General features: G+C 39.9%; 61 protein-coding genes and 1 pseudogene (1 of these 62 running past the window's edge). 40 read left to right on the top strand and 22 right to left on the bottom strand.

All coding sequences use genetic code 11. From position 1 onward, the window contains the following. The 3 genes from dnaA to HZC45_03105 form a co-directional block, all read left to right on the top strand. Positions 1 to 3 carry the final stretch of a chromosomal replication initiator protein DnaA gene (gene dnaA, locus HZC45_03115; protein ID MBI5682149.1) on the top strand. The gene continues 1,356 nt to the left of window position 1, outside the view, so 3 of the gene's 1,359 nt are visible here — the last part of the coding sequence; its start codon lies off the left edge, out of view; it ends in the stop codon at positions 1 to 3. A gap of 203 nt (positions 4 to 206) precedes the next feature. Then, a complete protein-coding gene (locus HZC45_03110) occupies positions 207 to 1,304 on the top strand; it encodes a DNA polymerase III subunit beta (protein ID MBI5682148.1) in 1,098 nt (365 codons plus the stop codon). 36 nt (positions 1,305 to 1,340) lie between these two features. Further along, positions 1,341 to 1,538 carry an adenylyltransferase/cytidyltransferase family protein gene (locus HZC45_03105; protein ID MBI5682147.1) on the top strand — a complete coding sequence of 66 codons (198 nt, stop codon included), beginning with the start codon at positions 1,341 to 1,343 and terminating at the stop codon, positions 1,536 to 1,538. A gap of 103 nt (positions 1,539 to 1,641) precedes the next feature. Here the strand turns inward: HZC45_03105 and HZC45_03100 are convergent, their stop codons facing one another. From HZC45_03100 to mnmG, 5 genes are all read right to left on the bottom strand, one after another. Then, positions 1,642 to 2,025 carry a polymer-forming cytoskeletal protein gene (locus HZC45_03100; GenBank protein ID MBI5682146.1) on the bottom strand — a complete coding sequence of 128 codons (384 nt, stop codon included), beginning with the start codon at positions 2,023 to 2,025 and terminating at the stop codon, positions 1,642 to 1,644. A gap of 280 nt (positions 2,026 to 2,305) precedes the next feature. Then, entirely contained in the window at positions 2,306 to 3,157 is an 852-nt protein-coding gene (locus tag HZC45_03095; GenBank protein MBI5682145.1) for a ParB/RepB/Spo0J family partition protein, read from the bottom strand. Positions 3,158 to 3,206: 49 nt separating this feature from the next. Next, the gene (locus HZC45_03090; protein MBI5682144.1) at positions 3,207 to 3,992 is read right to left on the bottom strand and encodes a ParA family protein; all 786 of its coding nucleotides are present in this window, start codon (positions 3,990 to 3,992) and stop codon (positions 3,207 to 3,209) included. Between the two features lie 97 nt (positions 3,993 to 4,089). Continuing rightward, positions 4,090 to 4,776, bottom strand: coding sequence for a 16S rRNA (guanine(527)-N(7))-methyltransferase RsmG (gene rsmG / locus HZC45_03085; GenBank protein ID MBI5682143.1), 687 nt, complete (start codon positions 4,774 to 4,776; stop codon positions 4,090 to 4,092). Next, entirely contained in the window at positions 4,773 to 6,647 is a 1,875-nt protein-coding gene (gene mnmG / locus HZC45_03080) for a tRNA uridine-5-carboxymethylaminomethyl(34) synthesis enzyme MnmG (protein ID MBI5682142.1), read from the bottom strand. The genes rsmG and mnmG overlap by 4 nt, the downstream gene beginning before the upstream one ends. 256 nt (positions 6,648 to 6,903) lie before the next feature. Between mnmG and HZC45_03075 the strand changes: the two genes are divergently transcribed. From HZC45_03075 to HZC45_02970, 22 genes are all read left to right on the top strand, one after another. Further along, positions 6,904 to 7,917 carry a chromate resistance protein gene (locus HZC45_03075; GenBank protein MBI5682141.1) on the top strand — a complete coding sequence of 338 codons (1,014 nt, stop codon included), beginning with the start codon at positions 6,904 to 6,906 and terminating at the stop codon, positions 7,915 to 7,917. Positions 7,918 to 8,009: 92 nt separating this feature from the next. Continuing rightward, entirely contained in the window at positions 8,010 to 9,320 is a 1,311-nt protein-coding gene (locus tag HZC45_03070; GenBank protein MBI5682140.1) for a cytochrome C, read from the top strand. A 281-nt stretch (positions 9,321 to 9,601) separates the two neighbouring features. Next, complete coding sequence (locus HZC45_03065; protein ID MBI5682139.1) at positions 9,602 to 10,258, top strand: DUF748 domain-containing protein; 657 nt, start codon at positions 9,602 to 9,604, stop codon at positions 10,256 to 10,258. A 317-nt stretch (positions 10,259 to 10,575) separates the two neighbouring features. Next, positions 10,576 to 10,857 (top strand): DUF507 family protein, encoded by a 282-nt coding sequence (locus HZC45_03060; protein MBI5682138.1) that lies wholly within the window; start codon positions 10,576 to 10,578, stop codon positions 10,855 to 10,857. After that, positions 10,854 to 11,126, top strand: a complete 273-nt coding sequence (locus tag HZC45_03055; protein MBI5682137.1) for a DUF507 family protein — start codon at positions 10,854 to 10,856, stop codon at positions 11,124 to 11,126. The genes HZC45_03060 and HZC45_03055 overlap by 4 nt, the downstream gene beginning before the upstream one ends. Positions 11,127 to 11,131: 5 nt before the next feature. Next, entirely contained in the window at positions 11,132 to 11,734 is a 603-nt protein-coding gene (locus HZC45_03050) for a DUF445 family protein (GenBank protein ID MBI5682136.1), read from the top strand. Between the two features lie 18 nt (positions 11,735 to 11,752). Continuing rightward, complete coding sequence (ileS, locus tag HZC45_03045; GenBank protein ID MBI5682135.1) at positions 11,753 to 14,587, top strand: isoleucine--tRNA ligase; 2,835 nt, start codon at positions 11,753 to 11,755, stop codon at positions 14,585 to 14,587. A gap of 11 nt (positions 14,588 to 14,598) precedes the next feature. Then, positions 14,599 to 14,946, top strand: coding sequence for a hypothetical protein (locus HZC45_03040; GenBank protein MBI5682134.1), 348 nt, complete (start codon positions 14,599 to 14,601; stop codon positions 14,944 to 14,946). Next, positions 14,936 to 15,295 carry a hypothetical protein gene (locus HZC45_03035; protein ID MBI5682133.1) on the top strand — a complete coding sequence of 120 codons (360 nt, stop codon included), beginning with the start codon at positions 14,936 to 14,938 and terminating at the stop codon, positions 15,293 to 15,295. The genes HZC45_03040 and HZC45_03035 overlap by 11 nt, the downstream gene beginning before the upstream one ends. Positions 15,296 to 15,311: 16 nt before the next feature. Further along, positions 15,312 to 16,034, top strand: a complete 723-nt coding sequence (gene rph / locus HZC45_03030) for a ribonuclease PH (GenBank protein MBI5682132.1) — start codon at positions 15,312 to 15,314, stop codon at positions 16,032 to 16,034. Further along, positions 16,031 to 16,657 (top strand): XTP/dITP diphosphatase, encoded by a 627-nt coding sequence (locus HZC45_03025; protein MBI5682131.1) that lies wholly within the window; start codon positions 16,031 to 16,033, stop codon positions 16,655 to 16,657. The genes rph and HZC45_03025 overlap by 4 nt, the downstream gene beginning before the upstream one ends. Beyond that, positions 16,654 to 16,968, top strand: coding sequence for a (2Fe-2S) ferredoxin domain-containing protein (locus tag HZC45_03020; GenBank protein ID MBI5682130.1), 315 nt, complete (start codon positions 16,654 to 16,656; stop codon positions 16,966 to 16,968). Before HZC45_03025 ends, HZC45_03020 begins: the two co-directional genes overlap by 4 nt. Positions 16,969 to 17,005: 37 nt before the next feature. Next, the gene (locus tag HZC45_03015) at positions 17,006 to 17,152 is read left to right on the top strand and encodes a hypothetical protein (GenBank protein ID MBI5682129.1); all 147 of its coding nucleotides are present in this window, start codon (positions 17,006 to 17,008) and stop codon (positions 17,150 to 17,152) included. Then, on the top strand, positions 17,124 to 18,293 hold the full coding sequence (locus HZC45_03010; GenBank protein MBI5682128.1) for a deoxyguanosinetriphosphate triphosphohydrolase: 1,170 nt from the start codon (positions 17,124 to 17,126) through the stop codon (positions 18,291 to 18,293). The genes HZC45_03015 and HZC45_03010 overlap by 29 nt, the downstream gene beginning before the upstream one ends. Before the next feature lie 6 nt (positions 18,294 to 18,299). Further along, entirely contained in the window at positions 18,300 to 18,473 is a 174-nt protein-coding gene (locus HZC45_03005) for a hypothetical protein (GenBank protein ID MBI5682127.1), read from the top strand. 159 nt (positions 18,474 to 18,632) lie between these two features. Then, positions 18,633 to 19,541 (top strand): sugar kinase, encoded by a 909-nt coding sequence (locus HZC45_03000; protein ID MBI5682126.1) that lies wholly within the window; start codon positions 18,633 to 18,635, stop codon positions 19,539 to 19,541. Further along, positions 19,538 to 20,314 carry a tetratricopeptide repeat protein gene (locus HZC45_02995; protein MBI5682125.1) on the top strand — a complete coding sequence of 259 codons (777 nt, stop codon included), beginning with the start codon at positions 19,538 to 19,540 and terminating at the stop codon, positions 20,312 to 20,314. The genes HZC45_03000 and HZC45_02995 overlap by 4 nt, the downstream gene beginning before the upstream one ends. A gap of 7 nt (positions 20,315 to 20,321) precedes the next feature. Continuing rightward, positions 20,322 to 21,200 (top strand): DUF4115 domain-containing protein, encoded by an 879-nt coding sequence (locus HZC45_02990; GenBank protein MBI5682124.1) that lies wholly within the window; start codon positions 20,322 to 20,324, stop codon positions 21,198 to 21,200. Between the two features lie 44 nt (positions 21,201 to 21,244). Further along, entirely contained in the window at positions 21,245 to 21,958 is a 714-nt protein-coding gene (locus HZC45_02985; protein ID MBI5682123.1) for a GAF domain-containing protein, read from the top strand. A gap of 362 nt (positions 21,959 to 22,320) precedes the next feature. Further along, the gene (locus HZC45_02980) at positions 22,321 to 24,543 is read left to right on the top strand and encodes an NADP-dependent isocitrate dehydrogenase (protein MBI5682122.1); all 2,223 of its coding nucleotides are present in this window, start codon (positions 22,321 to 22,323) and stop codon (positions 24,541 to 24,543) included. Positions 24,544 to 24,746: 203 nt separating this feature from the next. Further along, positions 24,747 to 25,760, top strand: a complete 1,014-nt coding sequence (locus tag HZC45_02975) for a sodium:calcium antiporter (protein MBI5682121.1) — start codon at positions 24,747 to 24,749, stop codon at positions 25,758 to 25,760. A gap of 22 nt (positions 25,761 to 25,782) precedes the next feature. After that, on the top strand, positions 25,783 to 26,259 hold the full coding sequence (locus tag HZC45_02970) for a DUF2127 domain-containing protein (protein ID MBI5682120.1): 477 nt from the start codon (positions 25,783 to 25,785) through the stop codon (positions 26,257 to 26,259). Here the strand turns inward: HZC45_02970 and carA are convergent. The 3 genes from carA to HZC45_02955 all read right to left on the bottom strand — a co-directional run bounded on the left by carA (position 26,254) and on the right by HZC45_02955 (position 28,137). Then, positions 26,254 to 27,474 (bottom strand): glutamine-hydrolyzing carbamoyl-phosphate synthase small subunit, encoded by a 1,221-nt coding sequence (gene carA / locus HZC45_02965; protein MBI5682119.1) that lies wholly within the window; start codon positions 27,472 to 27,474, stop codon positions 26,254 to 26,256. The two genes, HZC45_02970 and carA, sit on opposite strands and share 6 nt — an antisense overlap. Positions 27,475 to 27,787: 313 nt before the next feature. After that, positions 27,788 to 28,018: a nucleotidyl transferase AbiEii/AbiGii toxin family protein gene (locus HZC45_02960; GenBank protein ID MBI5682118.1), complete on the bottom strand. Its 231-nt coding sequence runs from the start codon at positions 28,016 to 28,018 to the stop codon at positions 27,788 to 27,790. Then, positions 27,967 to 28,137, bottom strand: a complete 171-nt coding sequence (locus tag HZC45_02955) for a hypothetical protein (protein ID MBI5682117.1) — start codon at positions 28,135 to 28,137, stop codon at positions 27,967 to 27,969. The genes HZC45_02960 and HZC45_02955 overlap by 52 nt, the downstream gene beginning before the upstream one ends. 226 nt (positions 28,138 to 28,363) lie before the next feature. Between HZC45_02955 and tnpA the strand changes: the two are divergent. The 4 genes and pseudogenes from tnpA to HZC45_02935 all read left to right on the top strand — a co-directional run bounded on the left by tnpA (position 28,364) and on the right by HZC45_02935 (position 31,071). Then, a pseudogene (tnpA, locus tag HZC45_02950) lies at positions 28,364 to 28,565 on the top strand (IS200/IS605 family transposase). A 246-nt stretch (positions 28,566 to 28,811) separates the two neighbouring features. Then, on the top strand, positions 28,812 to 30,029 hold the full coding sequence (locus tag HZC45_02945) for an acetylornithine transaminase (GenBank protein ID MBI5682116.1): 1,218 nt from the start codon (positions 28,812 to 28,814) through the stop codon (positions 30,027 to 30,029). Then, positions 30,026 to 30,958, top strand: a complete 933-nt coding sequence (gene argF, locus HZC45_02940) for an ornithine carbamoyltransferase (GenBank protein MBI5682115.1) — start codon at positions 30,026 to 30,028, stop codon at positions 30,956 to 30,958. The genes HZC45_02945 and argF overlap by 4 nt, the downstream gene beginning before the upstream one ends. Beyond that, the gene (locus HZC45_02935; GenBank protein ID MBI5682114.1) at positions 30,955 to 31,071 is read left to right on the top strand and encodes a four helix bundle protein; all 117 of its coding nucleotides are present in this window, start codon (positions 30,955 to 30,957) and stop codon (positions 31,069 to 31,071) included. Before argF ends, HZC45_02935 begins: the two co-directional genes overlap by 4 nt. Before the next feature lie 95 nt (positions 31,072 to 31,166). Here HZC45_02935 and HZC45_02930 read toward each other — a convergent pair whose 3' ends face one another. From HZC45_02930 to HZC45_02915, 4 genes are read right to left on the bottom strand one after another with little or no spacing between them, the layout of a single operon-like run. Further along, a complete protein-coding gene (locus HZC45_02930; GenBank protein ID MBI5682113.1) occupies positions 31,167 to 32,474 on the bottom strand; it encodes a glucose-6-phosphate isomerase in 1,308 nt (435 codons plus the stop codon). Between the two features lie 19 nt (positions 32,475 to 32,493). Continuing rightward, positions 32,494 to 32,790: a tetratricopeptide repeat protein gene (locus HZC45_02925; GenBank protein ID MBI5682112.1), complete on the bottom strand. Its 297-nt coding sequence runs from the start codon at positions 32,788 to 32,790 to the stop codon at positions 32,494 to 32,496. A 3-nt stretch (positions 32,791 to 32,793) separates the two neighbouring features. Further along, complete coding sequence (locus HZC45_02920) at positions 32,794 to 33,480, bottom strand: TrkA family potassium uptake protein (protein ID MBI5682111.1); 687 nt, start codon at positions 33,478 to 33,480, stop codon at positions 32,794 to 32,796. A gap of 14 nt (positions 33,481 to 33,494) precedes the next feature. Continuing rightward, on the bottom strand, positions 33,495 to 34,835 hold the full coding sequence (locus tag HZC45_02915) for a hypothetical protein (protein ID MBI5682110.1): 1,341 nt from the start codon (positions 34,833 to 34,835) through the stop codon (positions 33,495 to 33,497). A 124-nt stretch (positions 34,836 to 34,959) separates the two neighbouring features. Between HZC45_02915 and HZC45_02910 the strand changes: the two genes are divergently transcribed. The 5 genes from HZC45_02910 to HZC45_02890 all read left to right on the top strand — a co-directional run bounded on the left by HZC45_02910 (position 34,960) and on the right by HZC45_02890 (position 38,008). Continuing rightward, complete coding sequence (locus HZC45_02910; protein MBI5682109.1) at positions 34,960 to 35,619, top strand: hypothetical protein; 660 nt, start codon at positions 34,960 to 34,962, stop codon at positions 35,617 to 35,619. 17 nt (positions 35,620 to 35,636) lie between these two features. After that, positions 35,637 to 36,350, top strand: a complete 714-nt coding sequence (locus HZC45_02905; protein ID MBI5682108.1) for a YggS family pyridoxal phosphate-dependent enzyme — start codon at positions 35,637 to 35,639, stop codon at positions 36,348 to 36,350. A 76-nt stretch (positions 36,351 to 36,426) separates the two neighbouring features. Further along, the gene (proC, locus tag HZC45_02900; protein MBI5682107.1) at positions 36,427 to 37,248 is read left to right on the top strand and encodes a pyrroline-5-carboxylate reductase; all 822 of its coding nucleotides are present in this window, start codon (positions 36,427 to 36,429) and stop codon (positions 37,246 to 37,248) included. 121 nt (positions 37,249 to 37,369) lie between these two features. Then, positions 37,370 to 37,666, top strand: a complete 297-nt coding sequence (locus HZC45_02895) for a YggT family protein (GenBank protein ID MBI5682106.1) — start codon at positions 37,370 to 37,372, stop codon at positions 37,664 to 37,666. Positions 37,667 to 37,681: 15 nt separating this feature from the next. Then, on the top strand, positions 37,682 to 38,008 hold the full coding sequence (locus HZC45_02890; protein ID MBI5682105.1) for a YggU family protein: 327 nt from the start codon (positions 37,682 to 37,684) through the stop codon (positions 38,006 to 38,008). A gap of 79 nt (positions 38,009 to 38,087) precedes the next feature. Here the strand turns inward: HZC45_02890 and groL are convergent, their stop codons facing one another. Together groL and groES are read right to left on the bottom strand one after the other, a co-directional pair. Further along, the gene (gene groL, locus HZC45_02885) at positions 38,088 to 39,734 is read right to left on the bottom strand and encodes a chaperonin GroEL (GenBank protein ID MBI5682104.1); all 1,647 of its coding nucleotides are present in this window, start codon (positions 39,732 to 39,734) and stop codon (positions 38,088 to 38,090) included. A 124-nt stretch (positions 39,735 to 39,858) separates the two neighbouring features. Further along, positions 39,859 to 40,149 (bottom strand): co-chaperone GroES, encoded by a 291-nt coding sequence (groES, locus tag HZC45_02880; GenBank protein MBI5682103.1) that lies wholly within the window; start codon positions 40,147 to 40,149, stop codon positions 39,859 to 39,861. Positions 40,150 to 40,350: 201 nt separating this feature from the next. Here groES and queC point away from each other — a divergent pair, with 201 nt between their 5' ends. After that, positions 40,351 to 41,064 carry a 7-cyano-7-deazaguanine synthase QueC gene (gene queC, locus HZC45_02875; protein ID MBI5682102.1) on the top strand — a complete coding sequence of 238 codons (714 nt, stop codon included), beginning with the start codon at positions 40,351 to 40,353 and terminating at the stop codon, positions 41,062 to 41,064. On the opposite strand, the gene selA is transcribed toward queC, so the two are convergent. The 8 genes from selA to HZC45_02835 all read right to left on the bottom strand — a co-directional run bounded on the left by selA (position 41,045) and on the right by HZC45_02835 (position 52,649). Further along, entirely contained in the window at positions 41,045 to 42,439 is a 1,395-nt protein-coding gene (gene selA / locus HZC45_02870; protein ID MBI5682101.1) for an L-seryl-tRNA(Sec) selenium transferase, read from the bottom strand. The two genes, queC and selA, sit on opposite strands and share 20 nt — an antisense overlap. Positions 42,440 to 42,521: 82 nt before the next feature. After that, the gene (locus HZC45_02865) at positions 42,522 to 43,826 is read right to left on the bottom strand and encodes a UDP-glucose/GDP-mannose dehydrogenase family protein (GenBank protein ID MBI5682100.1); all 1,305 of its coding nucleotides are present in this window, start codon (positions 43,824 to 43,826) and stop codon (positions 42,522 to 42,524) included. A 54-nt stretch (positions 43,827 to 43,880) separates the two neighbouring features. Next, positions 43,881 to 46,523 (bottom strand): CBS domain-containing protein, encoded by a 2,643-nt coding sequence (locus HZC45_02860; protein ID MBI5682099.1) that lies wholly within the window; start codon positions 46,521 to 46,523, stop codon positions 43,881 to 43,883. Further along, a complete protein-coding gene (locus tag HZC45_02855) occupies positions 46,499 to 47,440 on the bottom strand; it encodes an NAD-dependent epimerase/dehydratase family protein (protein ID MBI5682098.1) in 942 nt (313 codons plus the stop codon). The genes HZC45_02860 and HZC45_02855 overlap by 25 nt, the downstream gene beginning before the upstream one ends. Then, positions 47,437 to 49,407 carry a GDP-mannose 4,6-dehydratase gene (locus tag HZC45_02850; GenBank protein ID MBI5682097.1) on the bottom strand — a complete coding sequence of 657 codons (1,971 nt, stop codon included), beginning with the start codon at positions 49,405 to 49,407 and terminating at the stop codon, positions 47,437 to 47,439. The genes HZC45_02855 and HZC45_02850 overlap by 4 nt, the downstream gene beginning before the upstream one ends. A gap of 35 nt (positions 49,408 to 49,442) precedes the next feature. Further along, positions 49,443 to 50,315 carry a 16S rRNA (adenine(1518)-N(6)/adenine(1519)-N(6))-dimethyltransferase RsmA gene (gene rsmA / locus HZC45_02845; GenBank protein MBI5682096.1) on the bottom strand — a complete coding sequence of 291 codons (873 nt, stop codon included), beginning with the start codon at positions 50,313 to 50,315 and terminating at the stop codon, positions 49,443 to 49,445. Positions 50,316 to 50,353: 38 nt separating this feature from the next. Continuing rightward, positions 50,354 to 51,409: a tRNA (adenosine(37)-N6)-threonylcarbamoyltransferase complex transferase subunit TsaD gene (tsaD, locus tag HZC45_02840; protein ID MBI5682095.1), complete on the bottom strand. Its 1,056-nt coding sequence runs from the start codon at positions 51,407 to 51,409 to the stop codon at positions 50,354 to 50,356. Positions 51,410 to 51,524: 115 nt separating this feature from the next. Continuing rightward, positions 51,525 to 52,649, bottom strand: coding sequence for an aminotransferase class V-fold PLP-dependent enzyme (locus tag HZC45_02835; protein MBI5682094.1), 1,125 nt, complete (start codon positions 52,647 to 52,649; stop codon positions 51,525 to 51,527). Between the two features lie 331 nt (positions 52,650 to 52,980). Here HZC45_02835 and HZC45_02830 point away from each other — a divergent pair, with 331 nt between their 5' ends. The 5 genes from HZC45_02830 to nrfD all read left to right on the top strand — a co-directional run. After that, positions 52,981 to 54,570 (top strand): HAMP domain-containing protein, encoded by a 1,590-nt coding sequence (locus HZC45_02830; GenBank protein ID MBI5682093.1) that lies wholly within the window; start codon positions 52,981 to 52,983, stop codon positions 54,568 to 54,570. Further along, positions 54,567 to 55,940 carry a sigma-54-dependent Fis family transcriptional regulator gene (locus HZC45_02825; protein ID MBI5682092.1) on the top strand — a complete coding sequence of 458 codons (1,374 nt, stop codon included), beginning with the start codon at positions 54,567 to 54,569 and terminating at the stop codon, positions 55,938 to 55,940. The genes HZC45_02830 and HZC45_02825 overlap by 4 nt, the downstream gene beginning before the upstream one ends. Positions 55,941 to 56,196: 256 nt before the next feature. Continuing rightward, the gene (locus HZC45_02820; protein MBI5682091.1) at positions 56,197 to 56,547 is read left to right on the top strand and encodes a hypothetical protein; all 351 of its coding nucleotides are present in this window, start codon (positions 56,197 to 56,199) and stop codon (positions 56,545 to 56,547) included. A gap of 14 nt (positions 56,548 to 56,561) precedes the next feature. Continuing rightward, the gene (locus tag HZC45_02815) at positions 56,562 to 57,425 is read left to right on the top strand and encodes a 4Fe-4S dicluster domain-containing protein (GenBank protein MBI5682090.1); all 864 of its coding nucleotides are present in this window, start codon (positions 56,562 to 56,564) and stop codon (positions 57,423 to 57,425) included. A 16-nt stretch (positions 57,426 to 57,441) separates the two neighbouring features. Then, a partial coding sequence (gene nrfD, locus HZC45_02810) for a polysulfide reductase NrfD (protein ID MBI5682089.1) occupies positions 57,442 to 57,671 on the top strand: 230 nt, incomplete at its 3' end.

The raw sequence follows: 57,671 nt of genomic DNA, 5'->3' as shown, positions 1-57,671 counted from the left end.
TAGTGATTTTCTGTTAATAATATTTCTATTTAGAGATAAATATTTAATAACATAAGTATATTCTGAATAACCTATGTAGATATCAACAGGTTATTTATTAAAAATTATTTTAAAAATTAAAGTGTTAGATATCTTTTCAATAAATTAACACCCCTTACTATAGCTACTATATTTTAAAATAATATAAAAAAGAAGGAGATACTATTATGAAAGTACAACTGAAAAAATCAATCTTTTTACAAAGTCTGCAAAAAACACAAAGTATAATTGAAAAAAGGAATACAATGCCTATCCTTTCAAATATCCTTATAGAAGGAAGAGATAGTCAAATGGAGATTACTGTAACGGATCTGGAAGTATCGTTTAGAGATATATGTGATGCTGCCGTTATACAAGGAGGCGGGATTACAATTAATGCAAGAAAGTTGTATGAAATAATAAAGGAACTTCCAGAAGATAATGTTGAATTATCATTAGGAGATAGTGGGAGGGTAAGTATAAAAAGCGGTAAGTCAAGGTTTAGTATAAATAGTCTGCCAGTAAGTGAGTTTCCGTCTTTCCCGCAATATAATGAGGGTAGACTTACAATAGTAGATTCAGAATTAATTGGAGATATAATTAGCAAAACATCTTTTGCAGTTTCAACAGATGAAACAAGGCGAAATATAAATGGGTTATATTTTGAAAACGAGGACGGTAAATTAATAATGGTTGGAACAGATGGTTATAGGCTGGCGCTGGCAGAAAAAGCGACTGATATGGATATAGGTTTAAAAAAAGGAGTTATTCTTCCTAAAAAAGGGGTTTTGGAACTAAAAAAACTGTTAGAGCAGGAAGGTTCTTTATTAGCGGGATTTACAGAAAGCAGCGCGATTTTTAAAAAAGGTGGCAGTGTTTTAGTAATAAGACTTATAGATGGGGAGTTTCCAAAATACAGACAGGTTATACCAAAAGGTAATGATAAGACAATTAAAGTAAATAGAGAAAGAATGGCAGGCGCTCTAAGAAGAATGTCACTTCTGTCATCCGAGAAGATTAAAGGGGTAAGATTCAATATTACCAAGGAAAAAGTTGAGTTGTCTTCCAGTAATCCGGACCTTGGTGAGGCAACAGAAGACATGGAGATAGATTATAATGGAGAGCCTCTGGAAGTGGCATTTAATGCAAACTATATACTTGATATTCTTGGCATCCTGACAGGTGAAAATGCAGTTATAGAAATTAAGGACAATATAAGTTCATGTATAATGAGGTCTGAAGAAATGGATGGTTGCACTTATGTAATTATGCCGATGAGGATTTGAACTAATTTGGTAAAAGGACAAGCCTTGGATAAAAAAATACTAACACAAACAACCCTTAAAGACTGTGTAAAGAAATTACAAAAAAAGAGGGAAAGGATTGTCTTTACCAACGGCTGTTTTGATATAATTCATGCAGGGCATGTCAGGTATCTTAAAAAAGCAAAAGAACTTGGCGATGTGCTTGTAGTGGGTTTAAACAGTGAACAGATATTGCAAAGGCAAAAGGCGGCATAATTGCAAGAATAAAACTTGCAAAAGGTAAGTCAACTACAAATATTATAAAAAAGATATTGGATACCCATCATAATGGGAAATCATGTTAACCAGCCATAGAGTATTAGGATGATTCTGTGCTTAAAGATTCACCCTTCATTATACAATGCCCCTCATATACAACCCCATCTTCTATAACAATGCTTTGTGTCTTGATGTTGCCGTGTATATGCGCAGGTTTTTTTAATTCCACTTTACTACTTACATCAATATCTCCTCTTACCTCACCGCATATTATTGCAGAACCTACACTTATGACAGCCTCTACTAAGGCACCTTCACCGATGATTAGTAGTCCATCAGAATCTATCTCTCCCTTAAAATCACCGTCTATCCTTATAGAACCTTCAAAATTCAATCTACCCTCTATAGACATACCTTTACCGATAAATCCATTCATCTGATTTTCTAAAGGCTCTTTTTCTTTACTCTTGCCCCTGCCAAACATAAGAAAGCCCTCCTCTGAAAAATTGGTTTTAGCCCCTTTAACCCAAAAAATGCAATTGCATTTTTTGGGTTAATTGTCCCGAAAATAACTACTCATATACGGCTGACTGTCCCGCTGGCAAACCATCTATTTATAGTGAAAAGCGCAAAGCTAAAAATGAAAAACAAAGGTACATTAGTTTTACGCTTCTCGCTTTAAGTTTTTCGCTCCTTTTTGTAGGCAGGGCAGTCAGCCGTATATAGATTTTCACCCCCTTTGTGAGCCAAGGCTCGTGAGTGTTTCACCTGTGTTTTACAGACCTTGTCATTTCAACTAATCTTTCAAACTCTTCAAGACAGTGGAATTCTATCTCAATTCGTCCTTTTCCATTATGTTCTTTGATGGAAACCCTTGTAAGGAATATGTCCTGCATCTCTTTTTCAATATATTTAACCGTAGAAATGGAAGCGATTGGGGACTTATGGGCACCAGTTAACACCTTGAATTTATTAACCAAACTCTCGGTTCCTCTTACAGAAAGCCCTTTTTTAAGTATCTTTCTGCAGATCTCTCTTTGCAAAGATTCCTTCTCAACAGAAAGGATTATCTTTGCATGTCCTATTGTTATTGAGCCTTTTTCTATCTCAGATCTTATATCCAGTGGTAATTTTAATAGTCTTAAAAAATTTGCAACCGTTGCCCTTTCTTTGCCAACCTTTTTTGCAATCTCCTCTTGTGAAAGACCAAACTTCTCTATAAGACTCCTAAAGCCTTCTGCCTGCTCAATTGCATTTAATCCCTCTCTCTGGATATTCTCTATAATGGCTAGTTCCTGCACCTCTTCATCTGAAACATTCATGACAAGCACAGGGACATCTTTTAGTAGAGACATCTTTGCTGCACGGAGCCTTCTTTCACCTGCAATGAGTTCGTAACCTGGATTATTCCTTCTTACTAGCAGGGGCTCAAGAATGCCTTTTTCTTTTATAGAATCTGCAAGTTCTTTTAAGGTTACTTCATCAAAGGTCTTTCTGGGTTGAAATCTGTTTGCCCTTATTTCATTTATAGGAACCTTAATGTAATCTCCACCAGATATTTCCTGAATTTTTATTAAGGCACCCAGCCCTTTCCCTAAAACCTTTTTCTTCCGCATAATAATTTCCTTTCAATATCAAATAGTTATAAAGCAAAATACAGTGTCATTACCTTTTAACCCCATGTATTGCACAATCTTTCAAAAGCATTTCTTTAGCAAGTTCAATATAGTTTGATGCCCCTTTTGAATTGATATCATATAAAATCACAGGCTTGCCAAAACTTGGGCTTTCGCTCAACCTTACATTTCTTGAAATAATTGTTTTAAATATTTTACCATTAAAATGACACCTAACCTCTTCTACCACCTGATGGCACAAGTTATTTCTGGGGTCAAACATTGTGAGGAGTATACCCTCTATTTCCAGAGATGGATTCAACCCCATTTTTATTAGATTTATGGTTTTCATAAGTTGAGATATGCCCTCAAGGGCATAGTATTCACACTGGAGAGGAATTACAACAGAATGAGAAGCAGTGAGGGCATTAAGTGTGAGAATACTTAGGGATGGTGGGCAGTCTATCAATATATAGTCATACGCATCTGTTATACTTGTTAACACCGTTTTTAGTCTCGTCTCTCTGTCAGGTTCATCTATAAGTTCAACCTCTGCGCCTATAAGGTCAACCGTTGAAGGCACTACCTTAAGAGAGATAATTTCTGTATCAAATATCAAGTCTTTAATATCGTCATGCTGGATAAGTGCCTGATATATACCTTTTCTTACCCCCTCTTTTTGTATGCCAACACCGCTTGTTGCATTAGCCTGCGGGTCAAAGTCTATCAGGAGAACCCTTTTTTCTGCAATAGCAAGGGATGCTGAAAGATTAATAGCAGTGGTTGTTTTCCCCACCCCACCTTTTTGATTTGCGATGCTTATAATTCTTGCCAAAGACGCCTCTTACACATTAACTTGTTATAGTTTAGCACAAGGATTTATCTTTGCAACAGGAAAATTGTTCCACGTGGAACAATTTTTAAGTAACTGCTTACTGCTCCATTCTCTTAAATACCAATATACTTGTTGTTATATCTGAAAATGGAAGTCTGCTCTCTCCTTTTTCAGTAAATGTAATCCCGATTGTTCTCCCTAGTTCTTCTAACTCCGTAACCCCTTTTGGCCCCTTTACTGCCAGTATTATTCCGCCCTCTTTTACATACTTTTTTGCTGTATACAAAAACACCTTCAGCCCTGAAAATGCCCTTGCTGCAACGACATCAAAAATACTGAGTTCATCTGCAACTTTTTTATCTTCTGCCCTGCCTTGAATTGCAGAAATATCTTTTAACCCAAGCGTTCTTATAATGTGTCTCATAAAAGACACCTTTCTGCTGTCAGAATCCAGAAGTGTAACTTTTAATTCAGGGATAACAATTTTTAATGGTATACCGGGAAACCCTGCGCCAGAACCAATATCAAGAAGGGTTTTGCAGGATTTTAGGAAGTTCGTCAGTGTAAGGGAATCTAAAAAGTGCCTTATTATAATACCCTTATCATCTTTTATTGCTGTTAGATTGATTTTTTTATTCCACTCCTTTAACTCCTCAAGATATTTTAAAAACAAACTGATTTCCGCATCCCCCAGAGGAATCCCCAGTTCTTCCGCCCCGATTTTTAGCAGTTCTTTTGTCTTTTCCTTCTGATTTCTAACTTTTAACTTTTGACTTTTTTTCATATCCTTCCCATCTTCTTCAAGTGTATTAAAAGCATAGAAATCGCAGCAGGGGTTACCCCGGATATGCGGCTCGCCTGTCCAATGGATACTGGTTTTACCCTATTGAGTTTATCTATTACCTCTCTGGATAAGCCAGAGACCTTCTCATATAAAGTGCCTTCAGGTATTTTCAGGTTCTCCATCTTTTTAAATTTGCCAATCTGCTCCACCTGTCTTTTGATATAACCATCATATTTAACCTGAATCTCTATCTGCTCAATTATCTTTGCATCCGGGAGAGGTGTTTTGTTCATAAGGGCATAAATAATTTCTAAAGTGGCGTCGTGCCTTCTCAACAATTCATTTAATGTAATAGATTTGTTTATTTCACCAATGCCCAGTTCTTTTAATCTATTATTAAAATCCCATGACGGATTAACCCTTGTGTTTTCCAGCCAGTTAAGTTCATTCTGGATAAATTCTTTCTTTATTTCAAATGCCTTGTATGCGCTGGTATCAACAAGACCTGCTTCATATCCTATTTCACGAAGCCTCAAGTCTGCATTGTCTTCTCTTAAAATGAGCCTGTATTCTGCGCGGGAGGTAAACATCCTGTAAGGCTCATTAGTCCCTTTTGTGACCAAGTCATCTATCAAAACCCCTATGTATGCCTCATCTCTTCTCAAAATAACAGGCTCTTTCCCCTTAATTTTTAATGCAGCATTGATCCCTGCCATAAGCCATTGCGCCGCTGCCTCTTCATACCCTGAAGTCCCGTTGATTTGCCCTGCAAGGTAAAGTCCTTGTATAAGTTTTGTCTCCAGAGTTGGTTTTAACTGGGTTGGCGGGATAAAATCGTATTCTATGGCATATCCGGGCCTTAAAATCTCTGCATTTTCTAAGCCCTTGATAGTCCGTAAAAATTTTAACTGGACATCCACAGACAAACTGGTAGAAAGTCCATTTGGATATATCTCATTTGTATCATAACCCTCTGGCTCTAAAAAGATTTGATGCCTTTCTTTATCTTCAAATCGGACAACCTTGTCTTCAATAGATGGACAGTATCTTGGTCCAATGCCTTTTATAATACCACCATAAAGCGGTGATTTATCAAGATTTTCTTTAATGAGCCTGTGCGTTTCTTTATTTGTATATGTTATGTGGCATGGAACCTGCCTTTGCGTAATCTCCTTTGTGGAAAAGGAAAATGGGGTTGGCTTTTTATCGCCCTCCTGCTTCTCAAGTCCGGAAAAATCTATGGTTTTTGCGTCAAGTCTTGGGCATGTGCCTGTTTTTAGCCTGCCGAGTTCAAGACCAAGTTCTTTTAGACTGTCAGATAGTTTGTTTGACGGAATATCCCCTGCCCGTCCAGCAGGGAAATTAGTCATGCCAATATGGATTAAACCCTTTAAAAATGTGCCTGTTGTTATGATAACTGCCTTTGCATTAAATATTTCCCCAATATTTGTCTCAACACCTGTAATCATGCTGTTTTTCACTAAAATTCTATCTACCAATGCCTGCCGAATATGGAGATTTTCCTGATTTTCAAGGATAGACTTCATCTTTAAGCGATATTGCTGCCTGTCTGCCTGCGCCCTTGTTGCCCGAACAGCAGGGCCTTTGCTAGCATTCAATATGCGGAACTGTATGCCTGTTTCATCAATAACCCTTGCCATCTCTCCGCCAAGCGCGTCTATCTCCTTTACAAGATGACCTTTAGCAAGCCCGCCAATTGCAGGATTGCATGACATAAGCCCTATGGTATCAAGATTTATCGTCAAAACAAGGGTTTTTAGACCGAGTTTGCTTGCAGCAAGCCCTGCCTCGCACCCTGCATGACCAGCGCCGATTACTATAATGTCGTATGTGTTATTTTCTTTTGTCATCTGTTTATTTTTGTATTTTCCCATAACCTATTGCCCACTACCCATAACCTCCTCTATGTTCCACGTGGAACACAAGGGACAGTCCCCGCACTAACATCTGTTGGGATGCTTAACACAATATACTGGATTGATTTTTTTTGGTCAAGGCAGAAAAACCTTTTTGCAGAATACCTTCCAAGGGTTACAGAAATTTGTTAGACATCTTATGCAACATGTGTTACTTAAATGTAACATATGTTACATCAAAATTTAGACAATGGACAAACTATCCGATAAAACCAAAGTAAAAGAAGATATGGCATGGCTGTTATTTTTTTACACTGTACCGTCAAAACCTGTTAGCAGCAGGATGCGGATATGGAGAAGGCTGGCAAAGACAGGCGCTATTGCAATTAAAGACGCTGTCTATATCCTTCCCTATAATGATGAACATTATGAACTCTTGCAGTGGCTTGTCTCAGAAATCACTGCGATGAAAGGGGATGCCGGCTTTGTCAAGGTTTCAAAGATTGAGACAATGAAGAATGAGGAACTTGTAGAATTTTTCAACCGCCAGAGGGAAAGTGATTTCAGGGGCATTCAGACCTCTATCAGCGAAATGGAGCAAAAAATCAACAGCGTAAAAAAAGACTCTGCATCAAATCACCTGAATAAACTGTCTGAACGGTTCAAAAAAACTGCAAGGGAATTTGAAGAAATAAGAAAGATAGATTTCTTTGGCTCAAGGGCTGGAAGCGGTCTGCAAAAAAGGCTTGGGCTTATAGAAAAACGGCTGAAAAAATCTTCTGATGTCCTATTTAAAGATGCGCCGGTTACTGTAAGGCGCATAGAAGATTATCAGGGGAAGGCATGGTTCACCCGAAAAAAACCATTCGTGGACAGGATGGCTTCCGCATGGCTTATAAAGCGGTTTATTGACAATAATGCTGTTTTCAAGTTTACGGATGAAAGCGTTGCAGGCGCTGCGGATAAAAAGTCTGTGTTTTTTGATATGCGCGGGGGGGAGTTTACCCATGCAGGATCGCTCTGCACATTTGAGGCAATCATAAGTTCATTCGGCATTAAAGACCCCGCTGCCCAAAAAATCGCGGAAATAGTCCATGAACTGGATGTAAAAGACAACTTGTATGAAAATCCTGACAGCAGCGGCGTGGAAGAAATCCTTAATGGCATAAGAAAAACCGCAAAGAGTGATGAAGAAATGCTTAAAAAAGGCATGGAGGTTTTTGAGATGCTCTATATATCAAAAGGAGGTGGTGATGCGTTGTAACTCAAACCTTTAGAGCCTGCCCCTGAATGTTTTTATCAGGGGTTTAAAACCCTCAAGGCTAAAGCCTTGAGTTACATTCATAAGGAGGGTTTATGCACAAAAAGATGTTGAAACTAATGGTTATGCTCGCTGTTCCTGCAGTAATTTTACTGATTCCTGCGATAGGCATTCCTATGCACGGCTATGAGGATATGGAAAAGGCAATGCAGCAGCAGGCAGGTTATAATGCGCCTTTTAAAGATTATGCCGGCTCAAAAGAGTGCAAAAGATGCCACGAGGCAAAGTATGCAGGTTGGGAAAAGACATTTCATAATAAAATGGAGCAGACCCCGATATGGGACGGCACTGATAAGAATGTCCTCGGCGATTTTAATTCCAAAGACCCTGTGCGGACATTCAATATGGATGATGTTGATATTCTTATAGGCTCCAGGTTCAAACAGAGGTATGCCAAGAAAATAGGCGACGACTACTTTATACATCCGGCAGAATGGAATGTTGAAAAGAACAAGTGGCAGCCATATGTGCCTAAAAAGGACTGGTGGGTTCCGCAATACTCCCAAGACTGGGATCAAAAACCTGCATCAAGGTTATGCGAAGGCTGCCACCAAACAGGTTATGATTTAGAAACAAAAAAATCCTCTGAAAGAAATATTGCGTGCGAGGCATGCCACGGACCAGGGAAAGAGCATGTAGAGGCAATGGATAAATTAGACGAAGAGAAAAAGGCAGGCAAGGTAATAAAACCAAGCCAGTATGTAAGGGACAATAAAATCATAAATCCCGGTCTTCTGGATGTGGACAGGGCAAATGATGTCTGCTTCCAATGCCATTTGAGCGGGAAGAATGTTGATAATAAGACCGCCTGGGCAATGGGCTTCAAACCCGGTGATGTATTGAGCAAATACTGGGTTGAAGATCCGTTTGAACACGGTAAGGGAACATATACATTCTGGACCAACGACTCTGCTAACAAAAACATGGTTCATGGCAATACATATAAATTCAGCGAGATGTATAAACAGGGAATAAAGTGTTTTACATGCCACAATCCTCACGGCACAGAATATAAATCACTTGTTTACAAACCCGGCAATAATTTATGTCTTACCTGTCATGGTCCTGATTCACCGGCAGGGCTTACATATTCATATCAGAAGATTGAAGAGCATACAAGACACAAACGCACCAGCACAGGAAGCGACTGCATGGAGTGCCACATGGTGAAGACAGGCAAACACGCAAACGGCGCTGAATCAAGAGACCATACATTCAAATTTATATCACCTGAGATGACAAAGGAGTATGACGTGCCTAATGCGTGCAACAACTGCCATACAGATAAAAATGTTGACTGGGCAATAGAGGCGATTGATAAATGGGGCATAAAACCCAAAAAATAGGCTGCATTTCATTTGACAATACTTAAGAAAGTGTAGTTTTATTATGGCTATGTTTAATATGTTTAAGAAGATTATACTCTGGTTTTTCATTATCATCTTTTTAGCTGCAACAGGTTTAATCCTATTCTTTCCTTTTGATTCCTTTATAACGGAAAAGGTCAACAGTGCCCTTGTTAATAATGATTCGTGAATTGCCTTGATAGGCGTGGTTCTATAGGTATGTCTTTTTGAAATGCATTTTTTGGGTTAAAAGAACGAAACAGAATAAATGGCTGATGCCTGTGCCTGATATAAAAAAGGAGACGGAGAAGAAGGATGAAAAGCCGTCAATAGAAGTTATTGTAAAGGTTTTGGAAGTGAGTAATGGGAAAGTGGTGATTACTGATGAACTTAAAAGTTTTAAAATGGAAATAACTAATGTAACTGTAGATGTTAATAGCAAAACAAACATCCTTCAGGACAAGATGACTATCAGCACATCTGCGAAACTGCCCAATGACGGAAAGATTGTGTTGAAGTCTGATGGAGAGATACCTGATAAAAATTTCAAGGGTAATCTTTTGCTAAAAGATTTTGATATGACACTTTTAGGACCCTATATGGGAGGAGATGTTAGGGTCAAAAAGGGGAGATTAAACCTTGAATCAAACTTCAGCATAGTTAAGGAATATATAAAAGCACCTTCTACGCTCAAACTGAAGGATATGGATTTAGAGTCAAAGGGAGTTCTAATGGGGATTTCTGCACCCCTTGTGTTAGGACTTCTAAAGAAAGAGGGAGAGATTGCAGTTAATTTTAATGTATGGGGCAATATGAAAAATCCGCAAAATGACCTGAAGGATGTGTTTAAGAAAAAGATGCTCGCATCTGCTCAGGAGAAAATCACATCTCCCTTAAAGAGTATAGGAAAAAGTATTAAGGGTCTAATGAAACCATAAAAATCTAACGACAAAACAGACTGCTTCATCGCACAGCATATGTTTCCGCTGTATCTTCTTTCCAGAGCATTGTCATTGGGTCTTCACCCATTAACATGCCCCTGTCAAGAGAAAAAACTCCGCAAGATAATAGAAGGGCATTACTTTTGTGAAAGGATTAACCTGAAAAATGTATTTGGTTTTTATTTTTCGGGTCAGAGCCTATAAGCCGCAAAAATATTTTCTACATATAGCCTCAGAAAACCCCAAAAAACCCCAAAACTTGCAAGATGATGATAAAGTGTGCTAGCATCTTTGTTTAAAACAAGGGAGATACTATGAGGCTTACAATTGAACAGGTTGAAAAGATTTCAAGAATAATTCTGGATAAACTAAAAGAAAAGGGCATTATATTATTCAAAGTTGATGAAGATGTTGTCCTTAAAAGGATTACAGAACTTTTCCTGAAGGACTTACAGGCAGAAGATGAACTGGAGAGGGAGGTTGAAAATATAATGAAGCAGCATGCAGGCGAGATGGACAGAGGCAAAATGGACTATAGAAAGATGTTTATGATGATAAAGAATAAACTTGCAAAGGAACGGGGGATAGTTCTATGAGGCTGACAGAAGACAGAATTTCCCACATCTCACACATCATTACAGACGGTATCTGGAAGGACGACCTTGTGGATTTTACAGATGATGCTGAGGCACTCAGAGAGATAAAAAAAACCCTTACAAACTATCTAAAGATAGAAGATACGGCAGATGATGCTGCCCGAGAAAAAATAAGGTCTATGTCAAAACAGGTTCCTGAAGGCAGCAGGGAGTGGGAGGTTTTGTATAAAAAGTTCTATCAGGAGGAAATTGATAAAAGGAGGTTTTAGGTAACATGTATAACATCCTTATCCCTCCGCTTGCAGGGGCTTTAATCGGATGGTTTACAAACTATGTGGCTGTTAAGATGCTGTTTCGTCCTTACGAGCCTGTAAACATATTCGGTTACAGACTGCAGGGCATTATCCCAAAGAGAAGGAAAGAGATAGCAAAAACCATTGCAAAGACTATAGAAAATGAACTTCTGAATGCAAAAGATTTTTCTAAAATCCTTGAATGCATAGAATGGAAAGCAGAGGTTGAAAAGGCAGTTGATGAGATAATTGAGCATAGATTCAAGGCAACCAGAATCAAGAGTCTTCCGATTATTGGTCTATTGTCAGAGAACCTCTTGTATCATATAAAATATTATCTTACGAAAGAGGCGCTGAAACATATTGATGAAAAAAAAGGGGAACTGGTCAACAATTTTCAGGAAAAGATAGATATAAAAGATATGCTGGTTTCAAAGATAGATAACCTTAATCTTGAGCAGTTTGAGGCACTTCTTATAAAATTCATTGCAAAAGAATTAAAACATATAGAATGGATTGGCGGGGCACTCGGATTTGTTATAGGATGTGCGCAGGTGGTTATAAGTCTGACGCTTTACACTTAAAATCAGGAGGCTTTTGTAGTGGATTACAAGACAACCTTAAATCTCCCAAATACAGACTTTCCAATGAAGGCGAATCTTAGTAAAAATGAGCCTGATATTCTGAAAAAATGGGAAGATGAAAATCTCTACGGCAAAATCAAAGAGATTAGCAAAAACAGGCAGAAGTATATCCTGCATGACGGTCCGCCTTATGCAAACGGACATATCCATATTGGACACGCCCTGAATAAAATCTTAAAGGATATAATTGTAAAGGCAAGGTTTATGGCAGGGAAGGCAACCGATTATGTGCCGGGCTGGGACTGTCATGGTCTGCCAATAGAACTTCAGGTTGAAAAAGACAGTAAGCAGAAAGCAGTAAGCAGTAAGCAGACAAAGATGGAAACCAGAAAAATGTGCCGCGCATATGCGGAAAAGTTTGTAAACATTCAGAGAGAAGAATTTAAAAGGCTTGGGGTATTTGGCGAATGGGATGAGCCATACCTTACGATGGACTATAAATATCAATCTTCAATATTGAGAGAACTTGGCAGGTGTGTTGAAAGAGGTCTTGTCTATAAAGGGGAAAAGCCTGTGCATTGGTGCAGTTCATGCCAGACAGCGCTTGCAGAGGCAGAGGTTGAATATGCTGACAAAAGGTCGCCGTCAATATATGTGGGATTCAAGATTCAAGATTCAAGGTTCAAGGAAAAAATTCCAAGTCTTGCAAATAAAGATGTATCCATCATCATCTGGACGACCACACCGTGGACCCTGCCTGCAAATCTTGCAATAGCAATGCATCCTGAATTGGAGTATGCGGCGATAGAGATACAGGGGCAAGGGGCAGAGATATATATTGTAGCAAAAGGGCTATTAGAAGATGTTGCAAAAAAACTCAACTGGACTGATTATAGAATACTGGATACCTTTTATCCATCAAGACTTGAAGGCACAAAGACAAGACATCCGTTTATTGACAGGGATTCCATAATCATTCTTGGAACCCATGTAACCCTTGAAACAGGCACAGGCTGCGTTCACATAGCACCGGGGCATGGTCAGGATGACTACGAGTTAGGGCTGAAATACAATCTTGATATTTACAATCCTGTTGACAATCAGGGAAGGTTTACAAATGCAGTCCCAGAGTTTGAAGGGCAGAAGGTATTTGATGCAAATAAGAATATAGTTGAACTTCTTAAATGTAAAGGCGCGTTGTTAAAAGAAGATAGTATTGAGCATTCCTATCCTCACTGCTGGAGGTGTAAGAATCCAATAATATTCAGGGCAACAGAGCAGTGGTTTATATCTATGGAAGATAATGACTTGAGAAAAAAATCTCTGGAGGCGATTGATAAAGTCCAGTGGATACCCTCATGGGGCAGGGACAGGATTTATAATATGGTTTTAAACAGACCTGACTGGTGCATATCAAGGCAGAGGGCTTGGGGGGTGCCTATTACAGCATTTGACTGTAAGGAGTGCGGATATGTGCTTCTGGATAAGGATATAATCAACAGGCTCGCAGATGAATTTGAAAAACATGGCGCTGATATATGGTTTGAAAAGGGTGCGGCAGAGTTATTGCCGCAAGGCACAAAATGTCTGAAGTGTGGGAGTAAAGAATTTATAAAAGAAGAAAATATATTAGATGTTTGGTTTGATTCAGGTGTAAGTTTTGCTGCGGTTCTGGAAGATAGGGATAATCTGAAGTATCCTGCTGACCTTTATCTTGAAGGGAGCGACCAGCACAGAGGCTGGTTCCATTCAGCGCTTCTTACCTCTGTCAGCACAAGGGGAAAAGCACCGTATAATTCTGTCCTGACGCACGGTTTTGTTGTTGATGGCAGCGGCAAAAAGATGAGTAAATCCATAGGCAATGTGGTAGCACCGCAAGAGGTTATAGACAAATATGGTGCAGAGATTTTAAGATTATGGGTCTCAGCAGAAGATTACAGGGAAGATATAAGGATTTCCGGGGAGATACTCACAAGACTATCAGACGCATACAGACGAATAAGAAACACATGCAGGTTTATCCTGGGCAATCTCTATGATTATAGTCCTGAAAAGGATATTGTCCCATACAATGAACTTACTGAGATAGACCGCCTTATACTCCATAGACTTACAAAACTCACTGAAAGGCTTTTAAAGGCATACAATGATTTTGAATTCCATGTGATTTATCACAGTCTTCATAACTTTTGTAGTGTTGATTTAAGCGCATTCTATCTTGATGTAATTAAAGACCGCCTCTATACTTTAGGTGCGGCTTCAAGAAACCGCAGGGCAGTGCAGACAACGATATATTATATCCTTGACCATATTGTAAGGCTTATTGCACCAATTATCCCATTTACATCAGATGAGGTATGGCATTTTATGCCGGGCAGGTATACTGACAGTGTGCATCTCTCATCATTTCCTGAAATCAAAAATGAATGGCTTAACGACAAACTTTCTGAAACATGGGACATACTGCTTTGCACAAAGACAGAGGCTGCAAAGGCATTGGAAAATGCAAGAAAAGATAAGGTAATAGGACACTCCCTTGACGCATTGGTTAAAATATCAGCGGAAGGTGAACTTAAAGAGATTCTTATGAAGTATGCTGAAACTTTCAAGGAAATACTGATTATATCTCAAATTTCTTTGCTGGACAAAGGGTATGTGTTTGACAGTTCAGATATTATGTTTGAAAGTCAGGAAATAAAAAACCTGAAGATAGGTATAAACAAGGCAAGGGGTAAAAAATGTGCAAGGTGCTGGAACTACAGCGAAAGGGTAGGGGAGTTTAAAGAACATCCAGAGGTATGCGAGCGGTGCATAGAAGCGCTTTCGGCAGCAGGCAGTGATAAAAAAGGTTAAGGCTATTTACAGTGAAGATTATAGATTCCAGAATCTCCAGAAATGAACTTACAGATAACTATCTTGGTTATTTTAAAACAATGATAAAGGTAGTTGTGGATGTACAGAAAGATATTCTTGCTATTGATGCTGAACTTCATTCGGATTTAGAGGCTTATCTCTTGGAAAATGGTTCGGAACAAGAAAATCTATGGGGGATAAATCTCTATCCATTCAAAGACAAAAATGATTTCATAGAATATACATCTTTGATAAACATTCGTCCTCATCAGGACAACTTTTCTATGGAAGTTGAAAATTTGGAAATAAGAAAAAGGATTACTGGGATTATAGATAACCTTGTAGAATATGAATCTTAAATACCATAAAACCATGACAAAAGAAAAATGGCGTTCCTTCCCATTTTATAAGCAGATTCTCATGATTGCCAATGAGTTAAACAGGGCAGGCAATTGGATAGAAAAGGGTGATTTCGTTGAGGTTAGATACTGTTACGAAAGGGCCTTTGAACTATTATATCTAACCATCGCAACTTTAAGCAGGAAAAATAAATTAAGGGAACTTGTGCGATTCAAGGAGACTTTGGCAGGGCTTTATATTAAAAAGATACCAATAATTAAGGAAAACTTAAGTTTATTAAATGTGCTGGTGTCCCTTGATAAGGATAGTTTTTCTTTCTTGAAAGTGAGGGCAGGGTATGCAAAATAATAAATGCCGTGGTTTTATCAGGGGTGATGGACGGCAGGCAGATGAACTTCGCAGTGTCAGGATAACAAGGAAATTTCTAAAATTTTCAAATGGTTCAGTGCTGATAGAGATGGGGGATACAAAGGTTATATGCACTGCCACTGTTGAGGAAGGTGTGCCGCCGTTTTTAAAAGGAACAAATAAAGGCTGGATAACAGCGGAATATTCTATGCTCCCCGGTTCCTCAAAGGTAAGGATAAGAAGGGAATCATCTGCAGGAAAGGTAGGTGGAAGAACCCACGAAATTCAAAGGCTTATAGGCAGGTCGCTTAGGTCAGTGGTTGATCTTAATGCCATTGGTGAGAGGACTATATGGATTGACTGTGATGTTATTCAGGCAGACGGCGGAACAAGAACAGCATCAATTACAGGTGCATTTGTAGCGCTTGTTGATACGATAAAGAATATGAAAAATAAAGGCACTATAAATACTGCTCCTATTCTGGATTCCGTTGCTGCTGTGAGTGTCGGTGTTGTTAATAACTTAAGTTTTCTTGACTTAACCTATGAAGAGGATTCAAAGGCTCATGTTGATATGAATGTGATTATGACAGGCAGCGGTAAATTTGTTGAGGTTCAGGGCACAGCAGAGACTTGTCCGTTTTCAAAAGAAGATATGGAAGATATGATCTCTCTTGCATCCAGAGGCACAACGGAACTGACAAAAAAGCAGATGGGACTCCTCGGCAGTCTAAAATGAAGATTGTTCTTGCAACAAGGAATAATCATAAAATAAAAGAGATTGAGGCACTTTTTAGTGATAGAGATATTAACCCAAAAAATGCAGTTGCATTTTGTGGCAACTTTTTGTCCTTAAAAGATTTTTCTGATATACCTGAAATTATAGAGGACTGCGACAGTTTTGAGGGTAATGCACTGAAAAAGGCAAGGGTGGCTGCAAGACATACAAGGGAGATTGCCCTTGCAGATGATTCAGGCTTGATGGTGGATGTGTTGGATGGAATGCCCGGTGTTTATTCTTCAAGATATGCAGGGGAAAATGCAACAGATGATGAAAATAATAAAAAACTGTTAGAAGAGATTGCAGGCATTGCCTTTGAGAAGAGAATCGCCAAATATAAATCAGTTATAGCAGTGGTTTTTCCATCAGGTGAAGAATATATCGCAGAGGGTGAGTGCAAGGGTTTTATAGCGTTTGAACCAAAGGGCAGTTATGGTTTTGGTTATGACCCTGTCTTTTATGTGCCTGAATTAAAAAAGACAATGGCAGAACTTAAACCAGAAGAAAAAAACAGGATAAGCCACAGGGCAAAGGCAATATCTGCAGTGAAGAGGCACTTGAAAGGAGAGGAGATAGTATGAAACCATATCGTCTGCATCTGTTTGTGAGTCAGGGTAAACACTGTGTATCAAAGGGTTCTGAGGAGTTATTAGAGAAGTTCAGGGAAAAACTTGATGAGTATAATCTCAAAGATGAGATAAAGACATCTAAGGCTGGGTGTCTGAGTGTATGTAAGGAAACAGAACCAAAAGGGGATATGTGCCCGGCAGTAGTTATCTACCCTGAAGGGATATGGTATAAAAATGTAAGTGTAAATGATGTTGAGGAGATAGTTGAAAAACATTTGAAAAACGGACAAATAGTAGAAAGGCTTTCCCTTTACAAGATGTAATGGGATGAAAAATTCAGCCGGGTTAATGGTATTTTAAGTGACATTTAAAGAATTTCTAAAAGAAAAGAAAAAGATTGATACTGATAAGATTGCCCCTGTTGATTTGATGGATGAGTATTATGATGACTACAAGAACTTCCTTGCAGGGCTGAAGGATGGGTGTGATAGTGGCAAGGGTAATTGATTCTATAATTGATAAAGAGGCTTTAAGGCTCGCCTCTTATGCAATGAGAAGCAAAGACTCAAGGGGCAGGAGATACTATGAGCCTGAACATCCCTTTAGAACAGCATTTCAGAGGGATAGAGATAGGATTATTCACTGCAATGCATTCAGGCGGCTGGAGTATAAGACTCAGGTCTTTGTGTATCACGAGGGAGACCACTACAGGACAAGGCTCACCCATACTATAGAGGTTGCACAGATAGCCCGCACCATAGCAAGGGCGCTGGATTTAAATGAGGATATCGCAGAGGCAATTGCCCTTGCCCATGACCTTGGACACCCACCGTTTGGACATACAGGTGAAAAAACCCTTAATAAACTTATGAAAGACCATGGAGGTTTTGAACATAATCTCCAGAGTTTAAAGATTGTTGAAAATATAGAGCATAGATACCCCAAATTTAAAGGTTTAAATCTCACATGGGAGGTAAGAGAGGGTATTGTAAAACACTCATCAGAACATGACCGCCCTGATATTCTGGATGAATATGAACCTGAAAATGCCCCATGCCTTGAGGCACAGATTGTTGATATATCTGATGAGATAGCATATAATAATCATGATATTGATGACGGCATTTCTTCAGGTATGCTGGAGATAGACAAGTTGGATGAAATAGAGTTGTGGAAAGAAAATTTTAGCAAGGTAAAAAAGATGTATCAAGACGAGGATATTAAGGCAGTAAAATCCCAGACAATCATTCAAATAATTAATCAGCAGGTTACAGACCTTGTTGAAAATACCTTAAAATGTATCAGGGATTATGGGATAAATAGTTTAGAAGATATAAGAAAGACAGGTCATCCAATCACCCGATTCTCTACTGATATGGACAGGAAAAATAAAGAACTTAAAAAATTTCTTAAAGAGAATCTATATGAGCATCACAGGGTCATCAGGATGGCTGATAAGGCGAATAGAATCATAAAACACCTTTTTAAGATATATGAAGAAGACCCGCGCCTCTTACCGCCGCATGTATATGCAAATATAAATGAGGTGGGCAAAGAGAGGCTGATTTGCGATTACATAGCAGGAATGACAGACAGATTTGCACTTGATGAATATAAAAAACTATTTGACCCGTATGAGAGGGTGTAAAATCCAATGAAAACAGGCGAAATCAAATTTCAAACTGTAATTGATAAAAATACTTTTTATTTCTGCAATCCAATATTTCAGGAAAAATATGAAAGTTATGTAAATTCTTTAAAAGAAACCCTGCTTGTAATAAAAAATCAGGTTGAAACGCAAGGGTTAAAAAAAGAAATTTTTGAATGATTGGAAGTATTTGAAACAATTTTATTGCATTCCTGACAATCCAGAAGATATTGACCACATACCTATTGTATTGAAAAATGGACATCTGGACAGAAAAAATGTTATTCCAAGTTTGTTTGAATATGCAGAAAATTAACATAACCGTTGAAAGGAGGCATAATGGGTATCCTTGTTGTTGGCTCTGTTGCATTTGATTCTGTTGAGACACCTTTTGGTAAGGCAGAAGATGTGCTCGGCGGCTCAGCCACATACTTTTCAACAGCAGCGAGTTATTTTTCTGATGTAAATCTTGTCGCTGTTATTGGTAGTGACTTCCCTGAAGAACATATCTCTTTTCTAAAATCAAGGGATATTGATATAAAGGGGCTGCAAAAGGTTGAAGGCAGGACATTCAGATGGAAGGGCAGATATGACTATGATTTGAATGAGGCACATACATTGGAAACACACCTCAATGTATTTGAGAGATTTACACCACAGATACCTGAAGATTATAAATCCATCCCCTATGTATTTCTTGCAAATATAGACCCTGACCTGCAGTGGAATGTACTGGAACAGGTTGATAAACCTAAACTTGTTGCGTGTGATACAATGAATTTTTGGATAACAGGCAAGCGAGAAAGCCTTATAAAACTTCTTTCCAGAGTTAATCTGTTTGTAATAAATGAAGGTGAGGCGATGCAGTTTGCAGCAGAGCCGAATCTGGTTAAGGCTGCCAGAAAGATAATGTCCTATGGTCCTAAAACGTTAATAATAAAGAGGGGTGAATACGGTGCCCTTATGTTCAATGGCAGTTCAATATTCTCGGCACCTGCATACCCGCTGGAGTCTATATTTGATCCAACAGGTGCAGGGGATAGTTTTGCAGGCGGATTAATGGGGTATCTTGCAAACACAGATAATATTTCAGAGGATAATATAAGGCAGGCGATAATATTTGGAAGCGTTATGGCATCATTTAATGTAGAGGATTTCAGCCTAAATCGCATGAAGACATTGACACTTAAGGAGATTAATGAAAGATACAGGGAATTTAAAAAACTTACACATTTTGAGGATATATGAAAAAAGAAAGTCAAAAGTCAAAAATCAAAAATTTTATATTTGTTTTTACTATTTACTATTCACTATTCACTGCCTTATACGGCTGTGCTGCATCAGATTTAAAGGAAGAGGCGTCAATACACTATCGTCTTGGCATCGTTCACTTAAGCGAAGGCAATTTACCGCCGGCATTAAAGGAACTCTCATCTGCTGTTGAAAAAAATCCTCAAGATGCAGTATATCGCAATGCACTTGGTCTTGCCTATTTTTATAGAGAACTTAATGAAGAGGCTATAAGACATTTTAAAGAGGCAATAAGATTAAACCCAAAGTTTTCAGAGGCACATACAAACCTTGGGGCAGTGTATCTAAAACAAGGGGAATGGGATGAGGCAATCGGAGAATCTAAAAAGGCAATTGAAAATATCTTTTATACCGCACCTGAAACAGCATTTAACAATATGGGGTGGGCATACTTTCAGAAAGGAGATTATGAAAAGGCGATTGATAGTTATAAAAAGGCAATAGGTGCAAATCCAAGATATGGTCTTGCCTATAATAATATGGGGATGGCATATATGAAGACAGGCAGGGACAGGGATGCTCAAGACTCTTTTGCCCTTGCAATAAAACATGTTCCTGATTATGCTGAGGCATATTACAACCTCGGGATTGTTTCAATGAAATTAAACGATAAAAAAAGGGCTGCCCAGTCATTTAATGAGGTTATTAAGATTTTGCCTGATACTGATATGGCACGTTCATCAATGGAAAATCTTAAGTCTTTAAAATAAGGGTATTATGGCAAAGCAGCTCTCTTTAAAAGGTGTTATGGAAAAACCTGGTGTATATCTGAAAAGACAGAGGGAGATGCGGGGTATAAGCCTTGAGGATATATCCAGGGTTACAAAGATACAGATGAAATGGCTTGCCGCATTGGAAAATGATGATGCAAATCTGCCGCACCCTACCTTTGTCAGAGGTTTTATAAGGTTATATTGTAAATATGCCGGCATTGATAGTGATGATGCGGTTCTCCACTACGAAGAGTATTTAAGCAGTAAATCAGATAATTTGACAGATGATTCAAATCAGAGATCAGAAAAAATACCCTGTCATACTGATGCAGTCTCTACAGATGATAAGACACCGGCACGGGGTTTACCTTTGATTCATAACCCGGCACTTCTAGTTATATTTTTTGTGTTTATCCTGACTGCCTCATATTTTGGTTATGCGTATTATAATAAGAAGGTTAATCTTAATACACATAAGGAGGGGAGTACAGTTGGTATCGGTTTGACAGAACCCTCCAAACCACCTGCTGATAATCCACAAGCAGATACTGGTATTACAACTACAGGAGAAACTGATAAGATACATGAGGCTGCAAATAAGGCAGATATGCATCAAGGTGGAGTATATGATGTTAAAAAACTTAAACTTGAGGTACTGACGATTAAGCCTACATGGATGAGGGTTGAGATTGACGATGAAAAACCCTTTGAGGTGTTGTTAAGAGACAGTGAGAATATAGTATGGGAGGCAAAGAAAAAGTTCTCTATTGTAATCGGAAATGCAGCTGGGGTGGGTTTAAAGTTAAATGGGAAACCATTAGGAAAACTTGGCGAGAACGGACAGGTTGTAAAACTTGTTCTCCCTCAGGAAACAGGGAATTAGATTCAAAAAATGTAACTGTATTTTGGGGGTTCATGGGAGGGAATATGGAAGTCATTACGAGATGCAGAAAATGCGGCAAAAAAATGAAAAGCGACAGGGTGGATGATTATAGAATAAAACTATCCTGTTCATGTGGATTTTCTGAATTTAAAAATATGCCTGCTGCGAGTAAGGCCATAAATCCATACTTGCCAATGGATACCTTTTCACATATAAAGGTGGATGAAGATGGTGGTCTTATATTTGAGATGGAAAAGGCAAACAGGGAAAAGATGGAAATCATAACCCTTGAAGAGATAAGCATGCTTGCAAGTTCTGACTATGAGCTTGATGAGGTGCTGCAGTCAGTTGTTGAAAAAACAGCAAAAAGATTAGGTGTTGATGCGGCATCAATATATCTATGGTATGGAAAAGAACTTGTTTTGAGGGCAACCACAAGTTTTAGAAAAGAGGCAATCGGAAAGGTCAAACTAAAGTTGGGAGAGGGAATTACAGGTGCAGCAGCGCAAAAAGGGGAGACTATTATTGTAAAAGATGTATCCAATGACCCAAGATACAAGAAATTTACTGAACTGCGGGAGCAGGAATATACCACAATGTTGTCCCATCCTATTATCAAAAAAGGCGAACTGTTCGGTGTTTTGAATGTGCAGACTATTACTTCAAAAGAGTTTCAGGAAGATGAAATATATTTTATATCAATTATAGCAAATCTGCTGCTGGGTGCCATCAGGATAAGAAAATCTCCTTGCAGTTAAACTTTAACCCCACTTCAAGTTTTCAAAAAAAGTTTTCAAAAAAAGATTGACAACCCCCTGTTTTTATAGTAAGAAAATCATCCTCATAAGTTGCTTCCATAACTGACGGAATCAAGGTGGCCACCACCGGGGTAGTGGAAGATATGACACAATAAAGCCGACCGTCTGGGCACATATAACAAATTTTATATCTATATTTGTTGTATGCCAGACGGTTTTTTTTATTGGAGCAAAAAGGGGGTGATGCGGAAGGCATAAACCTGTCCCCGAGTGTCTAAATCGGGGATGCTGCAATATAACAAAACCAGAATCTACCTTGCTTTAAATTCTATTCTATTTTTAAACTTACAGGAGGTTATTTTATGTCAGAGAAGATTTTTTGGACAAAGACCGATGAAGCGCCAATGCTGGCGACTTACTCTTTACTTCCCATTATCAAGACGTTCACAAAGACAGCAGGCATTGAGATTGAAACAGCAGACATCTCTCTTGCAGGGAGGATTCTGGCAAACTTTCCAGAAAACCTGAAAGAGGGGCAAAAAACCCCGGATTATCTGACGCAATTGGGCGAACTCGCCGCAAAGTCGCCTGATGCAAATATTATCAAACTGCCGAATATCAGCGCATCTGTCCCGCAAATAAAGGCGGCAATAAAAGAACTCCAGTCTCAGGGCTATAATGTCCCTGACTATCCTGAAGAGCCGAAAAACGACAGTGAAAAGGAAATCAAGGCAAGATACGGAAAGGTTCTGGGAAGCGCTGTCAACCCTGTTTTAAGAGAGGGAAATTCGGATAGAAGGTCTACAGCGTCTGTAAAGAATTACGCTAAAAAGAATCCTCATAAAATGGCTCCGTGGAGCAAAGACTCAAAGACGCATGTGGCGCACATGAAAAGCGGAGATTTCTATGGCACTGAAAAATCCACAACTGTTGCTGAGGCGACAAATGTCAAAATTGAGTTCGCAGGCAAGGATGGGAAAACAGTTGTCCTAAAAGAAAAGACATCTTTGAAGGCAGGCGAGGTTATAGACACATCTGTAATGAACTGCCGAAGTCTACGCAAATTTTATGAAGAGGAGATTGAAGATGCTAAAAAGAGCGGCGCGCTCTTCTCTTTACACCTCAAGGCAACAATGATGAAGGTTTCTGACCCGATTATCTTTGGCCATGCTGTTTATGTATTCTTCAAAGATGTCTTTGAAAAACATGCAGCAGTATTTAAAGAACTTGGAGTTGACCCGAACAACGGACTCGGCGACCTTTACGCAAAAATCGCAAATCTTCCTGATGTAAAAAAAGCAGAGATAGAATCTGACATTAAGGCATGTTACAAAAATCGTCCTGAACTTGCAATGGTGAACTCTGAAAAAGGGATTACCAATCTGCATGTTCCAAGCGATGTGATTATTGACGCATCAATGCCTCCAATGATTAGAGACGGCGGAAAGATGTGGTCTCCTGACGGTAAACTCCATGATACAAAGGCTGTTATACCTGACAGATGTTACGCAGCCGTGTATCAGGCAGTTGTAGATGACTGCAAAAAGAACGGGGCATTAGACCCGAGGACAATGGGAACTGTTCCAAATGTTGGTCTTATGGCGCAAAAGGCAGAGGAATACGGCTCTCATGATAAGACATTCAAAGCCCCCGGAAACGGAATAGTCCGCGTGGTTGACGCTTCAGGAAAGACACTTCTTGAAGAGGATGTAGAAGAAGGGGACATATTCCGCATGTGCCAGACAAAAGATGCTGCAATAAAGGACTGGGTAAAACTTGCGGTAACAAGGGCGCGGTTAAGCGGAATGCCTGCTGTGTTCTGGCTTGATAAAAACAGGGCGCATGAGGCGCAGTTAATAGAAAAGGTCAATTGTTATCTTAAAGACCATGACACAAAAGGTCTTGATATCAGAATCATGCCTCCTGTTGAGGCAACCCGCTTTTCTCTTGAGCGGATAAGACAGGGGAAAGACGCTATTTCAGTTACAGGCAATGTTCTCCGTGATTATCTTACAGACCTCTTTCCTATTCTTGAACTCGGCACAAGCGCAAAGATGCTCTCAATAGTTCCGCTTATGCAGGGCGGCGGACTTTTTGAGACAGGCGCAGGCGGCTCAGCGCCAAAGCATGTCCAGCAGTTTCAGGAAGAAGGATACTTAAGATGGGATTCCCTTGGAGAATTTCAGGCCCTTGGGGCATCGATGGAACATCTGGCAAATACATTAAAGAATGAAAGGGCTCAGGTGCTTGCAGACACAATAGATGAGGCAATCGGCAAAATCCTTGATTTCAACAGGTCTCCTGCCCGAAAGGTCGGCGAGATAGACAACAGGGGAAGCCATTTTTATCTTGCATTATATTGGGCGCAGGCATTGGCAGCGCAGACTAAAGATACAGAACTCCAGAAACATTTTGCCAAGCCTGCAAAAGAACTGGCAGAGAATGAAGCAAAGATTAATGCAGAACTTATTGGCGCTCAGGGAAAGCCGCAGGACATCGGAGGCTATTACCTTCCAAATCCTGAAAAGACATCAAAGGCAATGCGTCCAAGCGCAGCATTGAATGCGATAATTGACGGTATCTGAAAAAACCGTTGTGCGTGTGCGTTATACGTGATGCGTGAAAATTTGGGGACAGATTTTACCCCTGAATGCCCCTGATTGATTCTATCAGGGGCATCAGGGGCTGTCCCCGGTTGTCCAAGCCCCATAGTTAACCCGAAAAATGCATTTAAGTTTTTATTTTTCGGGGCAACCGCTTTTTTTGGATTAAAGGAGTGTAACTTAATTTGGCTTCTGACTTAATCATACTTTTAATCTCTCTGGTCATCATTGTGATTGCTGCCGAAGTTTTTACAAATGCTGTGGAATCACTTGGAGCAAAACTAAAGTTTTCAGAAGGTGTGACCGGGAGCATATTTGCAGCAGTAGGCACAGCGCTCCCTGAAACAATGGTCCCGCTTGTAGCAATATTTGCAGGCAATTCCCAGAAAATAAGTGAAGAGGTGGGTGTCGGCGCCATACTTGGTGCACCTTTAATGCTTTCAACCATTGCCATATTCCTTATGGGCATGGCTGCATTCATATTTAAAGATAAGAGGAAAAAAACCACAATAAACCCTGAACATTCTGGTTTTAAACGGGACTTGGAATTCTTTTTATTTGCTTTCTCACTTGCCTTTTTTGTTGCATTTACACCACCTGCATGGCGGCTCTTAAGGGTCTTTATTGCTATAGTCCTTGTCATGTCATATTTTTACTATGTGCTTGAAACAGTAAAGGCAAGTAAAACCCTTGCAAAGGATGGACATACCACTGAAGAAAGAAAGAGTCTTTATCTTTCTGCCATATTTAAAGACCATATGTTTTTTGTTGTTATTCAACTCCTCGCTGCCCTGACATTCATAATCATTGGGGCAAAAGGGTTTGTGACAGGGATTGAACATCTGGCTAATATCCTAAAGGTGCCTGTAATAGCCCTTTCACTTCTTATTGTCCCGATTGCCACAGAACTTCCTGAAAAGGTAAACAGCATTATATGGATAAGACACGGCAAGGACACTATGGCAGTTGGAAATATTACAGGTGCAATGGTCTTTCAAGGAAGCCTTTTGCCTGCAATAGGTATATTTCTTACACCATGGACAACAAACCTTACTGTTACAGCAAGCAGCATTATTACACTTATGGCAGCAGGGTGGCTGTATCTTTTTACAATCAGAAATATAAAAATAACCCCTTTACTTTTATCAGTAAATGGTTTTTTATATATACTATTTATCCTTTTTATATTGATTCTCTAATGCTGTGGGAAAGCCGTCATCTATGAAAAAACACGAAGGTTTTCTAAAATTCATAATAATTGAAAAACTTGTTCTTGGAATAGTATGTTTTCTTTTGTCCATTGGCGCAATAAGCCTTATCAATCAAGATATGGGACAGATTGCAAACAAGATTGTGGGCATCTTTAATCTTGATATGGATAATTACTATGTAGAAAGTGCCATAAAAAGGTTGGGCATGGTTGGGAATGGGACAATCATAGGCGTAGGGACAGGCATGTTTTTCTTTGCATCACTTAATCTTACAGAATCTTATGGACTTTATAAAAGAAGGCGGTGGGCTGAATGGCTTACTGTCCTCGCCACATCGCTATTTATTCCTTTTGAGGTGTATGAGGTTATTCAGGCACAGACTTTGTTTCGTATAGGTGCGCTCGTGCTTAATATAGCAATCGTCTATTACCTTGCAAAACATAAAGAACTTTTTAAAAGCAAACCCGGATATAAGGCTCATTTATGATGGACGCAACCCCCCTACTTCCTGAATCAAGTTCAGCGACCATCTGCCCTCCATCAAATCCACAAACCTTTTAAAGAGATAACTTGCATCATGAGGTCCGGGGGACGCCTCTGGATGATACTGGACAGAATAGAGCGGAAGTTTTTTATGTGCAAGCCCCTCCACTGTTTTATCATTCAGATTTATATGCGTAAGTTCAGCAATCCCTTTCAGAGAATCCACATCCACTGCAAAACCGTGGTTCTGCGCTGTGATTTCAACCCTTCTTGTTGTCAAATCCATTACAGGCTGGTTGCCACCTCTGTGCCCAAACTTTAATTTGTATGTTTTTCCGCCAAGGGCCAAACCAAGTATTTGATGTCCCAGACAGATTCCAAATATCGGTTTTTTTCCAATTAGTTTTCTTACATTTTCTATGGCATATGTTACAGCATCAGGATCTCCGGGACCATTAGACAGGAATATACCATCCGGGTTCATCTTTAAAACATCTTCGGCAGATGTCCACGCAGGCACTACAGTAACATCGCATCCAAAATGGACAAGGTTGCGGAGGATGTTGAATTTAATTCCGAAATCGTAGGCAACCACACGGTAAGTTCGGAGTTCGGAGTTCGGAGTTCGGAGTGTATAACCTCTTTCTAAATTCCACAAGCCCTGTTTCCAATAATAAGGCTCTTTGCATGTAACCTCTTTTGCTAAATCAAGCCCTGCCATGGATGGAAATTCCCTTGCCTTTTTAACAAGGCTGGGGACAGATAATAGGGGACAGATTTCAAATCTGTCCCCAACTTCTGTCCCCAATTCTGTTGATATAACACCGTTCATTGCGCCGTGAGTCCTCAAATGCCTTGTCAAAGCCCTTGTGTCTATGCCCTTTATTCCGACAATATTATTTTTCTTTAGATAACTGTCTAATGTTTCCTTGCACCGCCAGTTGCTTGGATAATCGCAAGATTCCTTTACTATAAAACCCTCTGCCCATGGTCTATGAGACTCAACATCCTCTTCATTGATTCCATAGTTGCCAATCTGGGTATATGTCATTGTAACAATCTGCCCTTTATAAGACGGGTCAGTCAAAATCTCCTGATACCCTGCCATAGATGTATTGAACACAACCTCGCCAATCGCCTCGCCTTCAGCGCCGAAGGAACAGCCCTCAAACACAGTGCCGTCAGCAAGCGCTAGGATGGATTTTTTAGGTAATGGCATAATATATAACTCCTTAAGGGATGTCTACCCCGCTCCATGCCAGAATGCCCCGCCCGCACAGTCCGCGCAAACGTGGTGCGGGGTTTACAAAACAACCCGGATAAAAAACCTTTTAACATCTTCCCATTCAGTCTGATCAATGGGACATAGGGAAGACCCTTTCAAGACCGTAAAAATCAATGTATATTTTTGGGCAAGAGGATAATATCTTTTAATCCCCTTTCTGCATCATCAAAAAACACAAGACCCCTCTTTATATCGATACTAGAAGAGGCTTAATCTCACGCCCCCTGTTTCTGCTACCAGGGAATCTCTATCCGAAACACCTTCTATGTGAACTGAGTGGTCCTTTCGTATTGCATCTATAAATAGGCCCTGTAAGAAAATGTTCTTGCGTGAAAAGGTCAACATCTATAGAAACCCTGTGCCTTAAATAGAGGGTAACAGCAGTGCCGCCAGCCATATAGGTATTATTGGGTAAAGGAAAAGAACTCAGCCTGCTGATGAGGGATGCCACATCCTTGGGAACTGCCTCGTAAAACATCGCGTATCCTCCTTTTTAATATTCAAACACAGGCACCAGTAGTTGACAGTTTTAGGGGAAAGATATGAACTATGTCTGACAACCTCTGATATGGTTTCCTTGTCATAGGTTTCAAGCACAAATTCTACCTGCCTATCCCCCCCCACAGGCAATGCCTTAAGATATTATAAACCTCTCGTGTGAACATATTATTCTTATCACATTTAATCCTTGAGGCTGTGTCATAATAATAATAAGTAAACCCCCAGCTTTGCTGGGGGACTCGTAGAGTTTGACATTTACTGGAGTATATGAAAGCCTCCCTAACTGTGAACCGCTCAAAGTTTACAGGAAAGGAGGCTTTCAATGGAAGACAAGCAAGGTTTATCTCATACAGTATGGGATTGCAAGTATCATATAGTTTGGATACCGAAATATCGGAAGAAGGTAATGTATGGAGAGATACGCAGATATCTTGGAGAGGTCAAAAGAGTCTTTGGTGTTGGAAGGGCATTTGATGTCCGACCATCTGCATATGCTGATAAGTATACCTCCGAAGTATCCTGTCTGCGTGCCTGTCTGCCGTGCCAACGGCACAGGCAGGCAGGAAGGAGAGAAAAGACTTGACCAGTTGAGAATGTTTGAATAGCAGCCGCATTTATGCGGCTCATGGTTTTAAACCGCTTTGAGCGGTTCACATCTTTCAAGCCTCCAGCTTTACTGGAGGTATATATGACTTGGCTATTCATATTCGGCAATTATCACATTTTTCTTTTGTATTTTGAGTTTTAATTTGGTAATTTAATAAATCTCCATGCTTCCAAAAACGAGGGTAAAATTGACTACACAGGAAATCATAAATCTAACGAGTAAATATATTGCAAACACCTACAACCGTTTTCCCATTGCCATCACAAAAGGCAAGGGATGCAGGGTTTGGGATGCAGATGGAAAGGAATATCTGGATTTTGTTGCAGGCCTTGCGGTCTGCAATCTAGGACACTGTCATCCAAAGGTTGTAAAGGCGATTCAGGAGCAGGCAGAAAAACTTATTCATATATCAAACCTCTATTACATTGAGCCGCAGGCAGAATTAGCCGAACTCCTCTGCAAAAACTCATTTGCCGACAAAGTGTTTTTCTGCAACTCAGGGGCAGAGGCAAATGAGGCTGCAATAAAACTTGCAAGGAAATATTTTAAAGATAAAGATGAAAATAAATTTCAGATTATTACAATGGAGAAGTCCTTTCATGGGCGGACTATGGCAACCCTTGCTGCAACAGGACAGAAGAAGTTCCAGCAAGGGTTTGAGCCGCTTTTAGAAAAATTTATATATGTTCCTTTTGATGATGTCCAAGCAGTGGAATCTGCAATTACACCTGAGACATGCGCTGTTATGGTTGAGCCTATTCAGGGTGAGGGCGGGGTGAATATTCCGTCCGATAATTATCTGAAAGGGTTGAAGGCACTCTGCAAAGGAAAAGGCATGCTTCTAATTTTCGATGAGGTTCAAGTCGGCATGGGGCGCACGGGAAAGTTATTTGCTTATGAGCATTACGGCGTAACGCCGGATATTATGACGCTGGCAAAAGGGCTGGCAGGCGGCGTTGCCATCGGCGCCATGCTGGCAACTGATGAGATTGCAAAGAGTTTTGTGCCGGGGACGCATGCCTCAACCTTCGGCGGAAATCCCCTTGCCACAGCAGCAGGCATTGCAGCATTAAAGGCGGTTTTGGAAGAAGGTATACTGGAAAATTGTCAGAAGATCGGGAAATATCTCATTGAAAAATTACATAAACTAAAGGCAGAATATCCGTTCATCAAAGAGGTTCGCGGCAAGGGCTTAATGATTGGCATGGAATTGGATATTCCGGGTGCAGATATTGTCAAGAAATGTCTTGAAAAAGGACTCCTTATAAACTGCACAGCAGACAAGATAATTAGGTTCATCCCGCCTCTTGTTGTTACAAAAGATGAAGTGGATGAGATGTTTGAAATTCTAATGCCTGTTCTGGATGGGGTGCAGTCTTGAAAAAAGATTTACTTAAAATATCTGACTTGACAAAATCCGAGATAGACGAATTATTTGAAAGAACTCGTGTCCTGAAGGATAACCATAAAAAGGGCATCCCTTATAAACCATTTATCGGTAAAACACTGGGGCTTATATTTGAAAAGGCATCAACAAGAACCCGCGTATCATTTGAGGCAGCAATGTATCAGATGGGCGGGAATGCAATATTTATAAGCCATCGGGATTCGCAGATAGGCAGAGGCGAACCAATAAAGGATACTGCTAGAGTTTTATCTAGGTATATAGATGCTGTCGTTATCCGCACATTCGGGCATGATATTGTGGAGGAGTTTGCAGAACATTCGGAGATACCTGTTATAAACGGCTTGACTGATTTACACCATCCATGTCAGGTCTTGACAGATGTATTTACCATGTTTGAAAAAAAGGGGCATTACAATGGTCTTAAGGTCGCATGGATAGGCGACGGAAACAACATGGCAAATTCATGGATAGAGGCTGCGGCAATACTTGGGTTTGATTTATTCCTTGCATGTCCAAAAGGATATGAACCAGACAAAAAAATATTGGAGCATGCAAAAAAGAATGCTCAAACAAAGATTGAGGTTTTAATAGACCTGAAAGAGGCAGCCAATAATGCCGATGTCTTGAACACAGATGTATGGGCAAGCATGGGACAGGAACAAGAAAGGGAAAAAAGAGTAAAAGATTTTAAAGGGTATCAGATAAATAAAGATATTTTAAAACTTGCAAAAAAAGACGCTGTTGTCATGCACTGCCTTCCTGCCCACAGGGGAGAAGAGATAACAGACGATATAATAGAGTGTAAACAATCTGCTGTCTTTGATGAAGCAGAAAATAGGCTGCATGTTCAGAAGGCAGCGCTGGAAAAACTGCTAAATACAGAAATAAGAAACAGGAAATGAGAAATAAGGGTTTTGAAGATATGCCTATTTGGCAGAATGCCATGAATATTGCAATATCTGTGCATATGGTAAGCGAAGGCTTCCAGAAGAAAGAAGATTATGCCGTAAAATAGTGATTAAAAACCTCGCTATTTTACAAACTGGCGATTTACAGATTAGAATGTCCGCTTTATCTGTTTTCGCAAATATTGCAGAGGCATTTATTCTTTTATTGTTTTCCCAGAAGGGCAAACATATTCTTCTTATAAAACTCCACGTCTGGCTGGTTGAATGGATTGACGTCTAGTAGATAACCTGACATTGCTATAGCCCTTTCAAAAAAGTAAAAGAGTTGTCCAAGGGAATAGGGCGTCCTGTCCTTAATAGAAATCGTCATATTAGGAACTCCGCCGTCTTTGTGTGCCCGAGCAGTGCCTTGATATGCCTTGTCATTTACATAATCTAAAGATTTACCTGCAATAAATCCAAGCCCATCGCCATTATCCTTTGCAGATGGTATAAGCAATTCCCTGTTTGACCTTTCAATCAGCATGAATGTCTCAAATATGATTCTCTGTCCGTCCTGTATCCATTGTCCAAGGGAATGTAAATCTGTAGTAAAATCCATTGAAGCAGGAAACACACCTTTTTTATCTTTACCCTCACTCTCTCCAGTTAATTGCTTCCACCACTGCGCAATATAATGCAGGCATGGATGGAATGATGAGAGGATTTCTACTGCCTTGCCTTTTTGATACAGTAGATAGCGGATAGCAGCATAAAGATAAGATGGGTTTAATTTTATATCAGGGTTTGATGTGAGTTCCTCAAAATCCTTTGCACCTTCCATGAGTTCAAAAATATCAATCCCTGCAGCTGCAATAGGCAGAAGACCAACAGGCGTCAGAACCGAATACCTGCCTCCAATATCATCAGGCACAACAAAGGTTTTGTATCCTTCAATATCAGCAAGTTTCTTTAATGCCCCTTTTTCTTTATCCGTTGTTGCAAAAATCCTTTTTCTTGCCTCATCCCTGCCATATCTTTTTTCAACAAGTTTTTTAATGACCCTGAATGCAGTCCCCGGTTCAATGGTTGTCCCTGATTTGGAAATCACATTTATACAAATATCCCTATCGCCAATTATCTCCAGTAAATCAGAAAGATAGTCGGAACTCATGTTATGCCCTGCAAAGTAGATTTCAGGGGTGAGCCTTTTTTCAGGACGGAGTTGGTTATAGAATGTATGACTAACGAACCCAAGGGCTGCCTTTGCCCCAAGATATGAGCCGCCAATGCCGATGCAGATAAATACTTCAGAATTTTCCCTTATATGTTCTGCCGCAGAATGTATTTCTTTGAGTAAATCTTTTGATGTTTTAGACGGTACATGAAGCCAGCCAATAAAATCACTGCCCGCCCCCCCCCTTTTTTCCATCTGCTCATGGATTTTAAAAACCTGCGGCTGGAGATTAAAAATTTCTTCTTTTGAAAGGAATAGGGTAATATTATCTATATTGAGATTTATGTTTGGCATTATCTAAATATTTACATCGTTATGTCCCGACTAATTTATTGAGGTGTCTCTGGGCGCATTCATGGTCAGGCTTTATTTTTAACACCTTTTCAAGCATCTGCTTTGCATCTTCAAACTGGTTTTTCATCTCATATACAATGCCAAGGTTATAATAGACATCGGGATTGTTAGGGTCTATTTTTTTAGCCTTCATTAAGACCTCAACAGCATTATCCCATTTTTGATTTACAAAATAAAACTCGCCCATCTCAATCAAATCCTTGACCTTTGACTGATTAGACTCATGTTTGTTGCTTATATTGTTTGTGCTTGTCATAAGTTATCCTTTCTTTAGTTTCTCTAAATCTTTGTTGTCGCCAATCATGACCAATACATCCCCCTCCTCTATCCTGTCATCAGTTGATGGAGATACATTCCATTCTTCAATAAAATCAGGCTCGCCAGCCTCTGTAATTACCGGCACCCTTTTTCTGATGGCAATCACATTTACATCAAATCTATTCTTTATATCACTTTCCATGATGGTTTTTCCTGCAAGACCTTTTGGCACAGAGGTTTCTACGATGCTGTATTGAGGCGAAAGTTCAATCTGCTCTAGGATATTTGGTGTCGCAAGGCTGGTTGCCACCTTTATCGCCATATCCCTTTCAGGAAAGATGACCTTGCTTACACCTATATTTCGGAGAACCTTTCCATGAATAGGGGTTACAGCCTTTGCCAACACCTCTTTAACACCCATCTCCTTTAATGTCATGACAATCAGTATGCTTGCCTCAATATTCTCACCGATACTCACCACAGCAATATCAACATAATGAACCCCTGCATGACGGAGCGCCTCTTCATCAGTTGCATCCATCTGCACAGCATGGGTTACAAAATCGCTTACATCCTTTATCTTTTCCTCATCATCGTCTATTGCAAGAACCTCGCATCCCTTTTCTACAAGTGTTTTTGCAACACTGTATCCAAATCTGCCCAGACCAATAACAGCAAATCTTCTCATAAAGCCTCCTGTGTTTATCCTATCAATACCTTGCCTTCAGGATACCGCAGTCTTACCATCTCTGCCTTTTTTATTACAGCCATCCCCATTGTAAGGGGTCCAACCCTGCCTATAAACATTGTTAGTGCCACTGTAAGTTTTCCCATATCGGTGAAAAGCGCTGAAAGACTCCTGACACCTCCATCGCCTACAGATAGCCCAACAGTAGCAAATGCAGACACAGCCTCAAATAGTGTGTGAAGATAATCCGACTTTTCTTCAAGGAGGAGGAGAAGGGTTGATATATTAACAACTAAAAAAGCCATTGCCCCGATTGCATACGCCCTTGTAATTAACTCATGAGACACCCTCCTTTCAAAAAAGACTGTATCTGTATGTCCCCTGATGGTTGACCAGAGACCAATCATCATTACGCCAAATGTCGTTGTCTTCATCCCGCCGCCTGTCCCACCGGGTGATGCGCCAACAGCCATAAGCATTATTATAAGAAAAAGGGTAGAACTCTGCATTAAACTAATATCAATGGTATTAAAACCTGCTGTCCTTGCTGATATAGAGTGAAAATATGCTGTTAAAAGATTTGACTTTAGAGAAAAAGAGGCAAATGTCTGGGGATTAAAATATTCAAACAGAAGGATGGCAGTGGTGCCTGATACGATGAGGGTAGAGGTAACCGAAATCACCAGTTTTGTGTGGGTTGAGAGTCTTGTAACCTCGCGTCTTGTATATTTATACACATCGCTTATTACAAGGAAACCTATGCCGCCTATTATAATCAGTCCTGTAATCACAATATTACTGAAGATATCGTTTCGGTATCCCATCAAATTATTAGAAAAGAGAGAAAACCCTGCATTGTTGAATGCAGAGATAGAGTGAAATATCCCGAAATATATTGCCTTAAATATATCCATATCCATAGCAAATCTTATTGATAGAAGAACCGCGCCTATTAACTCAAATAAAAATGTAACCTTCAAAACCCCTTTTGTAAACCTTATGAGCCCTTCAAGACTCAAAACATTCAATGCCTCCTGCAAAACCAACCTCTGTTTCAACCCGACCTTTTTACCAACAACTATTGAAAGGATGGTAGCAGATGTCATATAGCCGAGCCCGCCAATCTGGATAAGCAAGAGTGTTGCTATCTGCCCAAACATGGAAAGGTCATTTGGCGTATCAATCACAATAAGACCTGTAACGCATACTGCTGATGTTGAGGTAAACAGGGCATCCACAAGGGTTAAACTATCTTTTGCAGATGATATGGGCAGGGCAAGGATTATTGTGCCGATGAGTATGATACCCAAAAAACCAAGTGTTATAATCTGAGATGGCGATAGTTCAACCTTCATTGTTTTAGGCTGCAATCTAGCATAGTAGTAGTCATATTGTCAATCACCGTAAAAAATCAATGTCTATTTTTGGGCAATCAATTGGATATTGACTATAATAGGCAATTAAGGTTATTAAAATGTAATGCATAAGATAAGGGAGATATATGAGACTGCATGGCATAAGGCATCTGAGTTTCAGGGACTGCTCCTCACCCTTGTCCTTTTAAACCTTGTATTCATTATCATCGGTCAGCGGATGGTAATGCAAGGTGTGCCGGAGATAATGGAAATCAGAAAAGAGATATTAAAGTACCTCCCTTCAGCGTCTTATTTACAGCCGCTTCTGGGACCCCTTGCACCATATCTGCCGCTTAAGATTTTATATACATTTTTCTTTAATCTCATATTCGGAGCCTTTATTTCCACGACCCTTACAGGTATTATATTTTTTCTGCCGTTTTTGGTAACAATCGGCAGGGCACTTTATATAGGAATCTTATTCTACGGCATCCCAGCCTCTCCCATTCTTAAGATACTCTTTATCGGCACTTTTATCCTTGAATTCGGCGGATATATATTTTCCACTCTGGCAGGTATCAACATCGGTCTTTCCATTGCATTTCCAAGTCAGTGGAAGAAAAAGGAAAGAACTATTGACGCATTAAAGGAATCTATAGTTGATATGAAATGGTGTTATCTCTTTGTTGTTACACTGCTCTTTCTGGGCGCTGTCTGGGAGATGGGGTGGATACATTATATTGGGATAGAGGATTTCAAAAAATCCGCTTGGATTGAATTTTAAAAGATGCTATAAAACCAATGTCTGTTGATATTAAAAAGAATATACTGATTTTGAGGCAGCGTATTGCAAGCGCTGCAAACAGAAGCAGCAGAAATCCTTCTGATATAAGGATTGCGGCAGCAACTAAAACTGTTGAACCCGAAAGGATTAAGGATGCAATTGCAGGTGGTATCAACATATTTGGAGAAAATTATGTTCAGGAGGCAAAAGAGAAGATTTCAGATTTGAGATTTCAGATTTCAGATTCAAGGGCAAAATGGCACTTTATCGGCACCCTGCAGAAGAACAAGGTGAAATATGCTGTCCATCTGTTTGACATGATTGAGACTGTTGATACTGCTTTACTGGCTGTGGAAATTGACAAAAGGGCAGAAAAAAAGATGGATATTCTGATTCAGGTGAATATCGGAGGAGAGAAGACCAAATCAGGCTGCTGTGAAGGCGATGTTTTAAACCTTGTAAAAGGTGTTGCAGGGTTAAAGAATATTGCTGTAAAAGGACTTATGACAATACCGCCATTCTTTGAAGACCCTGAAGATGTAAGACCGTATTTCAGGAGGCTCTTTGAGATTTCAAGGGATGTTCAGAAAGAAGGCATAGAGGATGTATCCATGACAGAACTTTCTATGGGCATGTCAAATGACTTTGAAACGGCAATAGAAGAAGGGGCAACCATTGTAAGGATTGGGACAGCAATATTCGGTAAGAGGGAAAATAAAAAAAAGACTTAATTTTAAAGTTTAATTTCCGATATTAAATATTAAGGGTAGGACTTTAGTCCTGCATAAATCAGTCATGGAGGTAATTATGTTGGCAAACAAGACAATAGGTTTTATAGGTGCAGGCAATATGGGAGAGGCGCTTATACGCGGACTTCTTGCATCCAAAAAGATTACACCGGGACAAATACTTGCCTCTGACAAGTTCAAGGAAAGGCTTTCGTATATCACAGAAAAATACGGGATAAAGGTTTTCACAAAAAACTTTGAGGTGGTCAAAGGCGCTGATATTGTTATTCTTGCTGTTAAATCAAATGATATAAAAGAGACTGTTAAAGAGATAGGAGACGATATAACAAAGGATAAACTTCTAATCACTATTGCAGCAGGTGTATCAGTAAACTTTATACGCGAATATGTCCCTCCGCCTGCCCCTCCGATTATAAGGGTTATGCCAAACACACCTGCACTTATATGCGAAGGCGCCATAGGGATATATGCCGCACATGGTGTTTCAGAAGATGATAAAAATCTTGCCCTGCATATATTTGAGACAGTGGGCAAGGTAGTCTTCATTGAGAAAGAGGAATTGATGGATGCTGTAACAGGACTCAGCGGGAGCGGGCCCGCATACATCTTTCTGATTATGGAGGCGCTTTCCGATGCAGGTGTAAAGATGGGATTATCCAGAAAAACTGCAAACATCCTTGCCATCCAGACAGTGATTGGCTCTGCAAAACTTGCCCTTACAAGCGATAAGCATTTTGCTGAATTAAAGGATATGGTTACCTCTCCTGGAGGCACAACCATTGCAGGAATTGAAAAACTTGAAGAGGGGGCTTTAAGGAGTGATATAATAAAGGCTGTAGAGGCAGCAACGATAAAGTCAAAGGAACTGACAGGAAGGTAGGCAATATTTCTGCAATATTGAATTGTAAATTGAAAATTGAAGATTTGGAATTTTACAGTGGAAGAAAATCAATTTACAATTTGCAATTTACAATTTGCACTTTTCAATGGAGCGAAGCGACATGTTTGTAATCGGTAACTTCCTTTATGCCGCCTCTGTAGTATTGGATTATCTGCTCACATTTTATATGTGGCTCATTATCATAAGGGCATTTATATCATGGGTGAGTCCGGATCCGTATAATCCTATAGTCCGATTTTTATATCAGGTAACAGAACCTGCCTTGTATTCTCTAAGAAAGAGGATGCCTTATATTGGAGGCATTGACCTCTCTCCGCTTATACTTATCCTTGCAATAGTATTTTTACAGTTCTTTATTGTAGGGACATTAAAAGATTTATCTGTCCAACTAAGATAGTAAGGCTGATGCCGCATGACTGGTAAATTCCCTTTCATTACTCTAGACAAAGACGGTATCCTATTAGAACTTTATATCCAGCCGGGTGCATCAAGGAATGAGATTGCAGGTTTACATGGCGCTAGACTCAAGGTTAAACTCATATCTCAGCCTATTGGCGGTAATGCCAACAAATCCCTTATAGAATTTCTGGCAGAGCGGCTTAAAATAAAAAAGAAAGATTTATGCCTTATTCAGGGCATTAAATCCAGGGGAAAGAGGGTCAGAATCACAGGAGCGCCGATTGATATTTTAAATATTAAATTTGAGGAGATTATCAAAAATATAAAAGGGGCAGCATAGATACCGCCCCTTTAATAAAGAATTGTAAAGAATTAAGAATTGGGGACAGATTTAAAATCTGTCCCCAGATAGATTTAAATTACATCATGTCCATTCCGCCCATGCCGCCCATTCCAGGATGCATTCCACCCGGCATTCCGCCTTTTTCTTCCTTTGGTTTTTCAGCAATAAGCGCCTCTGTTGTCAGCATAAGTCCTGCAATGGATGCAGCGTTCTGAAGGGCATATCTTGTAACCTTTGTCGGGTCAATAACGCCTGCCTTTAAAAGGTCTTCATATACCTCAGTAGCAGCATTAAAGCCAAATGCGCCGCTTTCCTTTTTAACCTTATCGACAACTATAGAACCTTCAGCGCCTGCATTTGCCGCAATCTGCCTAATCGGCTCTTCAAGCGCCTTTTTAACAATATTAACGCCAAACTGCTGGTCCCCTTCAAGTTTAATCGTTTCAACCTGAGACAACACCCTTAAATATGTAACACCGCCGCCAGGGACAATGCCTTCTTCAACAGCAGCCCTTGTTGCATGGAGGGCATCCTCAACACGAGCCTTTTTCTCTTTCATCTCTGTTTCAGTTGCAGCGCCTACATTTATTACAGCAACTCCGCCTACGAGTTTTGCTAGTCTCTCCTGAAGTTTCTCCTTGTCATAATCAGATGTTGTTTCTTCTATCTGCGCCCTGATTTGCTTTACCCTGCCGTCAATATCAGCCTTCTTGCCAGCGCCGTCAATAATTGTTGTATTCTCCTTGTCAATCACAATCCTTTTTGCCCTTCCGAGGTCTTTAATATCAACGGTTTCAAGTTTAATGCCGAGTTCTTCTGCAATGAGTTTGCCCCCTGTAAGTATTGCTATATCCTCAAGCATTGCCTTTCTCCTGTCTCCAAAGCCCGGCGCCTTTACTGCGCAGGCGTGGAGTGTTCCGCGGAGTTTGTTTACAACCAATGTTGCAAGCGCCTCGCCCTCTACATCCTCTGATATAATAACAAACGGCTTGCCCATCTTTGCAATCTTTTCAAGTATTGGAAGCATATCCCTCATATTGCTAATCTTTTTCTCATTGATTAAGATAAATACATCTTCTAAAACGCACTCCATCCTTTCAGCGTCTGTCACAAAATATGGAGAGAGGTAGCCCCTGTCAAACTGCATGCCTTCAACAACCTCAAGGGTTGTCTCCATGCCCTTTGCCTCTTCAACAGTTATAACACCTTCTTTGCCTACCTTGTCCATTGCCTCTGCAATTATATCGCCTATGGTGTTGTCTCCATTGGCAGATATTGTGCCTACCTGAGCAATCTCTTTTTTATCCTTTGTAGGCTTTGACATCTTTTTTAATTCAGCGACTGCTGTTTCAACAGCCCTGTCAATGCCTCTCTTCAAATCCATTGGATTATGTCCTGCAGCAACCAGTTTTGCACCTTCCCTGTAAATTGCCTGTGCAAGGACTGTTGCGGTTGTGGTTCCGTCTCCTGCAACATCGCTTGTCTTGCTTGCCACCTCTTTAACCATCTGTGCGCCCATGTTTTCAAACTTGTTCTCAATCTCTATCTCCTTTGCAACTGTCACGCCGTCTTTTGTAATAGTCGGCGAGCCAAAGGATTTTTCAATTACAACATTCCTGCCCCTTGGACCAAGCGTTACCTTTACTGCGTCAGCAAGCACATTGACGCCGTTTAATATTGAATTTCTTGCCTTTTGACCAAAGGCTAAATCTTTTGCAGACATTTTTATTCCTCCTTTTTTTAAAGCAGGCAATGGGCTATAGGCAATAGGCTATGGGAATCTCGTATTTATTGTTTTTCCTATCGCCCATAGCCTATAGCCTCACGCCTGTCTTTTCTTTGTTAAATTATTTTACTATGATTCCAAGAACATCATCCTCGCGCATCATCAGATACTCCTGACCGTCAACCTTTACCTCTGTGCCAGCATATTTGCTGTAAAGCACCTTGTCCCCGACCTTTACCGCCAGTGGTGTAACCTTGCCGTCCTCGCTGACCTTTCCAGTTCCGACTGCAATGATTTCACCCTCTGCGGGTTTTTCCTTTGCGCTGTCAGGGATGATTATCCCCCCTTTTGTTTTTTCCTCTTCTTCCAGTCTCTTCACCAGAATCCTGTCGTGAAGCGGTTTAATTTTCATAATACATCTACCTCCTTTTAATTTAAAAATTTTACAATAATATATTCACTACCCTTAAAATTGTCAAGGGAATTTTAGCAGTCCAAAGATTAGAGTGCTAATCTAGAACCTGTTTCCTCTGGTTTTTTGAGTTTTTCATGGGCAATCATACGGCATTATGATATATGTAAGATGCGAGAAAGGCGAGAAAGGCGGGGAAAAATGAATAAAGCAGGTTCTAAACCACTTTGTATAGTCCTTGTCAGCGGTGGAATGGACAGTCTTGTTGCTGCTGCCATTGCAAGTCTTGAGAACGAACTTGCATTTCTGCATGTGAATTACGGACAGAAAACCGAGACACGAGAATTAAAGGCATTCAACGACATTGCGGATTTTTATAATGTGGAAAAACGGCTTATAGTTGATATTGCCTATCTCAAAAAAATCGGCGGGTCTGCACTGACAGATGAAACTATAAAGGTTGCCACTTCTCCACTTTCCACCCTCCACCCTCCACTCTCCACCCCCACCACCTATGTCCCTTTCAGAAATGCACATCTCATTTCTATTGCGGTATCATGGGCAGAGGTTATTAAAGCAAAAAGGATTTATATTGGCGCTGTGGAGGAGGATAGTTCAGGCTATCCTGACTGCAGAGAAATCTTTTACGAGGCATTTGAAAAGGCAATAGATGCCGGAACAAAACCTGAAACAAAAATAGAGATAATTACTCCGCTTATCCACATAAAAAAATCAGCAATAGTTAAAAAGGGCATTGAACTAAGGGCGCCATTCCATCTCACATGGTCATGCTATAAAAATGAGATAAAGGCATGTGGTGTGTGTGATTCATGCAGACTCAGGCTAAAAGGCTTTAGAGAGGCGGGTATTCAGGACATGATAGAGTATGAAATTTTCACGCAGGATTTAAGTTAAGTTTTTGAATCTCTAAATCCCCTGTATCCTCTATCATCCGCATATCCAGCAGAAACTTCCCCTTATAGACTCTGCCAAGGATGGGATGTGTGCTTTTCAGAAACATATCAAATATCTTTTCAGGGGATATATTCTTGTGGGTTATAGAAATGACCTTTGTGGGTATGGTTTCTTCAGGAAGGGAGCCGCTGCCTATCTGGGAACAACTATCTTCAATATTTATTTCAAAACCATTCATATGGTTTTTTAGAAGATTTGCAGCATCTTTTGCAGTCTTTTCTATATCTGAAACAGGACGGGTTAAAAACCTCAAGATTGGAAGTTTCTGCGGGAGGGTCTCAATATTGAGATATAATTTCAGTGTTGTCTCAAGCCCTGCAATTGTAAGTTTGTCAAGCCTCAGCGCCCTTTTTAATGGGTTATTTCTTAACCGTTTGATGAAATCTCTTTTGCCAACAATTATCCCTGCTTGAGGTCCTCCGAGGAGTTTATCGCCGCTGAATGTTACAACATCAGCGCCTGCTTCAATACTCTCCCTTACAACAGGCTCTTTTGGAAGACCGAACATGGAAATGTCAACAAGAGAACCGCTGCCTAAATCCTCTATAACAGGAAGACTGTGTTTTCTGCCGATACTTACAAGTTCTTTTAATGGAACAGAGGACGCAAAACCTATTATGCGGTAATTGCTTGTATGTGCCTTGAGAAGAAATGCAGTATTTGGGTTTATGGCATTTGTATAATCTTCATGATGCGTCCTGTTTGTTGTGCCTACCTCAACAAGATTACATCCACTCTTTTTAATAACATCAGGTATCCTGAATGAACCGCCTATCTCAACCAGTTCACCCCTTGAGATTACAACATCCCTGCCTTCTGCAAGGGTGTTCAGCGTAAGAAACACAGCAGCAACGTTATTATTTACTACGGTTGCTGCCTCTGCGCCTGTAAGATAACAAATAAGGCTTTCAATGTGGCTGTCCCTGTCACCCCTCTCACCCAGTTCAACATCAAATTCAAGATTTACAGGATTTGCTGCTGCTGTCCTGATTGCCTCTACAGCCTCATCACAAAGTATCGCCCTGCCGAGGTTTGTATGGAGGATTGTTCCTGATAAGTTTATGACCTTTTTCAAAGAAGGTTTTAGTTTCTGTTCAATCCTTTGTCTAACTAATGTTTCTATTTTTTGACTCCTGACTCCTGACTCCTGACTCCTGACTTTTATTTCCTTCCTCAACCCCTCCAGCACCTCTCTCACCACATCAGCAACAAACTGTCTTGAATAGACTTTAATGGCATCTTTTAATCCTTCACTTTGCAGCACTTTATCAATGGATGGGAGTTGTCTCATCAAAGGCTGAAGGGCAAAAAGCATACTTTTTGCGGCTGAAGGCTGAAGGCTTTCAACTTTTCGCTTTTTGCCTTTAGCCTCTTGCCTTTTGCCCTTTGCCATCTGCCTATCTTCTACCGACCCCTGCATAGATAAACCCTTTATCCATCAGTGCCTGCGGATTATAAACATTTCTTAAATCTATCAGAATAGGCGATTTTAAAAGCCCTTTTATCTTTCCCATATCAAGTTTTCTGAACTGGTTCCATTCTGTAAGTATTACAATGGCATCGCTTCCATCTGCCGCATCATAGGCATCTTTACAACAAATTATTTTATTACCAAAAAATTTTCTTGCCTCCTCCATTGCAGCAGGGTCATATGCCCTTATATTTACCCCCTCATTCAGGAGCCTCTTTACAATATCAATGGCTGGAGATTCGCGGATGTCATCTGTATTTGGCTTGAATGATAGTCCCAAAATACCAATGGTCTTGCCTTTTAAACACTGCAGCATATCTTTAATCTTCTCCACCATAATATCTCTTTGCCTCTCATTCACCCTTAATACAGCCTCAACTATTTCAAAGGTATATCCGTGCGTCTTCGCTATATTTGTTATTGCCATTGTATCCTTTGGAAAACATGAACCTCCGAATCCGGGACCGGGATGAAGGAATTTAGAACCTATCCTGTTGTCAAGCCCCATGCCCTTTGCGACCATATGCACATCCGCACCAACCCTTTCACAGATATTTGCCACCTCATTTATGAACGAAATCTTTGTGGCAAGAAATGCATTGGATGCATACTTTATAAGTTCAGCGGTTTCTATATCAGTTATTATAAACGGTGTCTCAAAGAGATATAAGGGTGAATACAGATCTTTTAGTATTGCAATAGCCTGCTGACTTCTTGCGCCAATTACAATCCTGTTAGGTCTCATGAAATCTTCTATTGCCGAACCCTCTCTTAAAAATTCAGGGTTTGAAACTACATCAAACTGATTTTCGCTGCCTAGTTTTTTTCTGACAATATCTTCAATTAACTTGCCTGTGCCAACAGGCACAGTAGATTTTGTAATAATGACCTTATAGCCGTTCATGTTATTTGCTATAGTTCTTGCCACTTCCTCAACATACTGTAAATCTGCAGAGCCGTCCTCTTTTGGCGGTGTTCCAACAGCAATAAATATAACAAGGGATTTTTTTATACCCTCTGCAAGGTCAGTAGAAAAAGACAGCCTTCCCTCCCTTGTATTTTTGGCAACAAGTTCTTCAAGGCCGGGTTCATATATAGGAACCTTGCCTATTTTAAGCATGTCTATCTTGCCCTTATCTTTATCAACGCATGTAACATTCACGCCAAACTCTGCAAAGCATGTGCCTGTAACAAGACCCACATATCCTGTCCCCACAACACAGATATTCATAAATACATACCCTCCAATGATTTATTTGGCATTATAAATATACAGCCCCAAAAATCAATGTCTATTTTTGGGCTGCAACTCCTTCTTAACCAGACCAATCTCATCTTCCCTTGTCTTAATCTCTCCATCCAGTTTCTTTCCCAGAAGTTTATCAAGGATCTCCGAATAGATATGCCCTTCTATCAAACCCATTTCTTTTAAATCATTGCCTGTAAGGATTGTCTTTAAATCCTTAAGATGTGTTATGTAGTTTGATATTATTTTTCTAACATCTTCTATTTTTGACCTTGTCATTATATAAAGTATGTTCTCCATTGGCAGAGGCTTTAAAATCCTGTAGACTTCGCTGCCTCTTATACCTTCCCGCCCTGCTGACACCTGCATTTGTAGATTATTTAATGCCATTACTGCGTCGTTTCTTGCATTGATAATTCTTAATCTATATTTGCCTTCTATATTAAGCCTCTTACACAAAGAGAGAAAATCATCGTTTTTTAACCTGTCTGTCAGGAGTAAAAATATTACTAGCCATTTTTCTATCTTTTCATCCAGATATAACAGTTTATACCATGATATAACATATTCCCCCCTTTCAAGAATCGCCTCTATATCTTTATCCATAACTATATTAGGATGAATAAATTTTAAAATATCCAGTTCCTTCATTCGTCTTATAGCAGATGTGTAGGTATCTTCTCCAATGATTGCTATTGTCTCCTCTAATATCCTTTTCCCGCTTACCCTCTGAAATACATCCAGTTTCACAACATTCTTTATAAGATTTTGAGTATGCCTGCTTATTTTAAAACCGAATCTCTGTTCAAACCTGATTGCCCTGAATACCCTTGTGGGGTCTTCAACAAAGCTTAAGTTATGCAATACCCTTACTGCCTTTTCCTTTATATCCCTTTGGGCGCCAAAAAAATCCTTTAGTTCACCAAAATTTTTCGGATTAAGGGCTATGGCTAATGTATTTATAGTAAAATCCCTCCTATACAGGTCAAGTTTTATGGATGAAAGTTCTACTGTTGGAAGGGCACCGGGCATTTCATAATATTCAAGCCTTGCTGTTGCAATATCAATCTTAAAACCATCAGGAAATACAACCACTGCTGTAGAGAATCTTTCATGGGTTCTGACCCTTAAGTTAAATCTCTTTGCAAATTCATTTGCGAACCGGATACCATCACCTTCTACAACTATGTCAATATCAAGGTTTTTATGCCGCATTATTAAATCACGGACAAAACCACCAACCGCATAGACATTGAAACCTATGTCTTCAGCAATATGACCTGCATCTTTTAAGATATTATAAATCCTTTCAGGCAGCACCTCGTGTATAAGTTTTGAAACAAACTTGCGTCTTCTCGTATACTCATCCGCAATTAAACACGGTTTTTCCATCACATCCTCGTGCATTGCCCTCAAAACATCTGTTCGGGTTATCACACCTATAAGTTGATTATCTTGGATAACAGGCAGAAGCCTCTGGCGATAACTAATTATTGCCTCCTGAACCTCTGAAACAGATGAGGTAAGTGCAGCAGTCTTAAAATCAGTTGTCATATATTCTGTTACAGGTAAATCTCTAAAACCGTGATATATTGCCTTTTCAATAACCTGACGAGTAATAATACCTATAAGTTTTTCACCTTTCATAACAGGTATGGCATTTATGCCGTATCGGACAAGTAAATCCCTTGCATCTTCCATATTTGATTCTGAAGATATTGTAATGGGTGGTAGAGACATCATATCCCTTGCCAGACGCTTCGGCACCACCTTTTCCTTTAATGCTGCTACCAATCTTTCCTTTGCCTCCACAATGGTTATATCCTTGAACGTAGATGATGCCGCGGTAGGATGCCCGCCGCCGCCAAGGAGTGCAGCCACCTCACCCACATTGACCTCTTTTATCCTGCTTCTGGCAACAAGATGCACCCTGTCTTCAAGCCTCACAAGTGCAAACAGACAATTGATATTTTCAATATCCTTCAGTCTGTGAACCAGAACAGCAATGTCCCCCACATATGTATCTGAAGATGCCTCTGCAATTACCACCTCAATACCGTTAATTACATATGTTACAGCAGACTGCAGGAGGTCATTCAGGAGGGACACCTGTTCTGCCGAGAGTTCTGTCTTAATCATATCTGAAACAATATTTAAGTTTGCGCCTTTTGACAGGAGGAATGCAGCCGCCTCATAGTCCTTTTCAGTAGTTGATATAAATGTAAGGGAGCCTGTATCTTCATATATGCCAAGCATCATAATCGTTGCCTCATCAGGTGTTAATGGAATATCTTTTTCTTTTATAATATGGACAAGTATTGTAGTGGTTGAGCCATAAGGCATTGTAAATTCTTTTAAGCCGTGTATGTCATCAGGCGATTTTGGATGGTGGTCGTAGATGTGGATAACTATACCGGGTTTTTCAACAATCTCTGCAAATCTGCCTATTCCCTTCTTATGTCTCATATCAACTATTATAAGCTCTTTAATCTTATCTATATCAATATCTTTTGCCTTTACATATTCAAATATTCTGGAGATAGGTTTTTCAAAAAAATCCCTCAAATTTTTTTCAAGGCAGCCGGGGAATGCAAGGACTGCTTCAGGATAGAGTTTCCTTGCAGCAAGCATTGAAGCAAGGGTATCAAAATCTGCATTTATGTGAGATGTGATGACCTGCATGATATGTTTTTAAAATATTCAACGGTTTCTTTTAAACCTTCATTAAGAGGCACCTGCGGTTTCCAGCCAAGCACCTTTTCTGCCCTTGCTGCATCTATAACACTCCTTCTCTGCTCTCCATCCTTTGCTGGGACATGAACCTCTTTACAATGGACCCCTGCAAACCTTGCCAGTTCATTAAAAATATAATTTACATCTGCTTCTATGCCTGTCCCGATATTAAATACATCGCTGCCGCTAAATGAGAGCGCCTTTATATTCGCATCCGCAGCATCTTTAACAAACACAAAGTCCCTTGTCTGTTTGCCGTCTCCATTGATTATCGGCTGCTCACCTTTAAGCATCTTCTGGATGAATATTGCAACAACCCCAGCCTCTCCGTGAGGGTCCTGTCTTGGACCATAAATATTTGCATATCTTAATATGCAGTAATCTATGCCGAAGTTAGCCTTATAATAATACAGATATTTTTCTCCTGCGAGTTTTGAAACACCATAAGGGGAAAGTGGCATTGTTGGATGTTTCTCATCTGCAGGGAATCTTTCCTGTTCACCATATACAGCGCCGCCTGTAGAGGCAAATATAACCTTTTTAACTCCGCATCTCTTTGAGTTCTCCAAAAGGTTTAACATGCCGATTATATTTGTCCTTGCATCAAATACAGGGTCTTCTACTGATTTTCTCACATCCATCTGTGCTGCATGGTGATTAACTACATCAGGCTTAAATTCTTTAAAAATATTTTCTATAGCCTCATCACATATACTGATTTTATGAAATGTTGCGTCTGAATTTATATTTTTCTCCTTACCTGTTGAAAGGTCATCTATGACAAGAACATCATGCCCGTCCCTAACATATTCATCCACTATATTAGAGCCTATAAAACCTGCGCCGCCTGTAACAAGGATTCTCATCTTGTAAATCTCCTTTTAAAATCTTCCGTTGTTAGTTTCAGACCCTTGTCCACATTAACTTTAGGCTGCCATCCCAGTCTTTCCTTTGCAATGGTTATATCCGGCTGCCTCTGTAAAGGGTCATCCTGCGGCAGCGGTTTAAAGACTATTTTTGACCTGCTCTTTGTAATTTTTCTTATCTTCTCAGCCAGAGCAATGATTTTATATTCCTCAGGGTTGCCCATATTTACCGGACCTGTAAAACCATCCTGATTCATCATCTTAATTATGCCGTCAACCAAATCAGATACAAAGCAGAATGAACGGGTTTGGGTGCCGTTACCGTATATTGTTATATCATCTCCTCTTAATGCCTGAAGTGTAAAGTTTGACACCACACGGCCGTCATTAAAAGCCATGCGGGGCCCGTATGTATTAAATATCCTGACGAGTCGTATATCAACTTTGTTCTGCCTGTGATAGTCCATCATAAGGGTCTCAGCAACCCTTTTTCCCTCATCGTAACAGTTACCGCAAAAGAGAGCCTTACCATTACGTCTGACAAATATAATATGATTAGGCACATTTACACAATAAACATAACCATCATACTCTTTTATTGTTCTGGCAGGATAAAAGGGCATTCTGTATTTCGTATTAAAACGATTTAAAATGTGTATTTGATAAAGCCAATTTTTTTTTCTTTTATCATGGCATGCAATATTACCTGCGTATCCTATCTTAAATAAAATTTCCTGAAAATCACTAACTAGTCTATAGGAATTACTATAGTAAATTTGTCCGTTTTTACTGCCGTCCCCAAGCATCATTGATTCGAATAAAATCTTTAATTGCCTTCTTGATACATTTAAAAATTCTCTCGGAATAAACTTCTCATGCGATTTTCCGATTTGTTTTAGATAATTTGCTAATTGTTTATTAGTTATGCAAAACTGGTGGTCATAACTTTCCACGAAATTAAAGGGTAATCTCTTCAAACATCTTTTAATTTTATTCCAATATTCTTCATTGCTTTTAGATTGAGCAATTAAAACACGATAATCATAGTTAATATATTCTTTGCCATTTATAAATCTCTTTCTTTTTCTTGGAGAAACACAACCTTCAGTAATAAAATAACCAAAAAATTCCAGCCAATCATCCATCTTTATCTTTTCAACAAAGGGCGCTTTGCTATTTTTTCTGTCTGTATCTTTAGGAAAATAAAACCATTCTACATCATTAGAATCATAATCAGTCACTTTAAGCATTCTGGCTCTTTCCCAATTTATAGATTGAAATGCTTCAAGCAGCTGAAATTCTGATTTGCCGGAATCGCCTCTCTTTTTAGCATACATCTTGTGATTAGGAGTAACAAGGATATCGCAATGAAAATTCTTAAACTCTATTAGTTGTCCTGCATATCTCTGCTTTATTATTTCAATAGGCTTATGATATTCCAGTTTGTGTGTTTTGGTTAATGTTGCAATTTTGTCTGCTGTGGTTAAATCCTTAAATAATTTCCAACCGTCATAAGTTAATACTTCTGTATCCTCTGAAAAACAAGAACGTATTCCAATGCAGTTCACATTCCCCCAGTAGTCCTCTTTTTGGGGATGAACCTTTGGGTCGCCATAAACCTCTGATGTGGATGCCTGCAGAATCCTTGCCCTTACCCTCTTTGCAAGTCCGAGCATATTTATTATCCCCATAACGCTTGTCTTTACAGTCTTTACAGGGTTGTATTGATAATGGATTGGCGATGCAGGGCATGCAAGGTTATAAATCTGGTCAACCTCTAATAATATCGGCTGGATTATATCATGCCTTATGAGTTCAAACCTGTGATTATTCATCAGATGGGCAATATTCTCTTTTGAGCCTGTAAAGAAATTATCAAGGCATATTACATCATGCCCATCATGCAAAAGCCTTTCACATAGATGAGAGCCTATAAATCCTGCGCCGCCTGTAACAAGAATTTTCATAGATTTGCCTCCGCAAATACCTTTTGTCTTATAATCTATTTTTTTATCATGGTCAAGCAATTACAAAGTCTTGCAAACTCTTCTATTGACAGGGTTTCGCCCCGTCTTCCGGGGTCTATGCGCGTTGCACCCAATGCCTCTACGATGACATCGTGAGGAACAGCAAGCCCTTTAAGGGCATTTGACAAGGTCTTTCTCCTCTGATTGAATGCCGCATTAACAAGGCTTTTGAACAAAATAGTATCATCTATTTTAGCCCTCGGCTCATCCAATACATCAAGCATCAAAACACTAGAGTAAACCTTCGGATTTGGATAAAACGCAGAGGGAGGGATTCTGAACTCAACCTTTGTACCCATAAACATCTGGACAAAGACGGACAACACACCATAATCCTTGCATGAGGGTTTTGCAGCAATCCTCTCTGCAACCTCTTTTTGGAGCATCAAGACAAGACTTGAAAATGCTTGCCTTTCATCCAGAAATTTAAAGAGGATGGGAGTTGATATATTGTAGGGAAGGTTTGAAACAACCTTTAGTTTTTTCCCAAATCTTGCTGCCATGTCTTTGTATGAGATTTTAAGGGCATCATCATTCAATATCTTAATATTTTTTTTACAAGAAAATCTTTCAGAAAGGATTGAAAAAAGGGTTCTATCAATTTCAACAGCAATAATCTTTGCGCCTGTCTCTACTAAAAGGTCTGTAAGGGCGCCGATACCCGAACCTATCTCTAACACCACATCATCAGACTTTATATCTGCCAGACGGACAATCTTATTTGCAATATTTTTGTCTGTAAGAAAGTTCTGACCAAACCTTTTTCGGGGTGAGATGCCGTAGGATTTATAGAGGTCTTTGAATTTCACCTTACACCCTTCGCCTTTAGTCTGTAGGGCTCTGCCCACCGTTTTTATCCGCATTTTTGGTGGCGCAGCCCTTCCTACTAAAAACTTGCATATGCATTCATTGAAAGGTCTCCGCTCATGCCCTTTTTTAATTTGTAATACGCTGCCGCTGCTATAGTAGCGCCGTTGTCAGTGCATAATCTTGGAGGAGGAATAAAGAGGTTTATATTTTCCGCCTTTGCTGCCTCTGATAGTTTTTGCCTTAACCTTGAATTACATGCAACACCGCCTGATATAACAAGGTTGGTTATATCTTTATGCTTGCATGCACGGATTGATTTCTCAACAAGCACATCAACTACCGCCTCCTGAAATGAAGCAGCCAAATCTTGGATGTTGGATGTGGTTTTTGTATTTCCCACCCCCTTTTTTAGATAGTTCAATACCGCTGTCTTTATTCCGCTGAAACTGAAATCAAAGGTATCTGGCATATACGGTCTTGTAAATTCTATTGCCTTAGGATTGCCTTCTTTTGCAAGTCTATCAATTACACCGCCGCCAGGATACCCAAGCCCCAGCAGTTTTGCAACCTTGTCAAATGCCTCTCCTGCGGCATCATCCCTTGTCTGACCTATAATAGAATAATCTCCAAAATCCTTAAATTTTAAAAGCGTGGTATGTCCGCCTGAAACAACAAGGGCGATAAAAGGAAAGTCTGGAGTTCGGAGTTTAGAGTTTAGAGTTTTAGAATTTTCATTTCTGACTTCTGACTTCTGACTTCTGACTTCTTCCAGAAACACTGCCATTGGATGCGATTCAATATGATTAACACCAACAAAAGGTATATCCATTGTATAGCCAACTGCCTTTGCAAATGAAAGTCCTACAAGGATAGAGCCTACAAGACCTGGTCCCTGTGTAACACCTATGCCTTCAATATCATGCAGTGATACACCTGCCTGCAAGAGCGCCTCATTAGTAACAGGGATAACTGTCTCAATATGCCTGCGGGACGCAAGTTCAGGCACAATGCCGCCGTATTTTTTATGAATGTCGTCCTGAGAAGAAACAACACTGGAAAGTATTTTCCTGCCATTTTCAACAACTGAAGCAGCCATGTCATCACATGAAGATTCTATACCGAGGATTAACATAAGTTTAAGAGTTGAAGAGTTATGGAGTTTAAGGGTTAGGAAATAATGGGGACAGAAATAATGGGAAATAATGGGGACAGATTTATTTACCATTTTTCAACGAACTCTCTGCCTCTTATCTTACTATCTCACCTATTGCCCTTAAAAACCCCTCTATCTCTTTTTCAGTATTAAAATACCCCGGGCTTACCCTTACAGCCCCTGATGGGTATGTGCCTAAAGTTTTATGTGCATCGTATGCACAGTGAGTTCCGCACCTTGTCATTATGCCAAACTCATTATCCAGTATGCAGCCGACATCTAAAGGATCTTTGCCGTCTATATTAAACGAAACAAGGGATACCCTTTTATCTGCATCAAGCGTCCCTATAATGCTTATACCTTTTAAATCCTGCAGCCCTTGAATAATCTGTTTTACAATGCCTTCTTCATATTTTCTTATACAAGCAACACCCTCTTTTAAAATAAATTCAATGCCTGCGCCAAGCCCCCCTATGCCCGGTGTATTCATTGTTCCTGCCTCAAGTCTATCTGGTATCTCGCTTATGTCCTCTGCCTCGCCAAGTCCGCCATCCACAAGAGGAAGCGGCTCTATCCCTTCCTTTATATATAAAAAACCTGTGCCTTGGGGACCAAATAAAGCCTTATGACCTGTTGCAATAAGGATGTCTATATTCATTGCCGGGGCATCAATATCTATTATCCCTGCTGTTTGTGCTGCATCTATCATAAACAACACACCCTTATTTTTACAAATAGCACCGATCTCTGCAATCGGAAGTATTGCGCCGAATACATTAGAGGCATGAGTGACAGATACGAGTCTTGTATCCTTTGTAATCGCCTTTTCAATGTCAGTCGGTTTTACAAATCCGTTATTTGATGCACAAACCTTTGAAACATTTATACCTTGTCCCTCAAGTCTTCTTAAGGTCTTTGATACAGCATTATGCTCAATATTTGTTGTAACAACATTGTCATTTGGCTTTAACAGCCCTTTAAATGCAAGGTTTATTGCCTCTGTAGCATTTCTTGTAAACACAATGCGTGATGAATCTTTTATATTGAATAGTCTTGCTGCAGACTCCCGCGTTTCAAATATGATCCGGCTGGCGCCAATCGCCATGCGGTGACTGCCTCTGCCAGGGTTTCCCCCGATATTCCGCAAGATATAGTCTACCCTTTGATAAACAGATTCGGGTTTTGGAAATGATGTGGCTGAATTGTCAAGGTATATCATAATTCACATCTGTCCAAAATAAAGTTTTTAAACCCCAAAAAATCAATGTCTGTTTTTGGGTTAAAAGGAAGCCTCAACAGATAAAATGTAATTGAGTAAAAACAAAGAACCCAAAAGGAGGCTTCCCATGGGCAATAAGTTTAGCAGTATTTTTAGTCAGATTCTATAGATATTTTCAAGGGTAATTTTGGGTATTTGGGTATTTATTTGGGTATTTACCGCCTTGAATTTCTGAATATTCTATGAGATAATATTTTTGATTACCTTTTCAATGCGCTTTAGCCGTTAGAACTAACGGCTAAATGGTTTATTCCTGCACTATGAGGTTACTATGTCTTTTAAGATAAGGACAAGGCTTCTTTTTGGCTATCTTTTGGGTATTATCATCATGGTCTTTGTCGGCGCTATAGCCGTATATGACAGGTTAATCCTCTCCTCAAGTGTTAATAATATAGAGAGGGTGTTTGAAGAGATAGATGCCTTACATGACATGGTCACATCCACACAGAACCTCCTTATGCCTGCCAATGACTACATCATTTCTGGAGACAAGAAAGAAAAAGAAAGGTTCATAGAGAGTGATAGAAAGGTACAAAGAACTATTAAAGAGATAGAAAATGTTAAAGTTTTTGATAAAAATAGGCAGCCGCTTGTTGCAGGGAGTCTTTTAATTTATCAAGATATAAATAAGAACTACAACCTCTTAAAAGAAAAGGCAGAGGAGATATTTTCTATTCCTAACCCTATTGGCAATCCTGAAGCCGCGAGGCTTATGTATGAGATGGACAAGTTAGGGGAAGATATTATTGATTTTTTGACAGATATAGACAGGAGAAAGTTAAATGATGTTATAGGAACTACCAGATATTCTGTAGAGAAGGTAGATATTACTATGATAATTGGGACTGTCTTGGTTTTGACCTTCGCCCTTTTCTACATCTTCTACCTCAACAGGACTATCACAAAGCCAATCATGTCCCTTGCCGAAGGTGTTCATCAGGTGGAAGCAGGGAGATGGACAAGGGTAAATGTGGGTGACGGAGCTGAGATAAGTTTTCTGGCAAATGAGTTCAATAGTATGATAGATAGGCTTGAGGATGCCTATGCTAGGGTGGGGGAGGCAAACCTTGAACTTACCAAGCGGATTAAAGAGATTCAAAGGCTTCAAAATATTGCAGAGGAATACCATAACAAGCAAATGGAGCAGGCAGAAAAACTTGCGGCAGTAGGTGAATTGGCAACCTGTGTGGCACACGAAATCAAAAATCCGCTTGCAGGCATAAGTTTTGCCATTGAGTCATTAAGGGATGATTATAATGGGGAAGATACAGATACCAGAAGAGAGGTCTTTGAAGACATATTAGAGCAGATACATAGACTGGACAAGACGGTTAGGGACCTTTTGGATTTTGCAAAGCCTGACCAGATACCCCATGATTTAAGTGAGTTAGTGGATATTAACATGGTGTTGATAAAGACTGTTGACTTCATAAATCCAAAGGCAATGTCAGGAAATGTGGAAGTTTCAAGGGAATTAGAGGATAATCTGCCAAAGATATTTGTGGATGAGAAAAAGATTCAGGAGGTTTTCATTAATCTGGCTTTAAATGCCATACAGGCTATGAATGAGAATGGAAAACTTCACATCTCTACCCATTTTAATACAGAAACAAATCCACCTTTAGTAGAGATAAGATTTAAAGATACAGGCAATGGTATCCTGCCCGAGAATATGAGTAAGATATTTCTCCCTTTTTTTACTACTCACCATACAGGCACAGGTTTAGGTTTATATATAAGTAAAATGATTGTAGAATCCCATGGCGGGAAGATAGAGGCTGCAAGCGAATATGGTAAAGGCAGTGTCTTTACCATAAGACTGCCGGTAAAGGGCATGGGGGGCAAAGGGGCGCCAATTTGACAAACAAGATATTAATTGTAGATGATGAAAGGGTTATTCGTCTTTATCTTCAGAAAAATCTCGCATCAAGGGGTTTTGATATCCTAACCTGTGAGACAGGTGAAGAGGCTGTTGATGTATATGCCAGAGAAACTCCAGACGCAGTGCTTTTAGACCTTAAACTTGCAGGTATGAGCGGCATAGAGGTCTTAAAAAAGATAAGGCTGGTTGACGAAAACGCCATGATTATTATAATTACTGCTCATGGAATGGTTACTACAGCGGTTCAGGCTATGAAACTTGGGGCGTATGACTTCATAGAAAAACCTTTTGGCATAGAACAGATAACACTCATCCTTAAAAACGTCCTTGAATCAAGCAAACTAAAGAGAGAGGTGCAAAGGATTAAGCGGGAGCAGAAGGAAAGGTATGGTTTTGATAATATAATTGGAACATCCAAGGTAATGCAAGACCTTTTTAAGATGATGGAAAAATTATGCCAGAGCGATACCTCTTGTGTCCTTTTTCAAGGGGAGAGCGGAACAGGAAAGGATATGTTTGCCAAGTTATTGCATTACCAGAGTATAAGAGGGGACAAGCCTTTTATAGAAATCAACTGCACTGCTATCCCAGAGATACTGATGGAAAATGAACTCTTTGGCCATGAAAGGAGCGCCTTTACAGATGCCAAGGCAATGAAAAAGGGTTTGTTTGAACTGGCTGACGGAGGCTCAATCTTTCTGGACGAGATAGGAGATATGCCCATCTCTGCGCAATCTAAACTCCTCAAGGTAATAGATACACAAACCTTTAAAAGATTGGGTGGGACAAAAGATATATCTGTAGATGTCAGGATTATAGCCGCTACCAACAAAGACCTTGCAAGGCTGGTTAAAGATGGTAAATTCCGGGAGGACCTATACTATCGTCTTATGGTCATACCTGTTTCACTTTGCCCTCTAAGGGAAAGGAGAGAGGATATTATCCCTTTATCTAAATATTTTATAGACGCATTTAACAGGAAGTTGAGAGGAAAGATACAAAGGATAACTCCGGAAGCCGCAGAACTTCTCATAAATTATCCATGGCCTGGCAATGTCAGGGAATTAAAGAATGTTATAGAGAGGATAAGCATATTAGAGACAGGGGATACCCTTCTTCCAGAGCATCTGCCCATTGAGATGAACGGCAGTCCTGTGTCTTTTAATACACCCAGTTCCCTTAACATCCCTCTTTCTCAAGATGGTGTGTCTTTAGAAAAAATAGAAGAGGGTCTTATAAGACAGGCATTAAACCTTGCACATGGAAACCAGAGCAAGGCAGCAGCCCTTCTTTCAATGAGCAGGGACACACTTCGCTACAGGATAAAGAAGTTTGGGATAAGAACTTAAATTCCCCTTCAAATTGGTCATATCACCCACTCTTTATGGGTCATATCACCCATAAGTAAATTATTTACTCTTTAAGAAACACCCCTCGTATCTTGCCTTACAATATAGAAATTAAAAATTATCTTTTAAAACCAAAAAGTTACCTGATATGGCAATTTCTCACCCCGTTTCTCAAATATCTGGCATGTTTCATGCTACTGCTACTGTATAATGAAAAAAATCTTACAATCCCTTTTCAGTAAAAAGGAGTGGTTTAATGGATAAGTATCTGCGGCAAATATTTTTTGTTTTTGTCTTCATGGCGATTATCTCATGTTCATCAGGGGCAAAGTCCTTCTATGAGCAAAGTGTCGGCGGTGTAGTGGTAAACATGGGTGTAACCTTTATTGATAATCCCTTAGTCTTCTCTGGCGCAGAGACTAAAGAAGATAAGGGTAATAATACCCATCAGTTGCTCTTTGTCTTTCATGACAAAAAGACAGGAAAACCATTTAGCCCTAATGGTGTGTCTGTAAAGTTATATTCACCTTCAAAAAAGGTGCTGACAGATAAGGAAATAAAACCTGGACAGATTTTAAATCTGTCCCCAAATCGCCCCAGGATTTGAAAGGGAGGCACTGAATGTCTGAAAAAGTAAAAGAGTCTTCATACGGTTTGCAGCATCCACGGTCTATAGGTGTGCCGGGGAAAAAGCGATATGTTATGGTAGTGGATTTACAGAGGTGCATTGGGTGTATGTCCTGCACTGTGGCATGCAAGGTAGAGCATGATGTGCCTCTGGGTGTCTGGAGGACATGGGTCAAGGTTGTTGACAAGGGGACATACCCGCATGTGCACAGGCAGTTCATCCCCAGATTATGCAATCACTGTGATTATCCAATCTGTGTCAGGGCATGCCCTGTTCAGGCAACCTATAAACACGAGAGCGGTTTTGTCCTTCAGAGATATAACAGGTGTATAGGGTGCAGGTCATGTATGATTGCCTGTCCTTATAATGCTAGGCACCTTCTGCCGGAGGCAAGAACAAATCCGCATGACCCATTTTTTGTTGCAGATAAGTGTGACTTCTGTGTCTTCAGGGTAACCCGTGGTTTGGCGCCTGTTTGTGTATCTACCTGTGAGGGCGGGGCAATGACCTTTGGAGACATAAACGACCCTGATAGCGAGGTAAATAGGCTTGTTTCCACATATCCTACCACAGTTTTAAGGCACGAGATAGGCACATATCCTCAGGTCTATTACATCGGTTTAGAGGATATGGATGTTGAAGAAAGTTACGAGCCCGAACACAGAAACGCACAGATAAAAGAGGAGTTTGATACATTCAAATTAAACCATAAAGGCGGCCAGCACGGGGATCTGTTTGAAAATGACCCGGGATTTTGGGGTATGTGGAGGCAGATAGCGAGAAACCAGTGGAACTTTGCAAAGGAGATACCTGAAAAGATATCCCTCTTGTTTGGAAAGAGCGGGAAGGGACACTAAGTTAAGGAGATAAAAAATGGAAAAAGAGATTGTATGGAATGCCTTTCACCATGTTAACTGGGGGGTGCCGATAACAAGTTATTTCTGGCTTGTGGGTGCTAGCGCAGGTTCATTTGTCATATCATGTCTGGGATGGGTATTTGGCATCAAAAGATATAAACCGATAGCCATATATGCATCTGTAACCGCTATTGCCCTCCTCATGATAGTCCCTGTTGTGCTTATATGGGACCTTGGAAAGCCGCT

This window comes from Deltaproteobacteria bacterium, assembly GCA_016223005.1.
Taxonomy (GTDB): domain Bacteria; phylum Desulfobacterota; class GWC2-55-46; order UBA9637; family GWC2-42-11; genus JACRPW01.
This window is presented reverse-complemented; position numbering and strand designations above follow the sequence as displayed.

Excerpts from the sequence above, each read along its gene's own strand:
- HZC45_03005 (MBI5682127.1), top strand. The coding sequence starts at position 18,300 with ATGAAAACAGGCGAAATCAAATTTCAAACTGTAATTGATAAAAATACT.
- HZC45_02985 (MBI5682123.1), top strand. The coding sequence starts at position 21,245 with ATGGAAGTCATTACGAGATGCAGAAAATGCGGCAAAAAAATGAAAAGC.
- HZC45_03055 (MBI5682137.1), top strand. The coding sequence starts at position 10,854 with ATGAGGCTGACAGAAGACAGAATTTCCCACATCTCACACATCATTACA.
- HZC45_03035 (MBI5682133.1), top strand. The coding sequence starts at position 14,936 with ATGAATCTTAAATACCATAAAACCATGACAAAAGAAAAATGGCGTTCC.
- selA (MBI5682101.1), bottom strand. The coding sequence starts at position 42,439 with ATGCTTTTTGCCCTTCAGCCTTTGATGAGACAACTCCCATCCATTGAT.
- HZC45_02920 (MBI5682111.1), bottom strand. The coding sequence starts at position 33,480 with ATGAGAAGATTTGCTGTTATTGGTCTGGGCAGATTTGGATACAGTGTT.
- HZC45_02835 (MBI5682094.1), bottom strand. The coding sequence starts at position 52,649 with ATGATATACCTTGACAATTCAGCCACATCATTTCCAAAACCCGAATCT.
- HZC45_02855 (MBI5682098.1), bottom strand. The coding sequence starts at position 47,440 with ATGAGAATCCTTGTTACAGGCGGCGCAGGTTTTATAGGCTCTAATATA.
- tsaD (MBI5682095.1), bottom strand. The coding sequence starts at position 51,409 with ATGTTAATCCTCGGTATAGAATCTTCATGTGATGACATGGCTGCTTCA.
- HZC45_02915 (MBI5682110.1), bottom strand. The coding sequence starts at position 34,835 with ATGAAGGTTGAACTATCGCCATCTCAGATTATAACACTTGGTTTTTTG.
- HZC45_02945 (MBI5682116.1), top strand. The coding sequence starts at position 28,812 with ATGCTTCCAAAAACGAGGGTAAAATTGACTACACAGGAAATCATAAAT.
- groES (MBI5682103.1), bottom strand. The coding sequence starts at position 40,149 with ATGAAAATTAAACCGCTTCACGACAGGATTCTGGTGAAGAGACTGGAA.
- HZC45_02930 (MBI5682113.1), bottom strand. The coding sequence starts at position 32,474 with ATGCCAAACATAAATCTCAATATAGATAATATTACCCTATTCCTTTCA.
- HZC45_02890 (MBI5682105.1), top strand. The coding sequence starts at position 37,682 with ATGACTGGTAAATTCCCTTTCATTACTCTAGACAAAGACGGTATCCTA.
- HZC45_03050 (MBI5682136.1), top strand. The coding sequence starts at position 11,132 with ATGTATAACATCCTTATCCCTCCGCTTGCAGGGGCTTTAATCGGATGG.
- HZC45_02925 (MBI5682112.1), bottom strand. The coding sequence starts at position 32,790 with ATGACAAGCACAAACAATATAAGCAACAAACATGAGTCTAATCAGTCA.
- HZC45_02970 (MBI5682120.1), top strand. The coding sequence starts at position 25,783 with ATGAAAAAACACGAAGGTTTTCTAAAATTCATAATAATTGAAAAACTT.
- HZC45_03075 (MBI5682141.1), top strand. The coding sequence starts at position 6,904 with ATGGACAAACTATCCGATAAAACCAAAGTAAAAGAAGATATGGCATGG.
- queC (MBI5682102.1), top strand. The coding sequence starts at position 40,351 with ATGAATAAAGCAGGTTCTAAACCACTTTGTATAGTCCTTGTCAGCGGT.
- carA (MBI5682119.1), bottom strand. The coding sequence starts at position 27,474 with ATGCCATTACCTAAAAAATCCATCCTAGCGCTTGCTGACGGCACTGTG.
- proC (MBI5682107.1), top strand. The coding sequence starts at position 36,427 with ATGTTGGCAAACAAGACAATAGGTTTTATAGGTGCAGGCAATATGGGA.
- HZC45_02830 (MBI5682093.1), top strand. The coding sequence starts at position 52,981 with ATGTCTTTTAAGATAAGGACAAGGCTTCTTTTTGGCTATCTTTTGGGT.
- HZC45_03000 (MBI5682126.1), top strand. The coding sequence starts at position 18,633 with ATGGGTATCCTTGTTGTTGGCTCTGTTGCATTTGATTCTGTTGAGACA.
- HZC45_02910 (MBI5682109.1), top strand. The coding sequence starts at position 34,960 with ATGCATAAGATAAGGGAGATATATGAGACTGCATGGCATAAGGCATCT.
- mnmG (MBI5682142.1), bottom strand. The coding sequence starts at position 6,647 with ATGACAAAAGAAAATAACACATACGACATTATAGTAATCGGCGCTGGT.
- HZC45_02960 (MBI5682118.1), bottom strand. The coding sequence starts at position 28,018 with ATGTTTTACGAGGCAGTTCCCAAGGATGTGGCATCCCTCATCAGCAGG.
- HZC45_02980 (MBI5682122.1), top strand. The coding sequence starts at position 22,321 with ATGTCAGAGAAGATTTTTTGGACAAAGACCGATGAAGCGCCAATGCTG.
- HZC45_02895 (MBI5682106.1), top strand. The coding sequence starts at position 37,370 with ATGTTTGTAATCGGTAACTTCCTTTATGCCGCCTCTGTAGTATTGGAT.
- HZC45_02865 (MBI5682100.1), bottom strand. The coding sequence starts at position 43,826 with ATGAATATCTGTGTTGTGGGGACAGGATATGTGGGTCTTGTTACAGGC.
- HZC45_03025 (MBI5682131.1), top strand. The coding sequence starts at position 16,031 with ATGAAGATTGTTCTTGCAACAAGGAATAATCATAAAATAAAAGAGATT.
- HZC45_02905 (MBI5682108.1), top strand. The coding sequence starts at position 35,637 with ATGTCTGTTGATATTAAAAAGAATATACTGATTTTGAGGCAGCGTATT.
- HZC45_02815 (MBI5682090.1), top strand. The coding sequence starts at position 56,562 with ATGTCTGAAAAAGTAAAAGAGTCTTCATACGGTTTGCAGCATCCACGG.
- rsmG (MBI5682143.1), bottom strand. The coding sequence starts at position 4,776 with ATGAAAAAAAGTCAAAAGTTAAAAGTTAGAAATCAGAAGGAAAAGACA.
- HZC45_02990 (MBI5682124.1), top strand. The coding sequence starts at position 20,322 with ATGGCAAAGCAGCTCTCTTTAAAAGGTGTTATGGAAAAACCTGGTGTA.
- HZC45_03070 (MBI5682140.1), top strand. The coding sequence starts at position 8,010 with ATGCACAAAAAGATGTTGAAACTAATGGTTATGCTCGCTGTTCCTGCA.
- HZC45_03100 (MBI5682146.1), bottom strand. The coding sequence starts at position 2,025 with ATGTTTGGCAGGGGCAAGAGTAAAGAAAAAGAGCCTTTAGAAAATCAG.
- groL (MBI5682104.1), bottom strand. The coding sequence starts at position 39,734 with ATGTCTGCAAAAGATTTAGCCTTTGGTCAAAAGGCAAGAAATTCAATA.
- HZC45_03095 (MBI5682145.1), bottom strand. The coding sequence starts at position 3,157 with ATGCGGAAGAAAAAGGTTTTAGGGAAAGGGCTGGGTGCCTTAATAAAA.
- HZC45_02935 (MBI5682114.1), top strand. The coding sequence starts at position 30,955 with ATGAGAAATAAGGGTTTTGAAGATATGCCTATTTGGCAGAATGCCATG.
- HZC45_03060 (MBI5682138.1), top strand. The coding sequence starts at position 10,576 with ATGAGGCTTACAATTGAACAGGTTGAAAAGATTTCAAGAATAATTCTG.
- HZC45_02820 (MBI5682091.1), top strand. The coding sequence starts at position 56,197 with ATGGATAAGTATCTGCGGCAAATATTTTTTGTTTTTGTCTTCATGGCG.
- HZC45_03010 (MBI5682128.1), top strand. The coding sequence starts at position 17,124 with ATGGGTGTGATAGTGGCAAGGGTAATTGATTCTATAATTGATAAAGAG.
- HZC45_02860 (MBI5682099.1), bottom strand. The coding sequence starts at position 46,523 with ATGCAGGTCATCACATCTCACATAAATGCAGATTTTGATACCCTTGCT.
- HZC45_03110 (MBI5682148.1), top strand. The coding sequence starts at position 207 with ATGAAAGTACAACTGAAAAAATCAATCTTTTTACAAAGTCTGCAAAAA.
- HZC45_03020 (MBI5682130.1), top strand. The coding sequence starts at position 16,654 with ATGAAACCATATCGTCTGCATCTGTTTGTGAGTCAGGGTAAACACTGT.
- HZC45_02995 (MBI5682125.1), top strand. The coding sequence starts at position 19,538 with ATGAAAAAAGAAAGTCAAAAGTCAAAAATCAAAAATTTTATATTTGTT.
- HZC45_02850 (MBI5682097.1), bottom strand. The coding sequence starts at position 49,407 with ATGAAAATTCTTGTTACAGGCGGCGCAGGATTTATAGGCTCTCATCTA.